The sequence below is a fragment of the Kitasatospora sp. NPDC093679 genome, from assembly GCF_040683455.1.
In the GTDB taxonomy this organism is placed as follows: domain Bacteria; phylum Actinomycetota; class Actinomycetes; order Streptomycetales; family Streptomycetaceae; genus Kitasatospora; species Kitasatospora arboriphila.
In genome coordinates, this window is the sequence record NZ_JBFBDW010000043.1 from 1 (window position 1) to 54955 (window position 54955).

At 75.4% G+C, this 54955-nt stretch carries 53 protein-coding genes (1 of these 53 cut by a window edge); 35 read left to right on the forward strand and 18 right to left on the reverse strand.

The window, feature by feature from the left end:
- Window positions 1-182 precede the first annotated feature (182 nt).
- The 3 genes from AB0O09_RS28165 to AB0O09_RS28175 all read right to left on the reverse strand — a co-directional run bounded on the left by AB0O09_RS28165 (window position 183) and on the right by AB0O09_RS28175 (window position 2304).
- Complete coding sequence (locus AB0O09_RS28165) at window positions 183-539, reverse strand: ADP-ribosylglycohydrolase family protein (protein ID WP_363546053.1); 357 nt, start codon at window positions 537-539, stop codon at window positions 183-185.
- Window positions 540-659: 120 nt separating this feature from the next.
- A complete protein-coding gene (locus AB0O09_RS28170) occupies window positions 660-1247 on the reverse strand; it encodes a TetR family transcriptional regulator (protein ID WP_363546055.1) in 588 nt (195 codons plus the stop codon).
- Window positions 1248-1287: 40 nt separating this feature from the next.
- Window positions 1288-2304, reverse strand: a complete 1017-nt coding sequence (locus tag AB0O09_RS28175; RefSeq protein ID WP_363546058.1) for an aldo/keto reductase — start codon at window positions 2302-2304, stop codon at window positions 1288-1290.
- 531 nt (window positions 2305-2835) lie between these two features.
- On the opposite strand from AB0O09_RS28175, the gene AB0O09_RS28180 reads away from it, so the two are divergent.
- From AB0O09_RS28180 to paaE, 6 genes are all read left to right on the forward strand, one after another.
- Window positions 2836-4176, forward strand: coding sequence for a M20 family metallopeptidase (locus AB0O09_RS28180; protein WP_363546061.1), 1341 nt, complete (start codon window positions 2836-2838; stop codon window positions 4174-4176).
- A 253-nt stretch (window positions 4177-4429) separates the two neighbouring features.
- Window positions 4430-5362: a 1,2-phenylacetyl-CoA epoxidase subunit PaaA gene (gene paaA / locus AB0O09_RS28185; RefSeq protein WP_363546211.1), complete on the forward strand. Its 933-nt coding sequence runs from the start codon at window positions 4430-4432 to the stop codon at window positions 5360-5362.
- Entirely contained in the window at window positions 5359-5652 is a 294-nt protein-coding gene (gene paaB / locus AB0O09_RS28190) for a 1,2-phenylacetyl-CoA epoxidase subunit PaaB (protein ID WP_030265759.1), read from the forward strand. Before paaA ends, paaB begins: the two co-directional genes overlap by 4 nt.
- Before the next feature lie 30 nt (window positions 5653-5682).
- Complete coding sequence (gene paaC / locus AB0O09_RS28195) at window positions 5683-6564, forward strand: 1,2-phenylacetyl-CoA epoxidase subunit PaaC (RefSeq protein ID WP_363546064.1); 882 nt, start codon at window positions 5683-5685, stop codon at window positions 6562-6564.
- On the forward strand, window positions 6558-7055 hold the full coding sequence (gene paaD / locus AB0O09_RS28200; protein ID WP_363546067.1) for a 1,2-phenylacetyl-CoA epoxidase subunit PaaD: 498 nt from the start codon (window positions 6558-6560) through the stop codon (window positions 7053-7055). The genes paaC and paaD overlap by 7 nt, the downstream gene beginning before the upstream one ends.
- Window positions 7056-8123 (forward strand): 1,2-phenylacetyl-CoA epoxidase subunit PaaE, encoded by a 1068-nt coding sequence (gene paaE, locus AB0O09_RS28205; RefSeq protein WP_363546070.1) that lies wholly within the window; start codon window positions 7056-7058, stop codon window positions 8121-8123.
- A 105-nt stretch (window positions 8124-8228) separates the two neighbouring features.
- On the opposite strand, the gene AB0O09_RS28210 is transcribed toward paaE, so the two are convergent.
- Window positions 8229-9392 (reverse strand): FAD-dependent oxidoreductase, encoded by a 1164-nt coding sequence (locus AB0O09_RS28210; RefSeq protein WP_363546073.1) that lies wholly within the window; start codon window positions 9390-9392, stop codon window positions 8229-8231.
- Between the two features lie 94 nt (window positions 9393-9486).
- Entirely contained in the window at window positions 9487-9858 is a 372-nt protein-coding gene (locus AB0O09_RS28215; RefSeq protein WP_363546075.1) for a YbjQ family protein, read from the reverse strand.
- A gap of 98 nt (window positions 9859-9956) precedes the next feature.
- Here AB0O09_RS28215 and AB0O09_RS28220 point away from each other — a divergent pair, with 98 nt between their 5' ends.
- The 4 genes from AB0O09_RS28220 to AB0O09_RS28235 all read left to right on the forward strand — a co-directional run bounded on the left by AB0O09_RS28220 (window position 9957) and on the right by AB0O09_RS28235 (window position 12949).
- Window positions 9957-10430 (forward strand): hypothetical protein, encoded by a 474-nt coding sequence (locus tag AB0O09_RS28220; RefSeq protein WP_363546078.1) that lies wholly within the window; start codon window positions 9957-9959, stop codon window positions 10428-10430.
- 113 nt (window positions 10431-10543) lie between these two features.
- Window positions 10544-11464, forward strand: coding sequence for a hypothetical protein (locus AB0O09_RS28225; RefSeq protein WP_363546080.1), 921 nt, complete (start codon window positions 10544-10546; stop codon window positions 11462-11464).
- Window positions 11465-11494: 30 nt separating this feature from the next.
- The gene (locus AB0O09_RS28230) at window positions 11495-12205 is read left to right on the forward strand and encodes an aminoacyl-tRNA hydrolase (protein WP_363546083.1); all 711 of its coding nucleotides are present in this window, start codon (window positions 11495-11497) and stop codon (window positions 12203-12205) included.
- Window positions 12206-12208: 3 nt separating this feature from the next.
- Complete coding sequence (locus tag AB0O09_RS28235; RefSeq protein WP_363546086.1) at window positions 12209-12949, forward strand: methyltransferase domain-containing protein; 741 nt, start codon at window positions 12209-12211, stop codon at window positions 12947-12949.
- An 85-nt stretch (window positions 12950-13034) separates the two neighbouring features.
- On the opposite strand, the gene AB0O09_RS28240 is transcribed toward AB0O09_RS28235, so the two are convergent.
- The 3 genes from AB0O09_RS28240 to AB0O09_RS28250 form a co-directional block, all read right to left on the reverse strand.
- A complete protein-coding gene (locus AB0O09_RS28240) occupies window positions 13035-13994 on the reverse strand; it encodes an EamA family transporter (RefSeq protein ID WP_363546089.1) in 960 nt (319 codons plus the stop codon).
- 196 nt (window positions 13995-14190) lie between these two features.
- The gene (locus AB0O09_RS28245; RefSeq protein ID WP_363546092.1) at window positions 14191-14928 is read right to left on the reverse strand and encodes a hypothetical protein; all 738 of its coding nucleotides are present in this window, start codon (window positions 14926-14928) and stop codon (window positions 14191-14193) included.
- On the reverse strand, window positions 14925-15833 hold the full coding sequence (locus tag AB0O09_RS28250; protein ID WP_363546095.1) for an ABC transporter ATP-binding protein: 909 nt from the start codon (window positions 15831-15833) through the stop codon (window positions 14925-14927). The genes AB0O09_RS28245 and AB0O09_RS28250 overlap by 4 nt, the downstream gene beginning before the upstream one ends.
- Window positions 15834-15963: 130 nt before the next feature.
- Here AB0O09_RS28250 and AB0O09_RS28255 point away from each other — a divergent pair, with 130 nt between their 5' ends.
- From AB0O09_RS28255 to AB0O09_RS28265, 3 genes are all read left to right on the forward strand, one after another.
- Window positions 15964-17130: a histidine kinase gene (locus AB0O09_RS28255; protein WP_363546097.1), complete on the forward strand. Its 1167-nt coding sequence runs from the start codon at window positions 15964-15966 to the stop codon at window positions 17128-17130.
- Window positions 17127-17774 (forward strand): response regulator transcription factor, encoded by a 648-nt coding sequence (locus AB0O09_RS28260; RefSeq protein ID WP_363546100.1) that lies wholly within the window; start codon window positions 17127-17129, stop codon window positions 17772-17774. Before AB0O09_RS28255 ends, AB0O09_RS28260 begins: the two co-directional genes overlap by 4 nt.
- A 130-nt stretch (window positions 17775-17904) precedes the next feature.
- On the forward strand, window positions 17905-18720 hold the full coding sequence (locus AB0O09_RS28265; RefSeq protein ID WP_363546103.1) for a hypothetical protein: 816 nt from the start codon (window positions 17905-17907) through the stop codon (window positions 18718-18720).
- Between the two features lie 2 nt (window positions 18721-18722).
- Here AB0O09_RS28265 and AB0O09_RS28270 read toward each other — a convergent pair whose 3' ends face one another.
- The 3 genes from AB0O09_RS28270 to modA are packed head-to-tail and all read right to left on the reverse strand — an operon-like array spanning window position 18723 to window position 21453.
- Window positions 18723-19784: an ABC transporter ATP-binding protein gene (locus tag AB0O09_RS28270; protein WP_363546214.1), complete on the reverse strand. Its 1062-nt coding sequence runs from the start codon at window positions 19782-19784 to the stop codon at window positions 18723-18725.
- Window positions 19785-19804: 20 nt separating this feature from the next.
- Window positions 19805-20575, reverse strand: coding sequence for an ABC transporter permease (locus tag AB0O09_RS28275; RefSeq protein ID WP_344623719.1), 771 nt, complete (start codon window positions 20573-20575; stop codon window positions 19805-19807).
- Between the two features lie 50 nt (window positions 20576-20625).
- Window positions 20626-21453: a molybdate ABC transporter substrate-binding protein gene (modA, locus tag AB0O09_RS28280; RefSeq protein ID WP_363546106.1), complete on the reverse strand. Its 828-nt coding sequence runs from the start codon at window positions 21451-21453 to the stop codon at window positions 20626-20628.
- 222 nt (window positions 21454-21675) lie between these two features.
- On the opposite strand from modA, the gene AB0O09_RS28285 reads away from it, so the two are divergent.
- From AB0O09_RS28285 to AB0O09_RS28315, 7 genes are all read left to right on the forward strand, one after another.
- On the forward strand, window positions 21676-22743 hold the full coding sequence (locus AB0O09_RS28285; protein ID WP_363546109.1) for an RNA ligase (ATP): 1068 nt from the start codon (window positions 21676-21678) through the stop codon (window positions 22741-22743).
- Between the two features lie 112 nt (window positions 22744-22855).
- The gene (locus AB0O09_RS28290; protein ID WP_363546112.1) at window positions 22856-24202 is read left to right on the forward strand and encodes a cytochrome P450; all 1347 of its coding nucleotides are present in this window, start codon (window positions 22856-22858) and stop codon (window positions 24200-24202) included.
- Between the two features lie 464 nt (window positions 24203-24666).
- Window positions 24667-25464: an MHYT domain-containing protein gene (locus tag AB0O09_RS28295; protein ID WP_363546115.1), complete on the forward strand. Its 798-nt coding sequence runs from the start codon at window positions 24667-24669 to the stop codon at window positions 25462-25464.
- Window positions 25465-25721: 257 nt separating this feature from the next.
- Window positions 25722-28445 (forward strand): ATP-binding protein, encoded by a 2724-nt coding sequence (locus tag AB0O09_RS28300; protein WP_363546118.1) that lies wholly within the window; start codon window positions 25722-25724, stop codon window positions 28443-28445.
- Complete coding sequence (locus AB0O09_RS28305) at window positions 28442-28852, forward strand: roadblock/LC7 domain-containing protein (protein WP_363546121.1); 411 nt, start codon at window positions 28442-28444, stop codon at window positions 28850-28852. Before AB0O09_RS28300 ends, AB0O09_RS28305 begins: the two co-directional genes overlap by 4 nt.
- 104 nt (window positions 28853-28956) lie before the next feature.
- Window positions 28957-29286 carry a DUF742 domain-containing protein gene (locus tag AB0O09_RS28310; RefSeq protein ID WP_363546217.1) on the forward strand — a complete coding sequence of 110 codons (330 nt, stop codon included), beginning with the start codon at window positions 28957-28959 and terminating at the stop codon, window positions 29284-29286.
- On the forward strand, window positions 29267-29860 hold the full coding sequence (locus AB0O09_RS28315; RefSeq protein WP_359982390.1) for an ATP/GTP-binding protein: 594 nt from the start codon (window positions 29267-29269) through the stop codon (window positions 29858-29860). Before AB0O09_RS28310 ends, AB0O09_RS28315 begins: the two co-directional genes overlap by 20 nt.
- Before the next feature lie 180 nt (window positions 29861-30040).
- On the opposite strand, the gene AB0O09_RS28320 is transcribed toward AB0O09_RS28315, so the two are convergent.
- The 3 genes from AB0O09_RS28320 to AB0O09_RS28330 all read right to left on the reverse strand — a co-directional run bounded on the left by AB0O09_RS28320 (window position 30041) and on the right by AB0O09_RS28330 (window position 32205).
- Window positions 30041-30949 carry a zinc-binding dehydrogenase gene (locus AB0O09_RS28320; RefSeq protein ID WP_363546124.1) on the reverse strand — a complete coding sequence of 303 codons (909 nt, stop codon included), beginning with the start codon at window positions 30947-30949 and terminating at the stop codon, window positions 30041-30043.
- A 66-nt stretch (window positions 30950-31015) separates the two neighbouring features.
- Complete coding sequence (locus tag AB0O09_RS28325) at window positions 31016-31888, reverse strand: NAD(P)-dependent oxidoreductase (protein ID WP_363546126.1); 873 nt, start codon at window positions 31886-31888, stop codon at window positions 31016-31018.
- Entirely contained in the window at window positions 31885-32205 is a 321-nt protein-coding gene (locus AB0O09_RS28330) for a putative quinol monooxygenase (protein ID WP_363546128.1), read from the reverse strand. The genes AB0O09_RS28325 and AB0O09_RS28330 overlap by 4 nt, the downstream gene beginning before the upstream one ends.
- Before the next feature lie 226 nt (window positions 32206-32431).
- Between AB0O09_RS28330 and AB0O09_RS28335 the strand changes: the two genes are divergently transcribed.
- From AB0O09_RS28335 to AB0O09_RS28360, 6 genes are all read left to right on the forward strand, one after another.
- A complete protein-coding gene (locus AB0O09_RS28335) occupies window positions 32432-33502 on the forward strand; it encodes an aldo/keto reductase (RefSeq protein WP_363546131.1) in 1071 nt (356 codons plus the stop codon).
- Window positions 33503-34015: 513 nt separating this feature from the next.
- On the forward strand, window positions 34016-34822 hold the full coding sequence (locus tag AB0O09_RS28340; RefSeq protein ID WP_363546134.1) for an antibiotic biosynthesis monooxygenase: 807 nt from the start codon (window positions 34016-34018) through the stop codon (window positions 34820-34822).
- 212 nt (window positions 34823-35034) lie between these two features.
- Window positions 35035-35805 carry a glucose 1-dehydrogenase gene (locus AB0O09_RS28345; RefSeq protein ID WP_363546137.1) on the forward strand — a complete coding sequence of 257 codons (771 nt, stop codon included), beginning with the start codon at window positions 35035-35037 and terminating at the stop codon, window positions 35803-35805.
- Between the two features lie 279 nt (window positions 35806-36084).
- On the forward strand, window positions 36085-36708 hold the full coding sequence (locus AB0O09_RS28350; RefSeq protein ID WP_344628178.1) for a ScbR family autoregulator-binding transcription factor: 624 nt from the start codon (window positions 36085-36087) through the stop codon (window positions 36706-36708).
- Window positions 36709-37127: 419 nt separating this feature from the next.
- Entirely contained in the window at window positions 37128-37796 is a 669-nt protein-coding gene (locus tag AB0O09_RS28355) for a TetR/AcrR family transcriptional regulator (protein WP_363546140.1), read from the forward strand.
- 95 nt (window positions 37797-37891) lie between these two features.
- The gene (locus AB0O09_RS28360) at window positions 37892-39082 is read left to right on the forward strand and encodes a hypothetical protein (protein WP_363546143.1); all 1191 of its coding nucleotides are present in this window, start codon (window positions 37892-37894) and stop codon (window positions 39080-39082) included.
- Window positions 39083-39165: 83 nt separating this feature from the next.
- On the opposite strand, the gene AB0O09_RS28365 is transcribed toward AB0O09_RS28360, so the two are convergent.
- Window positions 39166-40356: an NADP-dependent malic enzyme gene (locus AB0O09_RS28365; RefSeq protein ID WP_363546146.1), complete on the reverse strand. Its 1191-nt coding sequence runs from the start codon at window positions 40354-40356 to the stop codon at window positions 39166-39168.
- A gap of 154 nt (window positions 40357-40510) precedes the next feature.
- Window positions 40511-42088, reverse strand: a complete 1578-nt coding sequence (locus AB0O09_RS28370) for an FAD-dependent monooxygenase (RefSeq protein WP_363546149.1) — start codon at window positions 42086-42088, stop codon at window positions 40511-40513.
- A gap of 115 nt (window positions 42089-42203) precedes the next feature.
- Here AB0O09_RS28370 and AB0O09_RS28375 point away from each other — a divergent pair, with 115 nt between their 5' ends.
- The 6 genes from AB0O09_RS28375 (at window position 42204) to AB0O09_RS28400 (ending at window position 49349) form a co-directional block, all read left to right on the forward strand.
- Window positions 42204-43751 carry an MFS transporter gene (locus AB0O09_RS28375; protein ID WP_363546152.1) on the forward strand — a complete coding sequence of 516 codons (1548 nt, stop codon included), beginning with the start codon at window positions 42204-42206 and terminating at the stop codon, window positions 43749-43751.
- A 118-nt stretch (window positions 43752-43869) separates the two neighbouring features.
- Window positions 43870-44820: an aldo/keto reductase gene (locus AB0O09_RS28380; protein ID WP_363546155.1), complete on the forward strand. Its 951-nt coding sequence runs from the start codon at window positions 43870-43872 to the stop codon at window positions 44818-44820.
- Between the two features lie 220 nt (window positions 44821-45040).
- Window positions 45041-46150 (forward strand): ScbA/BarX family gamma-butyrolactone biosynthesis protein, encoded by a 1110-nt coding sequence (locus AB0O09_RS28385; RefSeq protein WP_363546158.1) that lies wholly within the window; start codon window positions 45041-45043, stop codon window positions 46148-46150.
- An 88-nt stretch (window positions 46151-46238) separates the two neighbouring features.
- A complete protein-coding gene (locus AB0O09_RS28390; protein WP_363546161.1) occupies window positions 46239-46916 on the forward strand; it encodes an HAD-IB family hydrolase in 678 nt (225 codons plus the stop codon).
- A 109-nt stretch (window positions 46917-47025) separates the two neighbouring features.
- Entirely contained in the window at window positions 47026-48123 is a 1098-nt protein-coding gene (locus tag AB0O09_RS28395) for a ketoacyl-ACP synthase III (protein ID WP_363546164.1), read from the forward strand.
- A 302-nt stretch (window positions 48124-48425) separates the two neighbouring features.
- The gene (locus AB0O09_RS28400) at window positions 48426-49349 is read left to right on the forward strand and encodes a ScbA/BarX family gamma-butyrolactone biosynthesis protein (protein ID WP_363546167.1); all 924 of its coding nucleotides are present in this window, start codon (window positions 48426-48428) and stop codon (window positions 49347-49349) included.
- A 58-nt stretch (window positions 49350-49407) separates the two neighbouring features.
- Here AB0O09_RS28400 and AB0O09_RS28405 read toward each other — a convergent pair whose 3' ends face one another.
- Window positions 49408-49851 (reverse strand): MarR family transcriptional regulator, encoded by a 444-nt coding sequence (locus AB0O09_RS28405; protein ID WP_363546170.1) that lies wholly within the window; start codon window positions 49849-49851, stop codon window positions 49408-49410.
- Window positions 49852-50078: 227 nt separating this feature from the next.
- Between AB0O09_RS28405 and AB0O09_RS28410 the strand changes: the two genes are divergently transcribed.
- On the forward strand, window positions 50079-51008 hold the full coding sequence (locus AB0O09_RS28410; RefSeq protein WP_363546173.1) for a hypothetical protein: 930 nt from the start codon (window positions 50079-50081) through the stop codon (window positions 51006-51008).
- Window positions 51009-51082: 74 nt separating this feature from the next.
- Here the strand turns inward: AB0O09_RS28410 and AB0O09_RS28415 are convergent, their stop codons facing one another.
- The gene (locus AB0O09_RS28415) at window positions 51083-52447 is read right to left on the reverse strand and encodes a cation:dicarboxylase symporter family transporter (RefSeq protein WP_363546176.1); all 1365 of its coding nucleotides are present in this window, start codon (window positions 52445-52447) and stop codon (window positions 51083-51085) included.
- 152 nt (window positions 52448-52599) lie between these two features.
- Between AB0O09_RS28415 and AB0O09_RS28420 the strand changes: the two genes are divergently transcribed.
- On the forward strand, window positions 52600-54261 hold the full coding sequence (locus tag AB0O09_RS28420) for a sensor histidine kinase (protein ID WP_363546179.1): 1662 nt from the start codon (window positions 52600-52602) through the stop codon (window positions 54259-54261).
- Window positions 54258-54955, forward strand: partial view of a response regulator gene (locus AB0O09_RS28425; protein ID WP_363546182.1) — the 5' portion only. It continues 1 nt past the right edge of the window; only the first 698 of its 699 coding nucleotides appear in the window; it begins with the start codon at window positions 54258-54260; its stop codon straddles the right edge of the window (only 2 of its three bases are visible, at window positions 54954-54955). Before AB0O09_RS28420 ends, AB0O09_RS28425 begins: the two co-directional genes overlap by 4 nt.

Here is a 54955-nt window from a genome sequence, read left to right on the forward strand (position 1 = left end):
CGCACCGGACGGAAGTCCGAGTACGTCCAGTACGAGGACTTCCGGCCGGCACGCCGACAGCACGCACCGGACGCCGCTCCTTGACGGGCGAAGGTCGCCTGACGCGGCACTAGGCCGCCTCCTGCGCGGGCCGCGGCCGGGGGCTGGTGCCGGCCCGGGTCCCGCCGTCGACGGTCCCGCCGTCAGGGCTGCGGGGACGCCCAGGCGGGGAGGGGCTCGCGGGCGTCCAGCCAGGCGGCGGGGACGTCGGTGAGGCCGGTGCGGGCGGCGGTGACGCCGCCGGCGACGGCGCAGGTGGTGTCCATGTCGCCCCAGCCGCCGAGGGTCTCCTGCCGCACCTCGCCGCAGCGGTCGAGGTGCTGGACGACGACCAGCGCCATCGCGGTGTCGTCGGTCCACTTCCACGGCCCGGGTCGCGCGATCCGGGCGGCCTGCTCGGCGGCGGCCTCGTCGACGCGCGGCGAGAACCAGCGGTCGCCGAAGGAGTCTCCGAGGGCGAGGCCCTGCAGGCTGTCCAGGGCCGCGGTCGGCGCGCGCATGTTGTCCTCCGGGTGAGAATGACCGATGGCGGCATTCTCTCCGCGGCGGGGCTGCCCGGACCAGCGGATTTCCGGGCCGACGGACTGCCGGTGCGGCGGGTGCGGGCGTGCGGCGCCGCGTCAGCGGCCGCGCAGGCCCTCCAGCAGGAGCGACCAGAGGGCCTCGAAGTCCTCCTGGGCGGCCGGGCGGGACCACTCGGCGGCGTGCGCCGGGTCGTGGAAGTGCGCGGTGGCGAGGAAGACCGAGCGGGCCACCGGTCCGGCCGGGGCGTCGCGGAACTCGCCGCGCCGGACGCCGTCCTCGACGATCTGCCGGATCTGCGCGACCAGCGTCTCGACGTGCTCCTCCACCGTCCCGCTGACCTCGCCGACCAGCACCATGTAGGTGGCGAACAGCTCCGGGTCCTCCAGCGCCTTCTGCCGCTTGGCGGCGAACAGCGTGGCCAGCCAGCGGTGCAGCCGCTCGGCGGCCGGGCCCGGCTCGGCGGCGATCGCCGCGAGTTCGTCGTGGGCCCGGTCCAGCCAGCGCTGGGTGACGGCCTCGCGCAGCGCCGCCTTGCTGGGGAAGTGCCGGTAGACGCTGCCGTGGCTGACGCCGAGGGCGCGGGCGATGTCGACCACGGTGGCCTTCGCCGGACCGAACCGCCGCAGGACGTCCTCCGCCGTGCTCAGGATCTGCTCGGCGGTGAGTGCGTTGTCCGTGGCCACGGGGAGGTCGTCCTTCGGTGTCGGTGCGGCGGGCGGCTGCTCAGCGCTCGCTGTCCAGCATCGCCATCTGTGCCGCAGCGTACCGGTCGCCCGCGGCCGACCCCTCCGGCACGGCGGCCTCGATCGCGGCGAGGTCGGCGGCGGTGAGGCGGACGTCCAGCGAGCCGAGCGCCTCGGCGAGCCGGTCGCGGCGGCGGGCGCCGACCAGCGGCACGACGTCCGCGCCGCGGGAGGCGACCCAGGCGATCGCGGCCTGGGCGACAGTGGCGCCCTTCGCCTCGGCCACCGAGCGCAGCGCCTCGACCAGGGCCAGGTTGCGGGTCAGGTTCTCGCCCTGGAAGCGCGGGCTGTGGCCGCGGAAGTCGCTCGCGCCGATCTCCCGGTCGGCGTTCCAGTGGCCGCTGAGCAGACCGCGGGAGAGCACCCCGTAGGCGGTGATGCCGATGCCGAGCTCGCGCGCCACGGGCAGCACGTCGGCCTCCAGGGATCGGGAGAGCAGCGAGTACTCGATCTGCAGGTCGCTGATCGGGTGCACGGCCGCGGCGCGGCGCAGCGTCTCGGCGCCGACCTCGGAGAGGCCGATGTGCCGGACGTAGCCGGCCTTCACCAGTTCGGCGATCGCGCCGACGGTCTCCTCGATCGGCACGTCCGGGTCGAGCCGGGCCGGGCGGTAGACGTCGACGTGGTCGGTGCGCAGCCGGCGCAGGGTGTAGGCCAGGGCGGACTTGGTGGCGGCCGGGCTCGCGTCGTAGCCGAGCCAGCCGTCGTCCGGGCCGCGCTGGGCGCCGAACTTGACGCTGATCTGCACCGTCTCGCGGTCGCGGCCGCGGAGCGCCTCGTGCAGCAGCAGCTCGTTGTGGCCCATGCCGTAGAAGTCGCCGGTGTCCATCAGGGTGACGCCGGCGTCGAGGGCGGCGTGGATCGTGGCGATCGACTCGGCCTCGTCGGCGGGGCCGTACAGGTCGGACATGCCCATCAGGCCGAGGCCGAGGGCGGAGGTCTCCGGGCCGGTGGTGCCGAGGGTGGTGCGGGCAGGCGCCGTGGGCGTGGTGGGCATCGGGGCTCCCGGGGTCGAGGGCGGAAAGCGGTGACGATTCGACTATGGCATGTCGGATGACAGATTTCAATATCTGTCATCCGATGGCCGGTGTGGGTGCGAGGCGGGGGTGACCGATATCAAAGACTGATCGGCCGTCACCCGTCGGACGTGGATCGGCCGCCCGCGGGCGGTTCGGACTGCCGAAGCGACACCGCAGGTCCATCGTGGGAACCGGGACGCGCGCACCCGTCGCGGGACGGGCCGCGCAGCACCGGGCCACCTCGCACGGAGGTGATCGGGTCTTCTAGGCTCACTTCCCGAGCCTCCCCGGTTACCGGTGCCCGGCCGCACCGCGCACCGGGGGCGCCGTCCACGGACCCCGGACGCCGGGGCCGCCGGAGCGAGCGAGGAGGACGACGTGTCACCCAGTCCGAGGTTGCACCATCGACCGCTGCCCGACCGGACACCGGTCCCGGCCGCCGCCCGACCCCCACGACCGCCACAACCCCGGTCGGCCGCCCCGACCGCCCCGGGTTGTGGAGGTGCGAGGTGAGCCCGCATACCGTCCTCCCGGCCGAGCCGGGAACGGCACCGGCCGGAGCGGCGGCCGGACAACCCGCGGCCGACCGCGCCGCCGACGGCGAACCCGCGAATACCGCGGCGGCGCCCGCCCCGACCCGGACCGCCGACCCGGCGGCCCCCGCAGCCGCACCCGGCCTGCCCGCCCTGCCGGGACTCCCGCAGGCGCTCACCACCCGGGCCCGCACCCTCGCCGGCGCCGTACGCCGCCGCTGCACCGCCCTCGCCGCCCTGGAGTCGCCCAGCGGCGACGCCCCCCGACTCGACGCCCTCGCCGAAGAGCTGTCGGCCGGCTTCCGTGCCACCGGCGCGCGTGCCCGCCGCGAGAAGGGACCGGCCGGCGACCACCTGGTCCTGGAGTGGCCCGGCCGCGAGGAGTCCCTGCCCCACCTGCTGGTGGTCGGCCACCACGACACCGTCTGGCCGGCCGGGACCCTCGCCGACTGGCCCGTCGAGGAGGAGGACGGCCGGCTCAGCGGCCCCGGCGTGCTCGACATGAAAGCCGGACTCGCCCTGCTGGAGGGCGCCTTCGCCCTGCTCGCCGACCTCGGACAGCGCCCGCACCGGACGGTCCGCCTGGTGGTGGTCTCCGACGAGGAGGTCGGCAGCCCGGACGGGCGGCGCCTGGTCGAACGCCAACTCCCGGGCGCCGCGGCCGTCCTGGGCCTGGAGCCGTCCCACCCCGACGGCCGGCTCAAGACCGCCAGACGCGGCTCCACCCGCGTCCTGCTCAGCGTCACCGGGCGGGAGGCGCACGCCGGCAACAACGCCGCCGAAGGCGTCTCCGCCGTCGACGAACTGGTCGACCAGCTGGTCGCCGTCCGCGGGCTCGGCCGGATGCCCGGCACCGAGCTCAACACCGGCCGGATCACCGGCGGCACCCGCGCCAACGTGATCGCCGGCCGGGCGGAGGCCGAACTCGGCCTGCGCTTCGCCACCGCCGAGGCGCAGCGCCGCGCCCTCGACACCCTCTCCCACCTCACCGCGCTGCGGCCCGGCGCCAAGGTCCGCACCGAGGTGCTGTCCAGCCGGCCGGCCTGGCCCGAGCGTCCCGTCAACCCGCTGCTGCGGCACGTCCGTTCACTGGCCGCGGCGCTCGGCGAGCAGCTGGACGGCGCCCCGGCCGGCGGCGCGGGCGACACCAACCTCGCCGGCGCCCGCGGCCTGCCCACCCTGGACGGTCTCGGCGCCGTCGGCCGCGGTCCGCACGCCCGGCACGAGCACGTGCTGGTCGACCAGTTCGCCCCGCGGATCGCCCTGCTGGCGGCGCTCCTCGCCGTACCGCTGCCCCGCCTGCGCGACCGCGCCTGATCCCCCCGGCCCCGGTCCGGGCGGTGACCCCGCCCGGACCGCCCGCCCGGGCCCGCCGGGTCCTCCGTGTGCGGACCCACCCGGCCCCCTGCGACCCGCGCCCGCCCGGCCGCTCGCGCCCGGCGCCGCGGCGCCCCGTTCCCCGCCCTCCGCGACCGCCGTGGAGCGTGCCTTGTCAGGCCGGGGTCCGGCCGTACAGAATGGGACCGACCGAACGGTCAGTCGGGAGGTGGGTGGAGTGACGGCGACGGAGCTGAGCGAGGCGACCCTGGAGGGGCGCTTCGACGCTGTGGTGGGTGCCGAGCAGCGGATCGAACCGCGCGACTGGATGCCGGACGCCTACCGGGCGACCCTGGTGCGCCAGATCGCGCAGCACGCGCACTCGGAGATCATCGGCATGCAGCCGGAGGGCAACTGGCTCACCCGGGCCCCCTCCCTGCGCCGCAAGGCGATCCTGCTCGCCAAGGCGCAGGACGAGGCCGGCCACGGCCTGTACCTGTACGCGGCCGCCGAGACCCTCGGCGTCGACCGGGCCGAGCTCACCGAGAAGCTCATCAGCGGACGCCAGAAGTACTCGTCGATCTTCAACTACCCGACGCTGACCTTCGCCGACGTCGGCGTGATCGGCTGGCTGGTGGACGGCGCCGCGATCTGCAACCAGGTGCCGCTGTGCCGCTGCAGCTACGGCCCGTACGCCCGGGCGATGGTCCGCATCTGCAAGGAGGAGTCCTTCCACCAGCGGCAGGGCTACGAGCTGCTGATGACGCTGATGCGCGGCACCGACGCCCAGCGCCGGATGGTGCAGGACGCGGTCGACCGCTGGTGGTGGCCGTCGCTGATGATGTTCGGCCCGCCGGACGACGACTCCCCGAACAGCGCCCGGTCGATGGCCTGGCGGATCAAGCGGCACTCCAACGACGACCTGCGCCAGCGCTTCGTCGACATGACCGTGCCGCAGGCCGAGCACCTCGGCGTCACCCTCCCCGACCCGGCCCTGAGCTGGAACGAGGAGCGCGGCAGCTGGGACTTCGGCGAGCCCGACTGGTCGGAGCTCAAGAAGGTGATCACCGGGCAGGGCCCCTGCAACGCGCAGCGCGTCGAGCGCCGCCGGGCCGCCCACGAGGACGGTGCCTGGGTCCGCGAGGCGGCCCTGGCGTACGCGGAGAAGAAGCGGAGCGCACAGTGAACGCGAACCGGGCCGGCTGGCCGCTCTACGAGGTGTTCGTCCGCCCGCGGCGCGGCCTGAACCACGTCCACGTGGGCTCGCTGCACGCCGCCGACGACCGGATGGCGCTGCTCGCCGCCCGCGACCTCTACACCCGCCGCAACGAGGGCGTCAGCCTCTGGGTGGTGCCCTCCGCCGCGATCACCGCCTCCACCCCGGACGAGCAGGACCCGTTCTTCGCCCCCAGCGGCGACAAGGTCTACCGCCACCCGACCTTCTACGACATCCCCGAGGATGTCCCGCACATCTGAGCCCGCTCCGTCCGACCAGGGGATGCCGACATGACCGACGACCACGTGTACCTGACGCTCAGCGAGGCCGGGCCCGAGCCCGAGGGCGAGGCCCGCTGGGCGTACGGCACCGGCTTCGCCGACCCGCTGCTCGGCGTCGACACCGCGCTGCCGGACGGCGTCGAGGGCGCCGACCTCGCCGCGTACTGCCAGATGCTGGGCGACGACGCCCTGGTGCTCTCCCAGCGGCTCATCGAATGGTGCACCCGGGCGCCCGAGCTGGAGGAGGAGGTCGCCCTCGCCAACCTCGGCCTCGACCTGCTCGGCCAGGCCCGCCGGCTGCTCACCCGGGCAGGCCAGGCCGACGGCTCCGGCCGCACCGAGGACGACCTCGCCTACTGGCGCGAGGACCACGAGTTCCGCAACGTCCGGCTGGTCGAGGTGCCCAACGGCGACTTCGCGCACACCGTCGCCCGGATCCTCGCCTTCGCCACCGCCCGGCAGGCCCTCTACCAGCGGCTCGTCCACCACGCCGACCCGGTGCTCGCCGCCGTCGCCGCCGCCGGCACCAAGGAACTCGCCTACCACCGCGAGTGGGCCCAGGAGTGGCTGCTGCGCCTCGGCGACGGCACCCCGTACTCGCACGAGCGGATGCAGGCCGGCCTCGACGCCGTCTGGCCGCTGCTCGACGAACTCTTCACCCCGCACCCCGTCGAACTGCGGCTCGGCACCGACCCGGCCGCCCTGCGCGAGCCCGTGCTGGCGCTGCTCGCCGACGACATCGCCGAGGCCACCCTCACCGTGCCGGACGCCGCCCCGCTGGCGTACGTCGGCGGCCGGGCCGGCCGCGACGGCGTCCACACCGAGGCCCTCGGCCCGCTGCTCGCCGAACTGCAGGTCGTCGCCCGTGCCCACCCGGGGGCGACATGGTGACCACCACCACCCGCGCCTGGGAGGCGGCCGCCGCCGTCACCGACCCCGAGCTGCCCATGCTCACCCTCGCCGACCTCGGCGTGCTCGCCGGCGTCGAGGAGAGCGGCGACGCCGTCACCGCCTGGCTCACCCCCACCTACTCGGGCTGCCCCGCCGTCGCCGAGATGGCCGCCGACGTGGACGCCCGGCTGCGGGAGGCCGGCTACACCGACGTCACCGTCCGGCTGCGGCTCGACCCGCCGTGGTCCACCGACCTGATCAGCGACGAGGGCCGGCGCAAGCTCGCCGAAGCCGGCATCGCACCCCCGTCCGCCGGCGGGCCGCCCTCCGGCGGAGTGCTGCGGCTCGGCCCGACCCGCCGCGCGGTGACCTGCCCGCAGTGCGGTTCCACCGACACCGAGGAGCTCTCCCGCTTCGGCTCCACCGCCTGCAAGGCGCTGTGGCGCTGCCGCAGCTGCCGCGAGCCGTTCGACCGGATCAAGGAGATCTAGATGGCCGTCCGCCGCCCGACCTTCCACGAGCTGCGCATCGCAGCCCTGGAACCGCTCTGCGAGGACGCCGTCGCGGTCACCTTCGAGGTACCGGACACCCTTGCCGAGGACTTCGCCTTCCGGCCCGGCCAGACGCTCACCCTGCGCCGCATCGTCGACGGCGCCGACGAGCGCCGCTCGTACTCGCTCTGCTCGCCCGTCGGCGGGTCGCTGCGGATCGCCGTGCGGGAAGTGCCCGGCGGGCTGTTCTCCCGCTGGCTGGTCCGCGACGCCCGGGTCGGCGAACCCGTCGAGGTGATGCCCCCGACCGGCCTGTTCACCCCCGAACTCGACGAGCCCGCCGAACACGTGCTCATCGCCGCCGGCTCCGGCATCACCCCGATGCTCTCCATCGCCGGCTCCGTGCTCGACGCCCACCCCGGCTCCCGCGTCACCCTGCTCTACGGCAACCGCCGCAGCGACACCGTCATGTTCTCCGACGAGCTCGCCGACCTGAAGGACCGCCACCTCGGCCGCTTCCAGCTCGTCCACGTCCTCTCCCGGGAGAGCCGCGACGCCGAACTGCTCAGCGGCCGCCTCGACCCGGACCGGATGAAGGCCCTGATCGGCGCCCTCCTCGACACCCCCGAGGTCGACCACTGGTGGCTCTGCGGCCCCTACGGCATGGTCGTCGGCGCCAAGCACCTGCTCACCGAACTCGGCGTGCCCGCCGACCGGGTCCACCAGGAGCTCTTCCACGCCGAGGACGAGCCCGAGTACGAGCGCGGCGAGGAACAGCCCGTCTCCGGTGACCTCAGCGAGGTCACCGTCGTCCTCGACGGCCGGTCCAGCGTGCTCGCACTGCCCCGCGACCGCTCGGTGCTGGACGGCGCCCAGCGCTCCCGCCCCGACCTGCCGTTCGCCTGCAAGGGCGGGGTGTGCGGCACCTGCCGCGCGCTGGTCTGCGACGGCGAGGTCGAGATGCGGCGCAACTTCGCCCTGGAGGAGAAGGAGGTCGCCGCCGGCTACGTCCTCACCTGCCAGGCCCGCCCCGTCACCGACAAGGTCACCGTCGACTTCGACCGGTAGGAGCCCCCACGCCCTCCCAGGTGGTTGCCCCGAAACGCGTGCGTGCGGGGATTGCCACCGGGGGCGCGGGGAACTGCGCGATTCGGATGCGGGTCACCGTACGGATCAGGGGTTGGCCCGAACTGTCGTGACGCCCGCCCCCGGGCTGCGCAGTTCCACGCGCCCCTGAGGGGTTGTTCCCAGCGTTCCTGGATGGCTGCCCCCGAGCAGCCTGACGATGGCGTTGGCTGCCGTGCGGCCGGCGCGGTTGGCTCCGACGGTGCTGGCGGAGGGGCCGTAGCCGACCAGGTGGATCCTCGGGTCGGCGGCGGCGCGGGTGCCCTCCATCCGGATGCCGCCGCCGGGCCCCCGCAGGCCGAGCGGCGCCAGGTGCGTCACCTCGGGCCGGAAGCCGGTCGCCCAGACGACGGCGTCCACGTGCTCCTCGACGCCGTCCCAGACGGCGCCGTGCGCGGTCAGCCGGTCGAACATCGGCCGGCGTTCGAGCACGCCCAGCTCCTCGGCCCGCCGGTACGCCACCGACGGGCCGAGTCCGGTCACGCTCACCACGCTCCGCACCGGCAGGCCCTCCCGGACCCGCTGCTCGACCAGGGCCACCGCGGCCCGCCCGGCCTCGGGGGTGAACGGGCCGTCCCGGTAGACGGGCGGCCGCCGGGTCACCCACACAGTCTCCGCGACGGCGCCGACCTCGGACAGCACCTGGATCGCGGAGGCGCCGCCGCCGACCACCACCACGCGCTGCCCGGTGAACTCCTCGGGCCCGCGGTAGTCCGCGTAGTGCAGCTGCCGGCCCTCGAACCGGCCGGGGTAGTGCGGCAGGAACGGCCTGGTCCAGGTGCCGGTGGCGTTGACCAGGGCCCGTGCCGTCCAGTCGCCGCGGTCCGTCTCGACCCGGAGCCGGCCGTCCGGCAGCGACCGGACCGCCCGCACCCGCACCGGCCGCAGCACGGGCAGTGCGTGCTTCGCCTCGTAGGCCGCGAAGTATCCCGGGACGACCGTGTTGGCCGGTGCCTGCGGGTCGACGGCGGGCAGTTCGAAGTCCGGCAGGTCGTGGAACCCGTGCACGGTGGCCATCCGCAGCGAGGGGGAGCGGTGTGCCCAGGCGCCGCCCGGGGCGCTGTCCGCGTCGAGCACCACGAAGCCGCGGTACGGCTCGAAGCCGCGCCGCCGCAGGTGGTACGCGGCGGACAGGCCGGCCTGCCCGGCGCCGATCACCACGACGTCCACCTCGCGCGGCGCGTCCCAGGTCGTTTCGCCTTCAACGGTCATGCCTATGGAACATTGCACAAGCCGCACATGTTCCGGCGGGCACGCCGACGGCCCGGACCCACCCGTCCGGCGGGACCGGGCCGTCGACGGCGGGTCAGCCGAGGGGGACGATCCGGGCGGCGGTGCCGTAGGCGCAGATCTCCGTTCCCACGTCGGCGGCCTCCGACACGTCGAAGCGCATCATCAGCACCGCGTTGCCCGCGCGCGCCTTCGTCTGCTCGATCAGCCGGCTCATCGCCTGGTTGCGGCTCTCCACCAGGGTCTTGGTCAGGCCCTTCAGCTCGCCGCCGACCAGCGACTTCAGCCCCGCGCCGATCTGCGAACCGATGTGCCGGCTGCGCACCGTCAGGCCGAAGACCTCGCCGATCACGTGCTCGACCCGGTGCCCGGGCACGTCGTTGGTGGTCACCACCAGCACCTCGGCGTCCGGGCGCTGCCCGCCGCCGTACTCGTCGATGTTTCCCATGCCCCCACCATCGGCGACGGGCCGCGGGAAGCCGCCCCGGCTCGCCGGTGGGCGCCCGATCCTCGTCCGATAGGGTCCTCCGCCATGGGAATCCCGCCGTGCTGAAGGCCGTGCTGCAGGGCATCGGCCTCGGGCTGCTCGTGATCGTCGTGGCGGTCGGCGGCACCGTCGCGTGGCTGTCGCGGCCCGGCGCCGGCGAGTACCCCTCGCGCACCGCGGACGCCCGGCTCGACCGGCTCGCCGACGACCCCCTGCTCGACGCCCTCGCCACGGCCCTCGGCAGCACCGCCGCGGCGCGGAGGTGGCCCTGCCGGGACACCCCGCACGGCCGGATGCCGCCCATGGTCACGGCCGACTACACCGGCCCGCGCACCGCACCCACCGAGCAGCGGCTCCGCGACCTCGCCGCGCGGACCGGCTGGCGGCACGAGACCACCACCGGCGGCGGCCCGTGGTCCTCCGTCGGCCTCACCAAGTCCTTCGACGGCTGGCGCAGCAGCGCCACCGTCACCGTCGAGCCGTCCGCCGTGCACGTCGAACTGGACGCCTCCGAGGACGACGGCTGCCCCTGAGGGCCACCACCGGCCCACCGCCGGGGCGGCGCCCCGGCGCGCGCCGCCCACCACGCGGAAGAAGGTGGCGGACACCGGTGATTCCTGGGCCGCCCTGGCCGTACTGTAGGCGCATGGGCGAGCGAAGCGATCATCCGCAGGGGCCGGGCGCGGCGGAGGACTCCGGCGCGCAGGAGATCGAGGCGACGGTGGTGCTCGGGATCCGCATCACCGACTGGCCGGCACTGCGCGCCGCCGCGCTGGCGGCCGTCGACGAGCTGGACTTCGACGGGGCCGACCCCGTCGGGCAGCGCAGCGAACTGCTCCGCGAGGTCGCCGACGACCCGAACGCGGCGCTCGGCGTGCTGCTCCACCCGGACCGGCTGGTCGCCGCCGTCCCCGGCATCGAGGCGCTCGGCGGCACCCTGGAGATCAGCGTCACCGACGACTTCGCCCCCGACTTCGCCGAGCTCTTCCCGCTCGACGGCGAGGACGGCGAGGGCGCCGACTGGACGCTCACCCCGCGCACCGCCTGTCTGCTGCACACCCAGCTGGTCGGCCTCGCCGACGCCGCCTACGACGACCTGGAGGAGCACGAGGACGAGCCCGTCACCGAGGGCGACGAGCCCGACTGGACGGTCTACGCCCGGCTGCCCCGCCGCACCTGGTCGATGCACCGCACCTGGCGCCGGGCCCTCGCCCGCACCTTCGACGACCTCGCCGAGGACCTCTCGCTCGGCGAATGGCCGCTGCCCCGCTGCCTCGCCGAGGAGGTGGCGCTGCGGATGGCCCTCGCTGACGCCCGCAGCCTGCTCGGCGCCCAGCCCGAGTCCGTCGCCGACATGATGGGCGACCTGCCCGCCGACCTCTACGACTACGACTGGGACGGCTGCGCCGACGAACTCTTCGGCGTCTACGGGCCCGACGAGGGCGACCCCGACCTGGAGACCGCCGACCGGATCGACCAGCTGCTGGCCGCCACTCACCCCGAGGGCTGGTTCCTCGGCTACGAGGACGCCGAGGAGCGCGACCCCCAGCGCGGATACCGCCGCTGACGCCGCGGCGGCTGCTGGCATGCTGGTGGGGTGAGTTCTCCCTTCGCCGCCCCGAGCACCCCCGACGAGCCCGTCGACCGCGACAGCAAGGAGCAGTACGTGCTGCCCCTGGTCGTCCGGATCGAGCGGGCCGACCCGCCCGCCCGCACCGACGCGCTGGAGACCTCGGCCCGCGCCGTGCTGACCCTGCTCGCCGACCCCCGGGTCACCGACGGGGACGGCGAGTGGGCCGAGCGGGTCGCCGCGTGGGAGGACGCCCGGATCCGCAAGGTCGTCCGGCGGGCCCGCGGCGGCGAGTGGCGCAAGGCCGGCGAGCTGCCCGGGATCACCGTCACCGGCGCCACCGCGGAGGTCCGGGTCTTCCCGCCCGTCCCGCTCGACGGCTGGCCGAGGGAACTCGCCAAGCTCCAGGTCTCCGGCACCGACCTGGACGACCCCGAGGCGCCCGCCGCCCCGGCCGGGGGGCTGCCGGTGCTCTGGCTCAACCCCGACCTGGAGATGAGCGCCGGAAAGACCATGGCGCAGACCGGCCACGCCGCCCAGCTCGCCTGGTGGCGGCTGGACGACACCCGCCGCAAGGAATGGGCCGAGAGCGGCTTCGCGCTCGCCGTCCGCACCGCCGCCCCCGAGGACTGGGCCGCCCTCACCGAGAGCGGCCTGCCCCTCGTCCGCGACGCCGGATTCACCGAGATCGCGCCCGGCAGCTGCACCGTCGTCGCCGACCACCCCGCTCTCCGGTAGCCCGTGCTCGACTACGACGACGAGGCCGCGACCTACGACGCCACCCGCGGCGGGGAGGAACGCGCCGGGGCCGCCGCGGCCGCGGTCGAACGGCTGCTGCCGCCCGCCGCAGCCCTCGTGGTGGACGTCGCCTGCGGCACCGGCATCGTCACCGCGCGGCTCCGCCGTCCCGGCCGGACCGTCCTCGGCGTCGACCGCTCCGGCGGCATGGCCGCGGTCGCCGCCGGGCGGCTGCCCGGCCGCGTGGTGCTCGGCGACGCCGGCCGGCTGCCGCTCGCCGGGGGCCGGGCGGACGCCGTCGTCCTGGTCTGGCTGCTCCACCTGCTGCCGGACGCCGGACCGGTGCTCGCCGAGGCCGCCCGGGTGCTCCGCCCCGGCGGGGTGGTGATCACCACGGTGGACAAGAACGCCGCCGCCTTCGGCACCGACAGCGACGTCGCCCGGCTCACCGCACCCCTGCGGGAGGCCCACGGCCGGACGCCCGCCGACGGCCACCGCACGGTGCTGGAGGCCGGTGCCCGCCACGGGCTGCGGCCCACCGCAGAGACCGGCTTCGACGGCGCCGGCCAGGGCCGCAGCCCCGCGGACTGGCGCCGCGCCGTCGAAGCCGGCCGCATCCCCTGGGCCACCGCCGCCGGCCCCGACGGCAGCGCCCGACTCTGCCGTGACCTCGCCGCCCTCCCCGACCAGGACCGCCCCCGCCCGCAGCCCCGCTACCGCCTGCTGGCCCTCCACCGCGGCTGACACGCGGCCAGGAGGCGGAGCGAACCGCGAGATCCGGGTGCGGCCGTCAGGGAGGTGCCCCCACGCGCCCCTACGGGCGGACCCCTCAGGCCGGGCGGGGACGGGCCGCCGGGCGGGCCTCGGCGACGGCCAGTCCGGTGACCGAGGCGAGCAGCACGGCCGTGCCGGCGGCCGTCGCCGTGGTCAGGTGCTCGCCCAGCAGCAGGACGGCGATCCCCGTCGCGCTGACCGGTTCGATCAGCGCGATCACCGAGGCCGTGGTGGCCCGGACGACCGCGGCGCCCGCGAAGTACAGCGCGTAGGCGAGCGCGGTGGGCACCGAGGCCAGGTAGACCAGCAGCAGCACCGTCCGGCCGAGGCCCGCGGACTGCGGCAGCACCCCCTCGGCGAGGGCGAACGGCAGCAGGCAGACCGCGCAGACCGCGAACGACCACAGGGTGGTCGCCGACGGGCTCTGAGACTCCCCGGCCCGGCCGAGCCGGCGGGTGTACAGGGTGATGCAGCCGTACCCGGAGGCCGACACCAGCGCCCACATCACCCCGGCGGGCCGGACCTCGCCGCTGCCGCCGTCCCCGAGGACGAGGACGGCCAGTCCGGCCAGCGCCCCCGAGACGGCCACGACGCCGGCGCCGCCGAGGCGCTCGCCCATGGTCAGCCGGGCGCCGACCGCGACCAGGACCGGCGCCGACCCGAGGGTCACCACGGTGGCCACCGCCAGGCCGGTCTGCTGGACGGCGACGAAGTACGCGGCCTGGAAGACCGTCAGCCCGAGGCCGTTGACGGCGATCCGGACGACCCGGCGGCGCAGCGGCAGCACCGCGCCCGCCGGCCGCCGCCGGCCACCGCGCCGGCGCCCGGTGCATGCCCGGACGGCCAGCAGCAGGACGACGCCGCCGACGGACCGCCAGAAGGTGAGGGCGAGCGGGCCGAGCCCGCTGCCCTGGTACAGCAGCGCGGCGGCCGCGCCCGCGGTGCCCCAGGCCGTCGCGGAGAAGGTGATGTAGAGCAGGCCCCGGCCGACGGGCAGGGCGGAGGGGGTGGACATGGGTGTTCTCCCACAGAAGAGGTCGGTCGCGTGGTCCCGTCCGCGGGCAGCGCCGACCGCCCCGGGGCCTCACCCCGGAGTCACGGTCTTCCGTGGCCTCGCCGCCCGCTCAGGCGGCGGGAGGTGGCAGAACAGCCGGATGCATGGCGGTCACCCTACCCGCCGGCCCGCCCGTCCCCGCCGCGGGCCGGCCGGGTCAGGCGTCGTGCCGCCGCAGCGAGACCAGCCCGCCCCACGCGGCGGCCGCCGCCCAGAGCGCCATCACCAGCAGGCCCGTCCAGTGGCCGTAGGGGACGGCCGGGTCGGCGCGGTAGTTCATCGCGTACAGGCCGGCCCGGTCCGGCAGGAAGTACGCCGCCTCGCGGACCCCGGGCACCGCGGTGAGGAAGGTCGTGCCGAGGAAGACCGCGGGCGTCAGCAGTCCCGTCGCGGCGGTGAGGTTGCGCAGCATCGCGGTGGCGCCGAGGCAGATCACCAGCAGCAGCGGGTGGTACAGCACACCGGCGACGATGCTGCGCACCGCCCCGGGCCGCCCGAGGTCCAGGCCCACCGTCGCGGAGGTCGCCAGGTGCGCGCCGGCCACCGAGAGCAGGCCGACGACCAAACCGACCCCGGTGCCGAGCAGCAGCTTCCCCGCGTAGAACCGGCCGCGCCGCGGCACCGCCGCGAGCGAGGCCCGCACCGTGCCGGAGGCGTACTCCTGGCCGATCAGCAGGATGCCGCTGCAGACCACCGCGACGTGGCCGAACAGCAGGCCGTAGTAGATGCCGCCGGCCGGGTCGTCCTCCAGCGAGGTGTCGACGCGGCCGTACGCGGCCTGCACGGCGGCGGTGATGCCGGTGGTGAGCAGCACCGCGAGCAGCGGGGTGATCCACTGGGAGCGCAGCGTGGTGAACTTGACCCACTCCGCGCGCAGGGCGAACGCCGCACTCATGCCGCCACCGCCCGGTACTCCACCGCGTCCGCGGTCATCCGCATGAAAGCCTCCTCCAACGAGTCCTGCAGCAACGACAGTTCGTACAGGGCGACACCGTGCCGGGCGGCCAGCGCGCCGATCTCCTCGGGGGCGGCGCCGGAGACCTCCCAGGCGCCGCCCTCCACCGGTTCGGCCGCCGTGCCCGAGGTGCGCAGCAGGTCGGCCAGCTTCAGCGGGTCGACGGCGCGCACCCGGACCCGCGTCCGCCCGTGCCGCGCCAGGAAGGCCTCGGTGGACAGGTCGGCCAGCAGCCGGCCCCGGCCGACCACCACCAGGTGGTCCGCGGTGAGCGCCATCTCGGCCATCAGGTGGGAGGAGACCAGCACCGCCCGGCCCTCACCGGCGAGGCCGCGCAGCAGGGTGCGGATCCACCGGATGCCCTCCGGGTCGAGGCCGTTAACCGGCTCGTCCAGCAGCAGCACCGGCGGGTCGCCGAGCAGGGCGGCGGCGACCCCGAGCCGCTGCCGCATGCCGAGCGAGAAGCCCCTGATCCGCCGGTCGGCGGCCTCGGCCAGCCCGACCTGCTGCAGCACCTCGTCGATCCGGCGCCGCGGCAGGCCGTTGCTCGCCGCGAGCCAGCGCAGATGGCCGCGGGCCGTCCGGCCGCCGTGCACCGCGTGGGCGTCCAGCAGGGCGCCCACCCGGCGCAGCGGCGCCTCCAGCTCGGCGTACGGGCGGCCGTGCACCAGCGCCTCGCCCGCGGTCGGCCGGTCCAGCCCGAGCACCATCCGCAGCGTGGTGGACTTCCCTGCGCCGTTCGGGCCGAGGAAACCGGTCACCCGGCCCGGCTCCACCCGGAAGTCCAGTCCGTCCACGGCCGTCGTCGCGCCGTACCGCTTGGTCAGGTTCCTGACCTCGATCACCGTCGTACCTCCCCTGGTCGATGCCTCCAGCCAACCGGGCCGGCGGCGCCGGGGGATCCCGCCCGGGAGTGGACCGTCTCCCTCCCGGGAGGGAGGCGGCGCACCGCGCCGAGCTGGGAGGATCGGTGCCGTGCCCCGCCTCCTCGCCCCGCTGCTCCAGGCCGCCACCTACGCGCGCTGGCTGCACCTGCTGACCGGGACGGTGTTCGTCGCCGTCGTCCTGCTGGTGTACCCGGGCGCCGAGACCGGACGGCCGCTGTGGTGGGTGGTGGCGGTGAGCGCGGCGCTCGACTCGGCGTTGCTCGGCCTCGCCGCGCTGCTGCCGGCCACCCGCCGGGCCGAGGGGGTGCTCGCCGGGCTGCTGCTGGCGCCCGGCCGGGAGGAGACCATCGGGGTCGCACCGTCCGCGGGCTGGCGCGACCGCGGCCGGACGGCGGGGTGGCTGCTCGCCCGGGTCGGTCTCGGCTTCGCGGCCGGGCTGGTCACCGTCCGCGGGCTGACGACCGCCGTCGACCTGCTGACCGCCCCGCCCTGGGGGCCGCTGCTGGTGCCGCCGTTCTGCCTCGCCCTGCTCTGGCTGATCGTGCTCGCCGGACGGCTCCAACTCGCCCTGGCCGTGCGGCTGCTGGGCCCCTCGGCGGCGGACCGGCTGGCCGCCGCGGAGCTGCGCGCCGAGCGCCTGCTGGAACGCAACCGGCTCGCCCGGGAGCTGCACGACTCGATCGGCCACGCCCTCACCGTCACCGTGCTGCAGGCCGGCGCCGCCCGGGAGGTCGCCGACCCGGCCTTCCGGGAGAAGGCCCTGGAGGCGATCGAGACCACCGGCCGGCAGGCCATGGAGGACCTGGAACGGATGCTCGTCCTGCTCCGCGAGACCCCCGACGGCGCCGCCGCCGAGCGCCCCGGGCTCGACCGGGTGCCCGCGCTGTTCGACGCCGCCCGGGCCGCGGGGAGCCCCGTCGAGGCGGCGGTCGACCCGGCGCTCGCCGCCCGGCTGCCGGGAGTCGTCTCCCGCGAGGCCTACCGGATCGTCCAGGAGGGCGTCACCAACGCCCTCAAGCACGCGCCGGGCACGCCGATCAGGGTCCGGGCCGCGGTCGACGCCGGTCGGCTCGACCTGCACTGCGCCACCGCCCTGCCCGCCGGCGGACACCGGCAGGGCCGCACCGGCCGCGGCGGCCGGGGACTGCGCGGAGTCCGGGAGCGGGCCGTGCTGCTCGGCGGGGCGGCCGAGGCCGGCCGCAGGGACGGCGACTGGGTGCTGTCCGTCAGCCTGCCGATACGGTTGGCCGAATGATCGACATCCTGCTGGTGGACGACGAGGAACTCGTCCGGACGGGGCTGCGGGCCGTCCTGGAGGCCCAGGGCGACCTGCGCGTGGTGGGGGAGGCGGCGGACGGCGCCGAAGCGCTCGGCCTGGTCCGCTCGCTGCGGCCGCACGTGGTGCTGATGGACGTCCGGATGCCCGAGGTCGACGGCCTCACCGCGACCCGCGCGATCCTCCGCGACACCGACGCCCCGCCGCGGATCCTCGTCCTCACCACCTTCGAGAACGACGACTACGTGTACGAGGCGCTGCGGGCCGGCGCCGCCGGGTTCCTGCTCAAGCGGGCCCGCCCGGCCGAGATCGTGCACGCCGTCCGGCTGGCCGAGGCCGGCGATTCGCTGCTCTTCCCCGCGGCCGTCCGCCGGCTCGCGGCCGGCCGCAGCGACGCCGGGGCCGCCGCGACCCTGGCCCGCGCGGCGCTGACCGCCCGCGAGGCCGAGGTGCTGAGGCTGATGGCCCGCGGCCTGTCCAACGCGGAGATCGCCGCCGAACTGGTGCTCGGCGTCCAGACCGTCAAGACCCACGTCAGCGCCGTCCTCGGCAAACTCGGCGCCCGCGACCGCACCCAGGCCGTCGTCACCGCCTACGAGTCCGGCTTCGTCACCCCGGCGTGACGGCACGTTCGCGTGCGGCGCGCCGCGGATGCGGAAAAGGCCCGGTCGAGCGGGCGGACCCCGGCGGAGGGGGTGTCACCCCCCGGTCCCATACTGATCCCCGCTCGTGTTCCGTCGAAGAGGGATCCCCATGCTTTCCAAGCGTTCCGTCGCCGCGTCCGTCCTGTGCGCCCTGCTGGCCACCGGTGCCACGGCGTGCAACGGTGACAAGAACGGCCCGGCCGCCGCTCCCGCGCCGGCCAAGCCGTCGGCCAGCCCCGTGCCCACGCTGGCCGTGGACACCCTGACCGCGGACCAGATCTCCGACCGGGCGCACGCCGCGATGGCGGCCCTCGCCTCGGTGAAGGTCGACGGGGAACTCACCATGGACGGCGGCAAGCTGGCCGTCCACCTGACCTCCGACAAGCAGGGGAACTGCAGCGGCACCGTCGCCTCCCCCGAGGTCGGCCAGTTCGAGCTCCGGCACTCGGGCACCAAGACCTGGCTGAAGGCGGACGAGACGACCTGGAAGAAGGCCGTGGCGAAGGAGCCGGGTGCCACCGCGCAGGACGCCGCGGTCGCCGCCGAACTCTTCAAGGGGCGCTTCATCACCGGCGGCGACAGCCGGGCGGAGCTGGCGGAGGCCGCCATGATGTGCAACCTGATCAAGGGCCTGTTCGCCGACGACAGCGACAAGGGCAAGGAGAAGATCGCCAAGGGCAGCGCCGGCACCACCAACGGTGTGAAGACCTTCGGCCTGACCGTCACCACCGCGGACGGCGAGACCGTCACCCTCCACATCGCCACCGAGGGCAAGCCCTACCTGGTCCGCATGGAGCAGCTCCAGGGCAAGGAGCCGGCCGCCTTCGACTTCAGCGAGTTCGACAAGCCCTTCACCGTGCAGGAGCCGCCGGCCGACCAGGTCGTGGACTTCTCCGTGTTCGAGAAGAAGGTGAAGAAGGCCTGACCTCAGGCCGGGTAGGCGTGGGTCTGGGCGGCCTTGACGGTGGCCCAGACCTCGCGGCCGGGGGCCAGGTCGAGTTCGGCGGCGGCGCCGGGGGTGAGGTCGGCGGCGAGCGGGAGCGGGCCGGTGAGGTCGACCCGGATCCGGTCGCCGTGCAGGTCGAGGCCGGCGACGGTGAGCGGCCAGGCGTTGCGGGCGCTGGAGTCGGGGCGGCCGCGGTGCAGGGTCACCGCGTCCGGCGGGAAGGCCACGAACGCCTGGCCGGTGAGCCGCTCGGTGGTGGCGAGGGCGGTGCCGTCCGGCAGGGTGACGGTGTGTCCGTCGGCGGTGCCCCGGTACAGGTTGAGGCCGACCAGCCGGGCGATGTAGTCGGTGCGCGGGTGCCGGGCGATGTCCGCGGGCGTGCCGGACTGCACCTCGCGGCCGTCCTCGATCACCACCAGCCGGTCGGCGAGCACCATGGCGTCCAGCGGGTCGTGCGTGACGAGCACCGCGACGGCCTCGAACTCGGCGAGGTGCCGCCGCAGTTGCGCCCGGACGTCGAGCCGCGTCCGGGCGTCCAGGGCGGCGAGCGGCTCGTCGAGCAGCAGCAGCCGCGGCCGGACGGCGAGCGCCCGGGCCAGCGCCACCCGCTGCGCCTGGCCGCCGGAGAGGCTGCGCGGGCGGCTGGCGGCGTGCTCGGCGAGCCCCATCCGCTCCAGCCAGGGCCGGGCGGCCTCCCGGGCGGCGGCCTTGCGCAGGCCCCGGCAGCGCAGGCCGAAGGCGATGTTGTCGAGCGCGCCGAGGTGCGGGAAGAGCAGGTAGTCCTGGAAGACCACGCCGACCGGGCGCTCCTCGGCGGGGGTGTGCAGGCCGGCCGCCGGGTCCTCCAGCACCGTGCCGTCCAGGGCGAGCCGGCCGTCGGTGAGCGGCAGCAGCCCGGCGAGGGCGCGCAGCGCGGTGGACTTGCCTGCGCCGTTCGGCCCGAGCAGGGCCAGCACCTCGCCGGGGGCGGCCGTGAGCGAGAGGTCGAGCGAGAACGCGGCACGGTCGACCCGCAGCCGGGCGTCCAGGGCGGGCGGGGTCATCGGGTGCTCCGGGGGTGGGGTCACGGCGTCGACATCCAGCGTTCCCGCAGGCCCGCGAGGACGGCGATCGACACCGCGAGCAGGACGAGGCTGAGCGCGATCGCCGCCTCCGGCTCGGACTCCATCGCCAGGTAGACGGCGAGCGGCATGGTCTGGGTGCGGCCCGGGAAGTTGCCGGCGAAGGTGATCGTCGCGCCGAACTCGCCGAGCGCCCTCGCCCAGGCGAGCACCGCGCCGGCCCCGATGCCGGGGGCGATCAGCGGCAGGGTGACCCGGCGGAAGGCGGTGAGCCGGGAGGCGCCGAGGGTGGCCGCGGCCTCCTCGTAGCGCGGGTCGGCGGCGCGCAGCGCGCCCTCCACACTGATCACCAGGAACGGCATGGCGACGAAGGCCTCGGCGAGCACCACGCCGGGCGTGGTGAACGGCAGGGTGATGCCGAAGGCCGAGTCCAGCCAGCGGCCGACGATGCCGTTGCGGCCGAGGACGAGCAGCAGGGCGACGCCGCCGACCACCGGAGGCAGCACCAGCGGCAGGGTGACCAGGGCCCGCACCAGCCGCCGGCCGGGCAGCTCGGTGCGGGCGAGCAGCCAGGCCAGCGGCACTCCGAGCACCAGCGACACCCCCGTGGCCGCCGTTGCGCAGATCAGCGAGAGCCTGAGCGCCTGCCACACCTCGGGGCTGGAGAGCTGCTCGGGCAGCGCGCTCCACGGCGCGCGCACCAGCAGCCCGACCAGCGGCAGGACGAGGAAGGCCAGGCCCAGCAGGGCCGGCAGGAGCAGGGCGTACGGCACCCGCCCGCCGCCGCGCCGGGCGCGGCGGCGGGTCGCGGCCGGGGCGGGCGTCACGGCGCCTGGAAGCCCGCGGCGGTGAGGGCCCGGGCGGCCTCGGCGGACCGGATGTACGCGACGAAGGCGGCGGCGGCCGGGGCGTTGGGCGCCTTGGCCAGCGCGGCGATCGGGTAGTCGTTCACGGCCTTGGCCGCCTCGGGGAACTCCACACCGTCGATCTTCGCAGCATCGGCCTGCACATCGGTCCGGTACACGAGCGAGGCGTCGACCTCGCCGAGCTCGACCTTGGTCAGGGCGCCCTTGACGTCCTGCTCCAGGGTGACGGGGGTGATGTTCACCCCGCCGGCCTGGAGGGCCTTCAGGGCGGCTGCGCCGCAGGGCACCTCCTTGGCGCACAGCGCGACCTTGACCCCGGAGAGGTCCTTGAGGCCGGTGACGTGCTTCGGGTTGCCCTTGGGGACGGCGATCTCGAGCGTGTTCTTCACGAACACCCGGGGCGTGCCCTCGGCGGCCTTGGCGTCGCTGACGGTCTTCATGGTGGCCGGGCTTGCGGCGGCGAAGACGTCCGCGGGAGCGCCGGAGACGATGCTCTGCGCGAGCGCCGAGCTGCCGCCGAAGTTGAAGGTCACCTTCACGCCGGGGTTGGCGGCCTCGAACTTCTTGCCGAGCGCGGTGAAGGTCTCCTTCAGCGAGGCGGCAGCGAAGACGGTCAGGTCGCCGGAGACCTTGGCGGCCGAGGACGGGGCACCCGCGGAGGCGGCGGAGGACGCCGGTGCGGCGTTGCTGTTCGAGGTGCCGCTGCTGCCGCAGGCGGTGAGGCCGGCGGCGAGGGCGACCGCGACGAGGGCGGCGACGGCGGAACGGCGTCTTGCGGTGCTCATGGGGTTCCCCTTCTGCCGCGCCGCCGGGAGGCGCGGAGGTGCGGTGACAACGGCGATCATACTGTCGTAGATGCGGGCCACGCGTCCCCTGTTTCATCGCACAGGCCAGCACGTGGACACCCTGTCTCTCGCATGTGCGATGCCCCTGACCGAAAATCCCTGGCCCTGCCGCCGGGCCGCCGCCAGAGTGTTCCCCGTCGTATCGAACGGGGAGGGACACCGATGTCCACACTGCGCGTCACCGCGGAACACCTGACCATCCTGGAGCACCCCAACGCCGACGCCCTGGAGCTGGCGCAGATCGGCCTGTACCGGGCGGTGGTCGCCAAGGGCGCGTACCGCACCGGCGAGACCGCGGTGTACATCCCCGAGCAGGCCGTGCTGCCGGCCGCGCTGATCGAGGAGCTCGGACTGACCGGGCGCCTGGCCGGCTCCAACGCCGACCGGGTCAAGGCCGTCCGGCTGCGCGGCGAGCTCTCGCAGGGCATCGTCTGCCGCCCGGGCGAACTGGCGGACGTCGACCTGGCCGCCGCCGCCGAGAGCGGCGAGGACTTCGCGGAGCGCCTCGGCATCACCAAGTGGCGCCCGCCGGTCCCCACCCACATGAACGGCGACGTCGAGGCCGCCCCCGACCTGCTGCCCTGGGTGGACATCGAGAACCTCAAGCGCTTCCCGACCGTCTTCGAGCCCGGCGAGCCCGTCGTCGTCACCGAGAAGGTGCACGGCAGCTGCTGCCTGGTCACCTACCACGCCGAGTCCGGCGAGGTGCAGGTCTCCTCCAAGGGCATCGGCGCCCAGGGCCTCGCCCTCAAGGAGGACGACACCAACCTGTACTGGCGGGCCGTGCGGGCGCACGGCGTCCCCGAGGTGGCCGCGGCCCTCGCCGAGCGGATCGGCGCCAGCCGGGTCGGCGTCTTCGGCGAGGTCTTCGGCGCCGGCGTGCAGGACCTCTCCTACGGCGCCTCCGGCCGCACCGAACTCCCCGGCTACGCCGTGTTCGACGTGTCGGCCGTCGTCGACGGGCAGCTGCGCTGGCTCGACGCCGCCGAGGTGCTCGGCGGCGAACTGCCCGTGGTGCCCGAGCTGTGGCGCGGCCCCTACGACCAGGCCGTGGTGCTGGAGCTCGCCGACGGCCGGGAGACCGTCTCCGGCAAGGAGCTGCACATCCGCGAGGGCGTCGTCGTCCGCACGCAGGCCGAGCGGTACAGCCCCGTCACCGGCGGCCGGGCGATCGCCAAGGCGGTCGGCGGGGCCTATCTCACCCGCAAGGGCGGCACCGAGTACGAGTGACCCGGGCCGGGTGTGTGCGGATCGTCACGTCCGGTCCGCACGCACGCCCTACTCTCCTGACGACCACTCAGTCACTATGGAACCAGGAGAGATCCGACCCGAGGGGGACACTGTGCAGGCCACCACCCGGACACCCGGCCCGACGGGGCTGCCGCTGATCGGCTCGATGCTCGACCTGACCAGGGACCCGCTCGCGGCCTACCTCGCCGCGCACCGCGAGCACGGCGACGTGGTGCGCTTCACCGCCGGGCCGCCCGGCCTGCGCGTCGAGTTCTACATGGTGTTCTCGCCGGAGGGCGCCCAGCAGGTGCTCGCCACCCGCGCGGCCGACTTCCGCAAGGACAACACCCTGTACGAGGAGGTCCGGCTCAGCCTCGGCAACGGCCTGCTCACCGCCCAGGACGCCGACTACCAGCGCCAACGCCGGCTCGTCCAACCACTGTTCACCAAACGCCGGGTGGACGGCTACGCCGACGCGATCGCCCAGGAGTCCGCCGCCCTCGTCGAGCGCTGGACCGCCGTGCCCGGCGGCGTCGTCGACGCCGCCGAGGAGATGTCCGGCTTCGCGCTGCGGGCCGTCGCCCGGATCCTCTTCGGCACCGACGTGGAAGAGGCCATCGGCGCCGTCCGCCGCTCCTTCCCGGTGCTCGGCGCGTACGTCCGCGACCGCGGCTTCGCCCCCGTCCGGATCCCCCGGCAGTGGCCCACCCCCGGCAACCGCGAGGCCCGGGCCGCCGAACGCGAGCTGTACGCCATCTGCGACGCCATCATCGCCCGCCGCGCCGGACAGGACTCCGACGACCTGCTCGGACTCCTCGCCGCCGCCCGCGGCGAGGACGGCGAACGGCTCGACCCGTCCGAACTCCGCGACCAGGTCCTGATCTTCCTGCTGGCCGGCCACGAGACCACCGCCACCTCGCTCGCCTTCGCCCTGCACCTGCTCGGCAAGCACCCCGCCGAACAGAAGCGCGCCCGCGAGGAAGCCCTCGCCGTGCTCGGCGACCGGCCGCCGCAGGCCGACGACCTCGCCGCCCTGCCCCACACCACGGCCGTGCTGAAGGAAGCCATGCGGCTGTTCCCGGCCGCCGCGGTGATCGGCCGCCGCGCGGTCGCCGACAGCGAGATCGGCGGCGTCCGGATCCCCGCCGGTGCGGACGTCCTCGTCTCCCCGTACGTGACGCACCGCCACCCCGGGCACTGGGAGGAGCCGGAGCGCTTCGACCCGGAACGGTTCACCCCGGAACGGGAGGCCGGACGGCACCGCTACGCCTGGTTCCCGTTCGGCGGAGGGCCGCGGGCCTGCATCGGCCAGCACTTCTCGATGCTGGAGTCGGTGCTGGCACTGGCCGCCGTCCTGCGGGAGTTCGAGGTCGAGACCGTCGACACCGAGGTCCCGCTCGGCCAGGCCATCACCCTGGAGGCCCGCGGCCCCGTCCGCATCCGCCTCACCCGGAGGTAGGGATCCACCCAGGTGCCCCCACGCGCCCCTGGCGGTGCGCTTCCCTGAGGTGTCAGAGGCTATTTGACGGTGCAGGAGGCGCCGTTGAGGGTTGAAGGCGGCGGGCTTGGTGTTGGTGCCCGTCCAGGTGCCGTTGAAGCCGAACGAGGTGGTGCCGCCGTTGGCCGGGAGGCTGCCGTTGTGGCCGAGGTCGCGGGCCGTCGTGGCGTGACCCTAACCGCGCCGGTGCGCGGGCGGAAGGGTGGCGTACGGGCCCTGCCCACAAACGGACATGACAGCTCATCAGTCATTTCGGCACACGGCGTCCCCCCATTCGAGCACACCCGCCGGGTTCGACGGGCAGCTTTTCACATCTTCCGGTGACCATTTGTGAACGCTGGGTAGCGTCCACCGCATCCGAGAAGCCCTTCGCACGTGCGAACGGCATATGACCGACCGTCCGGTCACGTCCTTCGGAGGCCCTGATGGGAACCATGAACCACGTCAGCTTCGGCTGGCCGACCCCGGCACTGTCGTACCTGATGGCCTGCGTCGGTGCCGCGCTCGGGCTGCGGTGCACCCTCCGGGCGCTGTCCGCGAGCGGGCCGTCCCGCCGCAACTGGCTGCTCACCGCCGCCGCCGCGATCGGCTCCGGGATCTGGACCATGCACTTCGTCGCGATGTTCGGCTTCACCGTCGAGGGCACCGAGCTGCGCTACGACGTCCCGCTCACCGTGCTCAGCCTGCTCGTCGCCGTCGTCGTCGTCGGCCTCGGCGTCTTCACCGTCGGCTACGGCCGGCACCGCGGCCGCAGCATCCTGCTCGGCGGCCTCACCACCGGCATCGGCGTCGCGGCCATGCACTACCTCGGCATGGCCGCACTGCGGCTGCACGGCACCGTCGAGTACGCCCCCGCCACCGTGGTGCTGTCCGTCGCGATCGCCGTGGGCGCCGCCACCGCGGCGCTCTGGGCCGCCGTCGCCATCCGCACCCTGGTGGCCGCCGGCGGCGCCGCCCTGATCATGGGCGTCGCGGTCAGCTGCATGCACTACACCGGCATGGCCGCCGTCCACGTCCACCTGGACCCGGCCCGCACCGACCTCGGCGGCGCGACCCCGATGCAGTTCGTCTTCCCGCTGGCCGTCGGCCTCGGCTCCTTCCTCTTCCTCACCTCCGCGTTCGTCGCACTGTCCCCCACCGCCCAGGAGCGCGCCGCCTACCGCGAGGCCGGCGAACTCGCCATCGAGGACCTCGGCGCCGCCGACCTCGACCGCGCCGCCTAGGCCGTCTCTTTCGGATCTTGCCGGGCGCGCGACGCCGGGCATCTCCCCCAGCCCCGAGGGGGCCGGGAGGTACCCCCCAAGCTGAACGCACCGGCGAATCGCCCGAGTACGTCCAGTACGAGGACGATCCGCCGGCACGCCAGCCGGGCGCCCACCGCCGCACGCCGATCCGACGAGATCCGAAAGAGACGGCCCAGGACCGCCCACCACGGTCACGGGCGCCCCTGACGCCACCGCTCGAAAGGACCCCGCGCTCCATGCGAGCAAGCCGCGGCACCCCGCGCACCGCACCGGCCACCGGACCGAGTTCCGCCGGACGCAGCCCCGGCCCGACCGGGCCCGCCGGCCGGCACCGCGGCCCACAGGCCCATGAGGAGGCCGCCGACGCCCACGGCCACCCCGCACCGCCGGCGGCCCCGGCCCGCTCCGGCGGGCTGCGGCTGCGCCCCCGCACCGTCCGCGCCAGGATCGTCGCCCTGCTGATGGTGCCGGTCGTCTCGGTGCTGGCGCTCTGGTCCTTCGCCACCGTCACCACCGCCCGCGGCGTCTGGGACACCCTGCACCTCAAGGCCGTCACCCGGACGGTGCTCGACCCCGTCGCCGCCACCGTCACCGGCCTGCAGGCCGAACGCACCGCCGCCGGGCAGCTGCTGGCCGGCGGGCCGCCCGGCCGGGAGAACGCGCTGCGCGAGGCCGCCGCCGCGACCGACCGGGCCGCCGCCCCGCTGCACCTCGCCGACGGCTACAACCGGGCCGACGCCGAGGGCCTCGGTGACGAGACCGCCGTCCGGGTCGACGAACTCACCGCCGCCGTCGCCGCCCTGCCCGCGCTGCGCGCCAAGGTCCTCCAGCACCAGGCCGGCTGGCCCGAGACGTACGCCGCCTACACCGCCGCGATCGACCGCGCCCTGGAGGTCACCGGTTCGGTCACCGCCCTGCAGGACCACCGGGTCGCCTCCGACGCCCGGGTGCTGCTGGAGTTCTCCCGGGCCCGCGAACTGCTCGCCCGGGAGGACAGCCTGCTGCGGGCCGGCCAGGCCGCAAGCCGCCTCGACGAGCCCCAGCGGCGCGACTTCGGCGCCGCCGTCTACGCCCGGCGGCTCTTCGAGCAGACCGCCTCCCGCGACCTGCGCCCGGCCGACCGCTCCGCCCTGCAGGCCGTCACCGGCGGCGCGGACTACCGCGAACTCGCGCGCCTGGAGGACGCCGTCCGGGACGCACCCGACGGCCGCGGCGCCCTGCAGGCCGCGCCCGCCGACCGCTGGGCCGACCTCGCCGACGCCACCGCCCGCGGCCTGGCCGACGTGGAGCGGGCCGCCGGCAGCGCGGCCGCCGAACGCTCCGACCCGTACGCGCTCGGGCTGTTCACCCCGGCCGGGCTCGCCGTGCTGCTCGGCCTCGCCGCCGTGCTCGCCTCGCTGCTGATCTCCGTCCAGATCGGCCGCGGCCTGGTCACCGAACTCGTCCGGCTGCGCAACTCCGCCCTCGAACTCGCCGGCCGCACCCTGCCCGCGACCATGCGGCGGCTGCGCGCCGGCGAGGAGATCGACATCGCCGCCGAGGCGCCGCTGCGGCCGCACGGCGGCGACGAGATCGGCCAGGTGCACGGCGCCCTCGGCCGGGTGCAGCGGGCGGCCGTCACCGCCGCGGTGGAGCGCGCCGAGGTGCTGTCCGGGGTGTCCGGCGTGTTCGTCAACCTCGCCCGGCGCAGCCAGGTCCTGGTGCACCGCCAGCTCACCCTGCTGGACGCGATGGAGCGCCGTACCGAGGACCCGGCCGAGCTGGCCGACCTCTTCCGTCTGGACCACCTCACCACCCGGATGCGCCGCCACGCCGAGGGCCTGATCATCCTCTCCGGGGCGGCCCCCGGGCGGGCCTGGCGCAAGCCCGTCCCGCTGATGGACGTGGTGCGGGCCGCCGTCGCCGAGGTCGAGGAGTACGCCCGGGTCGAGGTGCACCGGCTGCCGCCCGCGGCGGTCTCCGGGCAGGCCGTCGCCGACCTCACCCACCTGGTCGCCGAACTCGTCGAGAACGCCACCGGCTTCTCGCCGCCGCACACCAGGGTGCACGTCCGCGGCGAGCAGGTCGGCAACGGCTACGCCGTGGAGATCGAGGACCGCGGCCTCGGCATGGGCCCCGAGGCGATGGCCGACGCCAACCGCCGGATCGAGGCCTCCGAGCAGGTCGACCTCTTCGACAGCGACCGGCTCGGCCTCTTCGTGGTCAGCCGCCTCGCCCGCCGGCACGGTGTCCGGGTGTCGCTGCGGCCCTCCGCGTACGGCGGCACCACCGCGGTGGTGCTGCTGCCGACCGCCCTGCTGGAGACCGGGTCACCGGCCGGTCCGGCCGCCGGGACGGAGCCGGCCGCCGACGCACGACCGGAGGCGGCCCCGACCCCCGCTGCGGCCCCTGCCCCCGCTGCCGTCCCGGCCCCGGAGCCCGAGCGGCAGGATCCGCCGGCCGTCCGCCCGCTGCCGACCGCCGCGCCCTTCGGCGCCCTCGGGGACGACCCGGGCGTGCTGCGGCCGACGCCGTTCCGCGCCGACGGCAGCCGGCCCGCACCGGGCGTCCCCGCGGTGCCGCCCGCCCGCTCCGCACCGCCCGCCCGCCCCGCAACGCCTGCACCCCTGCCGCTGCCCGCACCGACGCCCCCACCCGCGTCGCCCGCACCGGCCCGCCGTCCGGCGGCCGCTCCAGCCCCGGCCGCGTCGGCCGCCGCACCCGTCCGGCCCGGCGCCGCCGCGGACGGCGGGAGCGGGAGCGACGGAGAACTGCCGCGCCGGGTGCGGCAGGCCAGCCTCGTCCCGCAGCTTCGCGAGGCCCCGGTCCGGCCGCCGACCGCACCGCGCGGGGACGGTCCGCCGGCCGGCCGGAACCCCGAGGAGGCCCGCGCCGCGATGTCCGCCTTCCAGCGCGGCTGGGCCCGCGGCGCCACCGAGCAACCGATCCGACCGAACCCCACCGGAGGAGAGCACCGATGATCGGGACCACGCACCACGCGGGCGAACTCAACTGGCTGCTCGACGAACTCGTCGCCCGGGTCGCCGAGGTGAGGTTCGCCGTGATGCTCTCCGCGGACGGCCTGGCGATGGGCACCTCCGCGGGGCTCGGCCGGGAGGACGGCGAGCACCTGGCCGCGGTCGCCTCCGGCTTCCACAGCCTGGCCAAGGGCGCCGGCCGGCACTTCGAGGCCGGCGAGGTCCGGCAGACCATGGTCGAGCTGGAGCACGGCTACCTCTTCGTGGCGGCGGCCGGCCAGGGCACCTGCCTCGCCGTCTTCTCCACCGCCGCCGCCGACCTCGGGCTGATCGCCTACGAGATGGCCCGGCTGGTGCGCCGGGTCGGCGAGCACCTGTACGCGGCGCCGCGCAGTACGGCGGGGGGCTGAGACCGATGCCGTACCCGCCGCGCCGCTACCTGCCGGGCAGTCCGTTCGGCTACCCGCCGCCGCCCGACGAGCCCGTCCAGTGGTACGACGACGCGGCCGGCCCGATGGTCCGGCCGTACGCGATGACCAAGGGCCGCACCCGGCCGGCCGGGGCGGAGTTCGACCTGATCGCCCTGGTGGTCAGCGACGTCCCCGAGGGCATCGAGGTGCCCGTCGGCCCCGAACAGGCCGTCATCCTCGACCTCTGCCGCGGCAACGCGCTCTCCGTCGCGGAGATCGCCGCCGACGTCGACCTGCCGCTCGGCGTGGTGCGGGTGCTGCTCGGCGACCTGCTGGACGCCGAGTACATCCGGGTCAGCCGGCCCGTCCCGCCCGCCCTGCTCCCCGACGAGCACATCCTCCAGGAGGTCATCAATGGACTCCGCGCACTCTGACGGCTCCGTGCTCGCCCTGAAGATCCTGGTCGCCGGGGGCTTCGGGGTCGGCAAGACGACGCTGGTCGGCTCGGTCAGCGAGATCCGGCCGCTGCGCACCGAGGAACAGCTGACCGCGGCCGGCCGCGGCGTGGACGACCTGGGCGGGGTGGAGCAGAAGACCACCACCACGGTGGCGATGGACTTCGGCCGGATCACCATCCGCGAGGGCCTGTCGGTGTACCTGTTCGGCACCCCCGGCCAGGACCGGTTCTGGTTCCTCTGGGACGAGCTGGCGCAGGGAGCGCTCGGTGCGGTGGTGCTCGCCGACACCCGGCGGCTGACCGACTGCTTCCCGGCGGTGGACTTCTTCGAGCACCGGGGGATCCCGTTCGTCGTCGCGGTGAACCGCTTCGCCGGCACCCGGGACTTCGGCCCGAAGGAGGTGGCCCGCGCGCTCGACCTCGACGCGGACACCCCGGTGGTCGCCTGCGACGCCCGGCGGCGGGCGTCCGGCAAGCAGGTGCTGGTCGATCTGGTGGAGCACGCGGGCCGGGTGCACGCCGCCCGGCTGCTCGCCGACACCCGCCGCTGAGGCGGCGCGGGCCGGGACGGGGGCGGCACCGGAGCGGGACGGGAGGCACCGCAGCCTTCCCGCCCCGCGGTCCGTGCCGCCGGCCGACGTGAGGAGTCGGCCGGCGGCCGGGAACCGGAACGGTCAGGGCCCACCGGTCAGGGGCCGGCCGGTGGTGAGGGGCCGGCCGGTGGCCGGGAGTCAGCCGACGGTGAGCACGGCCTTGCCGGCCACCCGGCGCTCGCGGACGGCGGCGAGCGCCTCGTTGATCCGCTCCCAGTCCTCGCGGTAGGCGATCTCCACCGAGAGCGACCCCGCGCCGACCAGTCGGGCCAGCGCGGCGAGGTCCTCGTCCACCGGCGCGCCGGTGACGAAGACGAAGTGCCGCAGGACGGCCTGCTCGTGCCCGCCGAAGAAGCGGAAGAAGGAGACCGGGGTGTCCTCGCCGGAGGAGTTGCCGTAGCTGAACACGGTGCCGCCGGGGCCGACCAGCTCCAGCGCCGCGGTGAGCGAGGCACCGCCGGCGGCCTCGTACACCACCGCGAAGGGGCCCTCGGCCTCGGCCGGGTCGGTGACCACGGCGGTGGCGCCCAGCTCGGTGAGGCCCTTGGCGCGTTCGGCGTTGCGGGCGACGGCGGTGACCTCCGCGCCGGCCGCGGCGGCCAGCTGGACGAGGATCCGTCCGACGCCGCCCGCCGCACCGGTGACCAGTACCCGCCGGCCGAGCAGGGTGCCGGACTCGCGGACCAGACGCAGCGCGGTGAGCGCGGCGACCGGCAGGGTGGCGGCCTCCGCGAAGCCGACGGTGTCCGGCAGGGCGGCGACGAAGCCGGCCGGCACGGCGATCCGCTCGGCCCAGGAGCCGTCGGCGAGCGAGAGCGCCACCACGCGCTGGCCGGCGGTGAAGCCGTTCGCGGTCTCCGCGACCACGCCGGCGACGTCCCAGCCGGGCCGCCAGCCCTCGTCGTTGGTGGGCAGGTTGAGGATCTCGCCGCGGTTGACGGAGAACGCCTTGACGTCGACGAGGACGTCGCCGGCGGCCGCGGTGGGTTCGGCGACCTCGCGGAAGGCCACGTCACCGGTGGCAGGGGTGTTGACGATCGCGCGCATGCGGTGTCCCTCGGACTCGTGGGTTGGTCGGTGCGGTTCGGCGCGGTGCGGTGGTGCGGGTACCGGTCAGCCGTCGGTGCTGACCAGGTAGGTGGCGGCGAGGTCCTTGTCGCCGTGGCCCTGCTCGACGGCGCGGGCGAAGCGGGTGGCGACGGCCGCCGCCATGTCCAGCCGCAGCCCGGCGGCCTCGGCCTCGGCGAGGATCAGCCGGGCGTCCTTCGCCGCGGTGGCCAGGCCGAAGGCGGGGGAGAAGTCCCCGGCGGCGACGGCCGCGGCCTTGCCCTGCAGGTAGGGGCTGTCGAGACCGCCGCCGGCGACGGTCCCGGCGAACACCCGGGCGTCCAGGCCGAGGCCCTCGGCCAGGGCGATCGCCTCGGCGGCGCCGGTGGCGGTGGCCAGCACCCAGCTGTTGACGACCAGCTTCAGCCGGGAGGCGGCCGCGCCCGCCGGGTCGTCGGCCAGCCAGACGGTGCGGTCGGCGACCGCCGCCAGCACGTGGACGGCGGCGGCGCGGGCACGCTGCGAGCCGGCCGCGAAGACCACCAGCCGGCCGGCCTCGGCGGGCTGCCGGGTGCCCAGGACGGGGGCGTCGACCAGGTCGAGGCCGTGCTCGGCGGCGAACGCGGCGAGCGGGGCGAAGCCGCTCGGGCCCACCGTGGAGGTCTGCAACCAGACCTGCCCGGCCGTCAGCCCGTCGGCGGCCGACCGGACCACCTCCAGCACGGTCGGGCCGTCGGTGAGCATGGTGATCACGACGTCGGCGCCGCGCACCGCCTCCGCGGGGGTGCCGGCGACCACCGCGCCCGCGGCGGCCAGCGGTTCGGCGGCGGAGCGGGTGCGGTTCCACACCCGGACGTCGAGGCCGGCCCGGCACAGGCTGCGGGCCATGCCGGCGCCCATGATGCCGGTGCCGAGCACGGCCACGGCCGTGCGGCTCACAGCACGCCCTTGGGGGAGTCGCCCTCGTGCAGCTGGCCGAGCACCCGCAGCTCCAGCGGCTCGGCGAGCAGGTCGTCGAGGAGTGCGGCGAGTTCGGTCAGGTGCGGGGTGCCGAGGTGGCGCTCCAGCGCCTCGCGGCCGGGCCAGCGCTCGATGGCGAGGAACACGTCGGGGTCGTCCAGGTCCTGGTGCATGGAGTAGTGGATGCTCTCCTCCTCCGCGTGCGTCGGAGCGATCACCGCACGCAGGCGGCGCTCCAGTTCGTCCCGCTTGCCGGGCTTGGCGACGGCCCGACCGACCACGGTCACCGTGCTCATGGTTCTCTCCTCCGGTTGTTCACCGCCGAGTTGGCGGGGCGCATGACGATCCGTCATGCGCACTCGGACCGAAACCGTAGCATCATTCGATATCTGATGGCAGTGGAGGTTCTTTCACTGCCTTCTGCTTGACGATAGATATTCGACATCTTATGGTCTTCCCGAGTCTTACAGTGGCTGCCCCGGGACAGGGGCGCCGTTCCACGAACCGACAGGGAGACCCCCGATGCGCTACCGCTACCTGGGCGACACCGGCCTGGCCGTGTCCGAGCTCTGCTTCGGCGCGATGACCTTCGGCGGAGGTGCCTCCTTCCTCGGGGCGCCCGACCGCAACTGGTCCGAGTTCGGCACCGTCCAGGACCAGGACGTGCACCGCCTGATGGACCTCGCGCTGGACTCCGGCATCAACTTCTTCGACACCGCGGACGTCTACAAGAACGGCATGGGCGAGGAGTTCTTCGGCCGGACGCTGTCGAAGGTCCGCGACCGCGTGGTCATCGGCACCAAGGGCCGCTGGCGGGTGGACGGCGACGGCCCGAACGACTTCGGCTCCACCCGCCACCACCTCAACGCGGCCGTCGACGCGAGCCTGCGCCGGCTGGGCACCGACTACATCGACCTCTACCACCTGCACGGCTTCGACCCGCGGACCTCGCTCGACGAGACCCTGCGGGTGCTCGACGACCTCGTCCGCTCCGGCAAGGTCCGCTACATCGGCGTCTCCAACTTCGCCGCCTGGCAGCTGATGAAGGCGCTCTCCGTCTCCGAGCGCCGCAACCTGGAGCGCTTCGTCTGCTACCAGGGCTACTACAACCTCGGCGCCCGCGACCTGGAGTGGGAGATCATCCCGCTGGCCCAGGACCAGAAGGTCGGCATCACCGCCTGGAGCCCGTTGGCCGGCGGCTTCCTCACCGGCAAGTACCGGCGCGGCGAGGGCCGCCCGGCGGGCAGCCGGCTGGCCGAGGCCACCCCCGCCGAGTCCGCGCCGCTCACCGACGAGGAGCAGGCGTACGACATCGTCGACGAGATGGCCCGGATCGCCGAGGCGCGCGGCGCCACCGTCGCGCAGGTCGCCATCAACTGGGTGCTGTCCCGGCCGCAGATCACCTCGGCGGTCATCGGTGCCACCAAGGTCCACCAGCTGGAGGACAACCTCAAGGCGATGGAGTGGGAGCTCTCCGCCGACGAGGTGGCCACCCTGGACGAGGTGAGCGAGGCCCGCGTCCCGTACCCCTACTGGCACATCGCCACCGTCGGCGCCGACCGCAAGCTGCCCGGCGACGTCTACCCGGCCTGATCCGACTCCGGCCCGATCCGTCCGCTGCCGCGCTCCCCGTCGCGGCGGCGGCGACCGCGGCGGGGACCGCCCGGAGCGGCCCCCGCCGCGCAGACCCTGCATCCGCACGCCGTACCCCGGCCTCCCCCGTCCGGTGGAGGGCGGTTCGACGTGCCACCCGGAAGACCCGCTCTCGCAGGCCCGGACGGACGCGGCCCGCACGGCCAGCCGGGATTCCCGCGCCGGTCGCGGCCCCGCCCGCCGTGTGAACACTCCGCGGCTCGTGGCGGCACCGACCGCCCAGGTCCGAACGCCCGACGTGCCTGCTGCCCCCGCCGCACCCGCTGCGGCCCGCTGCCGCCCTCCGTCCGGCACCACCGATTCCGGCACCACCGATTCCGGCGCGCCGACTCCGGCACCACCGATTCCGGCGCGCCGACTCCGGCACCACCGGCTCCCACACCACCGACTCCGGCCGCCCGCCCAGGGCGGCCGGTCCCACCCGACCGCACCCATCCGGAAGGACGTCCGCCCATGAGACCCGTCAGAGCCCTGCTCCCCGTCGCCCTCGCCGCCGCCCTGCTGGCCGGCACCGCCCCCGGGGCGCTGGCCGCCCGCTCCGGTGACACCATGCCCAACCTCGGCGACAACAGCGTCGCCTACACGGTGATCTCCGCGTACGAGCACATCCCGGCCGCCGCGCGCGACACCGTCATCGCCGCCGCCCAGCAGGAGGGCTACGCCTCCCGCCGCCACGAGCCCGGCACCGAGAGCGTCCACGTCATGCCGGACCCGGACCACCCGGACCGGATCGTCGTCGCGGAGACCTTCTCCTCAGCCGCCGCGCACCGCGCCCACCGCCGCGGCCCCTACGCCCGGAACTTCGCGGCCCTGCTCGCGGCCTTCGGCGTCACCGGCCCCGCCACCACCGTGGCCAACTACTCGCTCGCGACCGACGACGGCACCGGCCGGGTCGCGCCCAGCGGCGGCGACGACGGCCACGTGTTCACCGTGGTCGCCGAGTTCACCAACGTGCAGCCGGCGTACCGGGAGGAGTTCCTCAAGGTCGCGAAGGCGGACGGCTACCTCTCGCTGACCGGCGAACCCGGCACCCTCGGCTTCCACTTCGTGCCGGACCCGGCCGACCCGACCCGGTTCGTCTTCCTGGAGACCTTCACCGACGAGGCGGCCTTCACGGCCCACCTGAACGGCACCCCGGCCGCCGCCTACCTGGACGTGGTCGCGAAGGGCCACATCGTCGGTCCCCACTTCTTCGTCACGCTGGCGACCACCGGATTCGACAAGCCCGGCGGCTGGTCCGTCCCCAACCGCAAGGCGTAGGAAGACCCTTCGGCGGTGCGAGCCGGCCGCCCCCGCGCCCAACCCGGAGCCACTCCGCCTGATCATCCGTCAGCGGTGGTTCGTAGGCTGTGCGGTGTCCGGGGTGCGGCGGTCCGGGGTCCCGTGAGGGCGGGGCACCGGACCGCCGCACCCGCACGCGGGCCGGTGTCCCGCCGTCCCGTGTCCGACCGCGAACCCCAGGGGGAGAGCCCATGTCCGTCCAGAACGCCCTGCTCAGCGGCAAGGTCGCGCTGATCACCGGCGCGAGCAGCGGGATCGGTGCCGCCGCCGCGCGGGTCTTCGCCGCCGAGGGTGCGGCCGTCGTCCTCGCCGCCCGCCGCGAGCAGCAGCTCGCCGACCTCGTCGACGAGCTCACCGGCAAGGGGCTGGAGGCCTGCTACGCCGTCACCGACGTAACCTCGGACGCCGAGGTCGCCCGGGCGGTGCAGACGGCCGTGTCGCGCTACGGCCGCCTCGACGCCGCGTTCAACAACGCCGGGTACGGCGCCGAGCAGACCCCGCTGCACCTGATGGAGCAGGAGGTGTTCGACCGGATCATCGACGTGAACCTGCGCGGCGTCTGGTCCTGCATGCGGCACGAGATACCCGCCATGCTGGCCGCCGGCGGCGGGGCGATCGTCAACACCAGCAGTGTCGCCGGGCTGGTCGCCACCCCGGTCGCCGCGCCGTACGTGGTCTCCAAGCACGCGGTCGTCGGCCTGACCAAGGCGGCGGCCAACGAGTACGGCGCCCAGGGGATCCGGGTCAACGCGGTGGCCCCGGGCACCACCAGGTCGGAGATGATCGAGCAGTGGCTGGCGATCCGGCCCGACATCGAGGCCCGGCTGCACGAGGCGACCCCGCAGCCGCGGACGGCCGCACCGGAGGAGATCGCCGAGGCGGCCGCCTGGCTCTGCAGCGACCGCGCCTCCTTCGTCACCGGCGCCGTCCTGCCGGTGGACGGCGGCTACACCGTGCGCTGACCCCGACGGTGGCAGGGCCCCGCAGCACGTCCGCACGTCAGAGCACGTCCGCAGCACGCCTGATCGCCGCACGGCCCGTCCGGACCTCCGGGCGGGCCGTTCTGCATACCGACCGGTCCGTATGCCTGTCGGGGCATCAGGTGCGACCGGCCCGGTTACGCCTGTGCACAGGCAACCGATCATCGGAACAAACCTACGGGATCGACTGTTTTACCGTCGGCTGTACCGGCCGGTGCACTACGATGCGCTGCGAACTGCTGCGAGGTCGGGAGGATGGCCATGGTGAGACAGGAGAGGGCGGAGCGGACGCGCCAACGGATCGTCGAGGCCGCGGCCGAAGTCTTCGACCACAGCGGCTTCGCGGGTGCGAGCGTGTCGGAGATCCTGGCCCGGGCCGGCGTCACCAAGGGCGCCCTGTACTTCCACTTCCCGTCCAAGGAGGCCATCGCGGAGGAGATCCAGGGCGCCGAGGTCGGCACCCTGGAGAGCGCAGCCACCGCCACCGGCCCCTTCCTGCAGGCCATCGTCGACGTGTCGTACGCGATGGCGGCGGCCCTGCGGGAGAGCCCGACCGTGCGGGCGAGCATCCGGCTCGCCATCGAGAGCTCCTTCTCCGAGCCCTCGCCGGGCCCGTACGTCGCCTCGATCGACCTGGTCCGCACCCTGCTGCTGCGCGCCCAGGGGGAGGGCTCCGTCCGGCTCGACCTGGACGTCGACGCCGCCGCCCGGTTCGTCATCAGCTCCTTCACCGGCACCCAGATCGTGTCCCAGGTGTTCACCCGCCGCGAGGACCTCGAGGAGCGGCTCGCCGAGCTCTGGGCGTTCATCCTGCCGGGCCTGGCCGTACCGGAGTGGATCGGCCGCCTCCGGCTGACCGCGCCCGAGCCGGTGCCGGCCGGCTGACGCCCCGCACCTCGGCTCCGGCTCCGGACCCGGCCCCGGCTCCGGACCCGGCGGCCCTGCGGCGCACGCGCCGCCGGGCGCCGCCCCGCCGCTTCCCGTTCCGCCCGGTGTCCCGGGGATTCCGGCGCTTCCCCGGCGTTCCCCGCGTTCCCCGCGTTCCCCGGATATCCCCCCGCCCCCGGCCGTCACCGGCCCGTCGAGCCGTCCGATGCGGCGAGTCTGTGCCGTCTTCGTGATTTCCCGAATGGGCTAGGCGCCGGGGGAAATACTTGTCGTGATCTGGTCATTTGATACTTATATAACAGCGACTCCGGTCGGTTTCACTCCGCGGCGGGGGCCGCGACCGGGCCTGCGGGCCCGGTCGGACCGCCCGCGGAGGCCGGAGCGCGGTTGTGGGAAGCAGAGGAGAGGTGGGTGCCGTGCCCAGTCAGGAGCGCGCCGAACGGACCAGGCGGAGCTTGATCGTCGCCGCCGCCACGGCGCTGGACGAGTCGGCGGTGGAAGTGCTGGGCGGTGACGCGCTGCCGGGCCTGGATGCGATCAGCCGGGCCGCCGGGGTGTCCAAGGGGGCGCTGTACTACCACTTTCGCTCCAAGGGCGAGCTGATCGAGGCGGTGCGCGCCGAGGCCCGCTGCGAGCTGCGCCGGCTGACCGCCGAGTGCGTGGCCGCGCACGGCCCCGGCGCAGGTCTGGACGCCGTGGTGGACGTCGCGGTGGCCGTCGCCGGACTGCTGGACCGCGACCCGGTCTGCCGCTCCGGCGTCCGGCTCGACAGTGTCGAGGGCTTCGCGCTGGCGGCCGGCGACGGGCCGCCCGAGTGGATGGCGCCGATCGGCGCGCTGCTCGCCTCCGCGGCGGACCGCGGCGAACTCCGCGAGGGCGTGGTGCCGGAGGAGGCGGCGATGGCGCTGACCGCGATGGCCGCCGGCGTGCTGCTCATCTGCGAGCGCAACGCGGGCGTCAGCCGCACCGAGATGGTCGCCCGGCTCTGGGGGGCGGTGCTGCCCGGGCTCGCCGCGCCGCCCGCCGACGGCTGTCCGTTCCTGGCCGCGGACTGCGGAGCCGTGCCCGCTGACCTCGGCAATTGACAAACCGGTCGGTCGGTTCTTGAATCGTTCCTGCCGATGCATGGAACGTGCGTGCATGCCTCGGAAAACCGTCGATTCGTGAAAGGACGCGGCGCATGTCACTGCAGACGGGGGGATTTGCGGCCGGGGCGGCCGAACCGACCGCACCGCAGGTCCAGGCGCTCCTGGACCGGGCCGTCGGCTTTCCCGGCCTCGCGGAGAAATACCGCGGCGCGGCGGGCGGCCGCCCCGCCGACCTCCGCGTCCTCGCCCCGCTCTCCGCCGACGAACTCCGTGCGGCGGTCTGGTCCGGCGTCCGCGGCGGCCTCGCCAAGGACCGCGGCGCCGTGCTCTACCTCGGCGGCGGCACCACCGCCGAACCCTCCGCGACCCTGGTGCCGAGCTGCCTGTTCGCCGGAGACATCCAGCGCGCCTGGTCCCCGCTCGCCCCCGGCGACGTCCTGCTCAACCTCTCCCGCGGCACCCGGCTCTGGCCGGTCCACGACCTGTGCAACGCGCTCGCCGCACTCTCCGGCTGCTCCGCCATCCCCTACGGCACCCCCGACACCGACGACCTCGGCCGCCTCGTCGACTTCTTCGAGCAGTGCGGCGCCACCGCGCTCGCCGCGGACACCCCCACCCTGCGCGCCCTGCTCGAACACTGCCGGCTCACCGGCCGCCGCCCGGCCTGGCTGCGCACCCTGCTCTGGGTGGGCATCGGCCTGGACGGCGCCACCGCCGGGCTGCTCGCCGAGGTCCTCCCCGACGCCGCCGTCTGGGGCCTGTACGGCTCGGTCGAGACCTGGGCGATCGGCTGCAACGGGCCGCGCTGCGCCCGCGACGTCTTCCACCCGCTGCCGCACCAGTACGTCGAGCTGGTGGACGGCGAGATCCTGGTCAGCACCCTGCACGAGCTGGCCGTCACCCCGCTGGTGCGCTACCGCACCGGCGACACCGGCGAGTTCGCCGACTGCCCGTGCGGCGCCGTGCAGCCGGGGGTGCGGGTCCGCGGTCGCTCGGCGGACGTCCTGTCCTTCCGGGGCGCCCGCTTCGGCCGGGCCGAACTCGTCGCACTGGCCGCCTCGGTGGAGGAGGTCGCGGCGGCCGAGGCCGAGGTGCTCGACGCCGGGCTGCCCACCGAGCGCCTGCAGCTCTCCGTCCGCACGGTCGCGGGCGCGGCCTCGGACCGGTACCTGTGCGACTGGGTGCGGGAGTGCGTCCTCGCCCGGCACCTGACCCTGCGCCAGGCCGTGGCCGGCGCACCCGACGCGTTCGAGGTCGTCGCCGCGGCGGTGCCCGCGGCCTGAGCTGCGCGCAGGACCCGGGGCCGGACCGCCGACGGGCGGTCCGGCCCCGGGCCGTTCGGTGTCCGGCCACGCCGGAGGGGCGGTCAGCGGCGGGCCACCCCCGCCGAGCGGGCCTCGGCGGCCACGGCCGCGGCCACGGCGGGGGCCACCCGGGGGTCGAAGGGGCTGGGGACGATCCGGTCCGCGGACAGCTCGTCGGCCACCACCTCGGCGATGGCCGCGGCCGCCGCGAGCTTCATGCCCTCGGTGACGGTGCGCGCCCGGACGTCCAGGGCGCCGCGGAAGATCCCGGGGAAGGCGAGCACGTTGTTGATCTGGTTGGGGTGGTCGCTGCGGCCGGTGGCCACCACGGCGGCGTACCGGCGGGCGACGGACGGCTCGATCTCCGGCGTCGGGTTGGAGAGCGCGAAGACGATCGCGTCCGGGGCCATCGCGGCCACCGCCGACTCGGCGACCGTCGCCCCGGAGAGCCCGATGAACACGTCGGCGCCGCGCAGCGCCCCCTCGATCGAACCCCGGCGGCCGGCCCGGTTGCCGTCCGCGGCGAGCGCGGCCTTCACCGGGTTGAGGTCGGTCCGGCCGGGGTGCAGCAGGCCCTTGCTGTCGCCGACCGCGATGTCCCCGATCCCGGCGGCGAGCAGGATCCGGCTGACGGCGACGCCGGAGGCGCCCGCACCCGCGACCACGGCGCGCATCTTCGACAGCGGCCGTCCGGTCACCCGGGCGGCGTTGCGCAGGGCGGCGAGGGCGACCACGGCGGTGCCGTGCTGGTCGTCGTGGAAGACCGGGATGTCGAGCTCGGCGCGCAGGCGCTCCTCGATCTCGAAGCAGCGCGGGGCGCTGATGTCCTCCAGGTTGATGCCGCCGAAGCTCGGCGCGAGGTGCCGTACGGCGGCGATCAGCGCCTCGGTGTCGGTGGTGCCGAGGCAGATCGGCACCGCGTCCACGCCGGCGAACTCCTTGAACAGCAGAGCCTTGCCCTCCATCACCGGCAGGGCCGCGGCCGGGCCGATGTCGCCGAGGCCGAGCACGGCGGTGCCGTCGCTGACCACCGCGACGGTGTTCGCGGCCCAGGTGAACTCGTGGGCCAGCTCCGGGTGTTCGGCGATGGCGGTGCAGACCCGGGCGACCCCGGGGGTGTAGGCGAGCGACAGGTCGTCGGCGCCGCGCAGCGGCACGGTCGAGCGGGTCTCCAGCTTGCCGCCGCGGTGCAGGTCGAAGACCGGCTCCAGGAACGGCACGATCGGGTCCACGGTCGGGGCGAGGTCGGTCATCAGGGTCCTCCGGGAGGGTGCGGACGGGGCGGTTCCCCGTCGCGGGTGGAGCGCTGACTGGGGCTGGTGAGGTGCGAAGGGGTCGTGGGCGGGGCCCGGCCGGGACGGCGGCCGGGCGCGGGTGCGGCGGTCGGCGGGCGTGCCCGCCGGCGTCTCAGCCGCGGGCGGCCGGGCCGAGCTGGGCGGTGAGTTCGGCGCTGAGGCGGTCGAGGTCGCGGGCGTGGCCGTGGGCGGCGATGTGCCCGTCGGGGCGGACGAGGTAGTAGCCGGGCCGGTGGCAGCCGGTGTGCCGGGCGGCGGCGGGCAGCGGGACGCGGGCGGTCCGCACCCCGGGGCGGTCGGCGGTGCGGCGGTCCAGTTCGGCGGCCCAGCCGGCGGGGCCGACGGCGGCGAGGGTCCAGCCGGCGGGCTCCTCGCCGGAGCCGGCCGGTGCGGTCGCGGCGGCCAGCGGGCGGGGCAGCACGGCGCCGGTCCGCAGCCCGCCGGGCAGCCGGCCGCGGAGGCGGCAGCCGGTGAGCCCGGACGGTTCCTGGGTCTCCCGGACGGGCGGGTAGGCGAGCCGGCGCCCGGCCATCACCGGTCCGTAGAGCCGGGAGAGCAGGCCGGTGCGGTCGCCCAGCCGGAAGGCGGCGTCCCGGAGCAGGACCTCGGCCGGGCCGTCCACCAGCCAGGCGCGGGTCTGGACGTCGGTGTCGCGGACGACCCGCCGGGCGACCGCGGAGCGCTCCGGCCCGTAGCCGTCGAGCAGGGTGGCGGGCGCCTCGCCGTGGATCACCGCCGCGAGCTTCCAGGCGAGGTTGTGGGCGTCCTGCAGACCCGTGTTGAGGCCCTGGCCGCCGGCCGGGCTGTGCACGTGGGCGGCGTCGCCGGCGAGGAAGACCCGGCCGAGCCGGAAGTCCCCGGCGTGCCGGGCGTGCACCCGGAAGACGCTCTGCCAGACCGGCTCGCCGATCCGGACGCCCTGCGGGCCGCGCTCGTCGACGATCTCCTGCATCATCGCGACGCCGACGTCCCGGCCGGGCGGCAGGCTGGAGAAGAAGCGGAAGATGCCGTCGGGCAGCGCGACGACGACCAGCGCGCCCTTCGGGGACTGGTAGTAGTGCGCCTGGTCGGCCGGGAGTTCGCCCTCGATCGGGGCGTCCACCAGGGCGAAGGCGGTCTCGTAGGTGCTGCCGAGGAAGCCGGTGCCGATCTGGGCCCGGACGGCGCTGCCGGCCCCGTCGGCGCCGATGACGAAGGGCACCCGGGTGCGTTCGATCCGGCCGTCCCGGTGCTCCAGCACGGCGGTGACCCCGTCGGTGGCCTCGACCCGGCCGGAGAAGTCGAGGTTGTCGAAGCAGAGCAGGCGGACGCCGCGCTCCACCGTGCCGCCGAGTTCGTGCAGCCGGGCCTCGACGACGTCCTCGGTGGCGCTCTGCGGCAGGCAGAGCGGGGCGAGGTCCTCGGTGAAGTCGAAGGTGCCGAGCGGCCGCCGGTCGGAGTAGTACCGGAAGGCGTTGATCCGGACGGAGGCGGCGCGGATCGCGTCCAGCATGCCGAGGTCGTCGAGCACGTCCAGGGTGCGCGGCCAGAGCAGCAGGGCCTTGGGGAGGCGGGCGGCGGCCGGGGCCCGGTCGACGATCCTGACCCGGACGCCGCGGCGCAGCAGCTCGCAGGCGGCGAGCATGCCGGTCGGTCCTCCGCCGACGACCAGGACGTCGGCGTCCGACGCGGTGATCGCTTTGTCTGTCATGGAACTGACTCCTCGTCCGCCCGGAGGCTGAGTAGCAGATTGACGCTGTCCATAAGATATCTTATGGTCGTCTCGGTTTGTGAAGTACGTAGATGACTGATGGATGGGGGAAGTGATGAGCGTCCTGGCGGAGCAGGACCTGGCCGCGCCGCGCGCGGGCCGGGCGGCCGGCGGGCCGGCGATCATGGTGGCGATCGCGCTGGCCAGCGTGATGCTGCCGCTCACCGTCACCGGGCCGGCCGTGGCGCTCCCGGCGCTGGCGACCGACCTGGGGGCCGGCGTCGGCGCCGCGCAGTGGGTGCAGAACGCCTACGGCGTCACCTTCGCGGCCTGCCTGCTGGCCGCCGGCGGCCTCGCGGACCGCTTCGGCCGGCGGCGGGTGCTGCTGATCGGCGTCCAGGTGTTCCTGGCGATGTCGCTGGTCTGCGCGCTGGTGCCGAACATCGTGCTGGTCGACCTCGCCCGGGCGCTGCAGGGCGTCGGCGCCGCCGGTGTCCTCACCAGCGGCGCGGCGATCCTCGCCGCCTCCTTCGACGGGCCGGCCCGGGCCAGGGCGTTCGGCGTGCTCGGCGCCTCCTTCGGCTTCGGCCTGGCGCTCGGCCCGCTGGTCGCCGGTGTGCTGGTGGCCTCGGTCGGCTGGCGGGCGGTGTTCCTGCTGAACGTCGTGCTCGGCGCGGTCGTGCTCGCCCTGGTGCCGCGGCTGCCCGAATCCCGCGACCCGGCCGCCCGCCGGATCGACCGGGGCGGACTGGTGACCTTCAGCGGCAGCCTGGCCCTGCTGGCGCTGTACTTCGTCGAAGGCCCGGAGCAGGGTTGGACGGGCGTCGCCGCGATCGGCTCACTGGTCGGCGCGGCCCTGTTCATGCTGCTCTTCGTGCTGGTCGAACTGCGCGTCGAGCGGCCGATGTTCGACCTGTCGCTGTTCCGCCGGCCGACCTTCGTGGTGGTGGTCTGCCAGCCGTTCACCATCACCTTCGGGTTCGTGGTGCTGCTGGTCTACCTGCCGCAGTACCTGCAGGGCGTCGGCGGCCGCAGCGCCACCGAGGCCGGCGCACTGCTGCTGCCGCTCACCCTGCCGGTGCTGGCCCTGCCGCTGGTCGCCGGGAGGATCGCCGCCCGGCTGCCGCTGCGGGTGATGCTCGCCGCCAGCTCCGCGCTGATCGCCGCCGGATCGCTCTGGCTGGTGGTGCTCGGCCCGGATGCCGGCTGGGCGCAACTGACCGGACCGCTCGCGGTGTTCGGCGTCGGCGTGGGCAGTGCCTTCGGCGTGATGGACAACGCCGCGGTCAGCGTCGTCCCGGTCGAGCGCTCCGGAATGGCCTCCGGCATCTTCAACACCATGCGCATCACCGGTGAGTCGGTCGCCATCGCCGGGGCCGGCGCGCTGCTGGCCGGCCTCTCCGCCGCGGGCCTGCAGGGCCGGGTGCCGGGGCTGGACACGGCCGGCGAACGCGCCCTGGCCGGCGGTGCCGTGCAGGGCCGGCTGGGCGAGCAGCTCGGCACCCTGCCCGCCGGGGTCCGCACCGCCGCCTCGGACGCGGCCGCCGACGCCCTCACCTCGGCGATGCACACCGGATTCGTCGTCCTCGCCGTGCTCGCGCTGATCGGCGCGGTCACCACCTTCGCGGTGGTCCGCGACCGGGAGCTCACGGGCACCTCCTGACCGCGTCCGGCGCGGGCCGCCCCCGTGCCCGCGCCGGACGCACCCCGCCCCACCACCGCCCCCACCCCTGAACACCCCCGAACCCACACCGCCATTCGACAGAGGAGAACACCGCACCATGCGCACACGACAGTTGGGCAGCACCGGGATCACCGTCGGCGCGATCGGCCTCGGCTGCATGGGCATGAGCTTCGCGTACAGCCCGACCCGCCGCGACGACGCCGAGTCGGTCCGGGTGATCCACCGGGCGATCGACCTCGGCGTCACCCTGATCGACACCGCGGACGTCTACGGCCCGCACACCAACGAGGAGCTGGTCGGCCGCGCGATCCGCGACCGGCGGGACGAGATCGTGCTCGCCAGCAAGGCCGGCCTGGTCGTCCGGGACGGCGAGATCCTGCCCGACGGCCGTCCCGAGCACCTGCGCGCCGCCGCCGAGGGCTCGCTGCGCCGCCTCGGCGTCGACCGGATCGACCTCTACCAGCTGCACCGGGTCGACCCGGCGGTGCCGGTCGAGGAGTCCTGGGGCGTGCTCGCGGAGCTCGTCCGCGAGGGCAAGGTCGGCGCGATCGGCCTCTCCGAGGCGACCGTCGAGCAGCTCGACGCCGCGCACGCCGTCCACCCGGTGGCCACCGTGCAGAGCGAGCTGTCGCTGTGGAGCCAGGACCAGCTCGACGAGGTGGTGCCGTGGGCGGCCCGCCACGGCGCCGGCTTCATCGCCTACTCGCCGCTCGGCCGCGCCTTCCTGACCGGCGCCATCACCTCGGCCGCCGCACTGGAGGGCGAGGACTGGCGGCAGGGCAACCCGCGTTTCCAGCCGGAGGCGATCGAGGCCAACCAGAAGCTGGCCGAGGGCGTGGCCGAGGTCGCCGCCCGCTACGGGGCGACGCCCTCGCAGGTCGCGCTGGCCTGGGTGCTGGCCCGGGGCGAGCACGTGGTGCCGATCCCCGGCACCAAGCGGCTCGCCTACCTGGAGGAGAACGCCCGCGGCGGCGACCTCGCGCTGGAGGCCGAGGACCTGGCACTGCTGACCCGGCTCGGCGCCACCGCCGTCGGCACCCGGTACTGACGGCGGGCCGCGCCACCGGCCGGCCCCCGCAGCCACCACCGAACCACCACCGCAACCACCGCGGCGCCCCGCCGCCCGGACCGCGGCCGCCGCCCCCCACCGGGCGGCGGCCGCGGCCCGGCGGGCCCGCCCGCCGCGGGCACCCGGACCGAGGGCGCCCGCCGCACCGGTGCCAGGCCGATCCCTGGACCGCATCCGAGGAGCAACGAGGAGGAACCGCATGACCACCGCACCGCTCGCCCCCGTCGAGGCACCGAGCCACCCGGCCGAGGCCGTCCCGCTGTCCTGGGCCACCACCCTGGACCGCGGACTGGTCCACCGGGACGCCGTCGGCGAGGTCTTCGTCACCGACCTGCGCGGGGACGAGGACGGCCACTACACGGCCGCCGCCCAGCTGCCCCGCTCGCACGCCTACTACGGCGACCACCTGCTCCGGCCCGGCACCCACGACCCGGTGCTGCTGCTGGAGGCCGCGCGGCAGGCCACCCTGGCCGGGGCGCACCTGTTCCACGGCATCCCGACCGACCACAAGTTCATCCTGACCTTCCTGCGGATCCACCTGATCCGGCCGCAGCTGCTGACCATCGGCGACAGCCCGCTCGACCTGGTGCTCAAGGTGACGGTGACGGACCGCCGGGTCCGCGAGGGCCGGGTGACCGGGCTCGACCACCGCGTCGACCTCACCGTGGACGGCACCGTGATCGGCTGGGCCGGCGTCGGCCTGCGCTTCCGCGACCCGGCCGGCTACCGCGAGATGCGCCTGCGCAACCGCGACGGCGCCGAGCTGCCCAGCACCGCGGTGCTGCCGCCGCAGACCGGCGGCACGGGCGGCCCCGGCCTGCCGGCCGCCCCGGACCTGGTCGGCCGCGCCGACCCGCGCAACGTGGTGCTCCTCGACCCGCGGCTCGCCGACGGCGGTGCCACCGCGGTGCTGCGGATACCGGCCGGCAACCCGAGCATGTTCGACCACCCGCAGGACCACCTGCCGGGCATGGTGCTCGCCGAGGCCGCCCGCCAGCTCGCCCTGTTCACCGCGCTGGACACCCGCGGACTGTCCGCCGCCAAGACCTTCCCGGTCGACCTGGCCGTCACCTTCGCCCGGTTCGGCGAACTGGAGCCGCGGACGGTGCTGACGGCGACCCTCGGCGACGAGAAGCCGCTCGGCGCGGAGGCCGGCGAGCACGCCTACTACACCCAGGGCGGCCCGCTCGACCTGGACGAGGCCGAGCCCGGCGCCGCCGTCACCCAGCTGCCGGTCGTGGTGGACGCCCGCCAGAACGGCGAGTCGATCGCCCGGTTCGTCCTCTCGCTGGCACGCATCCGCGGCTAGCAGGCTGTACGCGTACCCGGCGGGCCCGGGCGCACCGCCCGGTGCGGCCCGGCCCGTGACCGACCGACAGCACAGCAGGGGGAGACCGATGTCCAGCACCGCCGCGTTCTTCGACGTGGACGAGACCCTCGTCCGGGTCAAGAGCATGTTCCACTTCCTGGAGTTCTACCTGCGCCGCCGCGGCGAGCCGGAGGGCACCTTCGCCCGGCTCACCGCCGACCTCCGGGCCGCCGCCGCGGCCGGTACGCCCCGGCAGGTCGTCAACCGCGCCTACTACCGGCTGTACGCCGGGGAGAGCGCGGAGCGGCTCGCCGCGGCCGGCGAGGCCTGGTTCGAACGGGCCGTCGAGGACGACCTGTTCGTGCCGGAGACGGTCGCCGCGGCCGAGCGGCACCGGGCCGCGGGCGACGCCCTCGTCCTGGTCTCCGGCTCCTTCTTCGCCTGCCTCGACCCGATCGCCGCCCAGCTGCGGGCGGACTGGACGGTCGGCACCCGGCCGGTGGTCCGCGGCGGCCGGCTCACCGGCGAGGTGGTCGTCCCGGTGATCGGCGCGGTCAAGGGCCGGGTCGCCTCGGCGGTCGCCGGCGTCCGCGGCCTGGACCTCGCCCGCTGCGCCGCGTACGGGGACCACTCCAGCGACATCCCGCTGCTGGCCGCGGTGGGCCGGCCGGTCGCGGTCGGCGACGACCCGGTGCTCACCGCGCACGCCGAACTCGCCGGCTGGCAGCGGCTGGTGCCCGCCGAGCCGGTGCGGGCCGCGGTCTGAGCACGTGCCGCGCACCCCCGCCCGGCGGGCCCGGGGGAGCGGCGCGGACGGCACCCGGCCGGGGCCGTACCGCGCGGCGACAGGCCCGCACCGACGACAGGAGGGGACCATGACACCGATCGGCATCGTGGGCACCGGCTCGTACGTGCCCGCGGAGGTCGTCAGCAACGAGGAGGTCGCGGCCGGGGCGGGCGTGACCGCGGAGTGGATCGAGGAGCGGACGGGCATCGGCCGGCGGCACCGCGCCGCCCCGCACGAGGCCACCTCCGACCTGGCCGCCGAGGCGGCCCGCAGAGCGCTCCGACAGGCCGGGGTGACGGCCGACCGGCTCGCCTTCGTGGTGGTCGCGACGTCCACCCCGGACCATCCGCAGCCCGCCACCGCCAGCATCGTGCAGCACCTGATCGGCGCCCGCCGGGCGGCCGCCTTCGACGTCAACGCCGTGTGCAGCGGCTTCGTGTACGGGCTGGCCGTCGGCACCCAGATGCTCCGCGGCGGCACCGACCCCGCCGCGCCGTACGGACTGGTGATCGGCGCGGACATCTACTCCCGGATCCTCGACCGGGAGGACCGGAGGACGGCCGTGCTGTTCGGCGACGGCGCGGGCGCCGCCGTGCTCGGGCCCGTCCCGGCCGGGCTCGGCGTGGTGCAGACGCTGTTGCAGGGCCGCGGCGACCAGCACCGGCTGATCGGCGTCGCGGCCGGCGGCAGCCGCAGGCCGGCCTCGGCGGAGACGGTCGCCGAGGGCGGGCACTGGTTCCGGATGGACGGGCGGGCGGTGCGCGGCTTCGTCCACGAGGCGCTGCCCGGCGCGGTCTCCACGCTGCTCCGGCGGGCCGAGGTGCCCGCCCGCGAGGTGCGGCACTTCGTCCCGCACCAGGCCAACGGGGTGATGCTGAACCAGGTGTGGCCTGAGCTCGGACTGCCCGGCGCCACCATGCACCTGACGGTCGACCGGCACGCCAACACCGGCGCCGCCTCGGTGGCCGTCACCCTGGACGCGGTGCACCGCCGAGGCGGGCTGGAGCGCGGGGACCTGGTGCTGCTGGCCGGCTTCGGCGGCGGGATGAACATCGGCGCCGCCCTGCTGCGCTGGGCCCTGGACCAGCCGGCCGGCCCGCTCGGCGAACCGGTGTACCGGGCCGAGGACGAGGCGGCCGAACGGCTCGCCTCCTGGGGGCTGCTCTCCGGGGCCGCCCTGCGCTGAGCGGGCCCCGGCGGCGAGCCGCGGTGCGCGTGCCCGGACGGCCGGGCCGTGCCCCGCGGCTCGGCCGCGTCCGGGCGGCGCCCGGGCGCGGCGGCGGACGCCCGGGAGGGGCCGCACCACGTCCGGGTACCGCCCGGGCGGCGTACCGACGAGCGCCCGGTGACGGCTTTCTGACGCTCCGTCGGTGTTCAGTAAAGGGATGTCAAAACCGGGCGGCCCGACTCGGAAACCCCTTCGAAAACAAACCGGTTGGTCTGTAGGATTGGGGACACCCGGTGAACACCCGAAGGGGGATTTGTACGGTGTCCCAGATACTGGACCTGCGTCCGGAGGGCGTGCTGTTCGCCCGCACGGTCGACCGCGCGCTCGTGCACCGGGCCGCGGTGTCGGAGGTGCTCCTGACGGACTGCCGACCGGTCGGCGACCTGGACTTCGTCCTCGGCGCGCAATGGCCCCGCGGCCACGGCTTCCACCTGCCGGTCGCCGACCGCTGGTACGACCCCGTCCTGATGGCGGAGACCGTCCGCCAGGCCGGCCTGGTCGTCGCGCACACCGCCTTCGGCGTCCCGCTCGACCGGCACTTCCTCATGTGGGACGTGGCCTTCGAGGCCGACCCGGCCGCGCTCGCCTTCACCGGCGCGCCCGCCAACCTCTCGCTCATGGCCACCTGCGAGGACGTCCGCCGGCGCGGCACCGGCCTCGCCGGCATGCGGATCCGGATGCACGTGCTGCGCGACGGCCGGGCCCTCGGCACCGCCACCGGCGCGCTCGGCTGCACCACCCCGGGCGCCTACCGCAGGCTGCGCGGCGACCGGCTCGCCGCCGCCTTCGAACGGCCGCTGCCGCCGCTGCCCGTGCCGCCGCCGCTGGTGGGCCGCGACCGGGCCGCCGACGTGGTGCTCGCGCCCACCGCCCAGCCGCAGGTCTGGCAGGTCCGCTCGGAGCGCAGCCACCCGGTGCTGTTCGACCACGAGGTCGACCACGTGCCCGGCATGGTGCTGGTCGAGGCGATGCGGCAGGCCGCCTGCCTCGCCACCGGCCGACCCGCGCCGCTGGTCACCGCGCTCTCGGCGTCCTTCCGCCGGTACGTCGAGTTCGACGGGCCCTGCCTCGTCCGGGCCGAGGCGGGTGCCGCCTCGGTGCACGGGACGGCGGTCGAGGTCGTCATGGAGCAGGGCGGCGAGACCGTGGCGCACGGCAGCCTCCGGGTCCTGCCGACCGGCTGAGCCGCCGTCCGGTCCGGGCCCCGCGCCACGGGACGGCGCGGGCGGTTCCGGGGCGGGCTCAGGCGCCGGTCGGCGCGTTCGCCAGCGCCGCCGTGGCGCGGCCCAGCAGGGCCAGCAGCCGCTCGCGCTCCTCGGCGTCGAACTCCGCGTCGAGGGCCTGCTCCACCGCCATCGCCGCCCGGTCGGCCTTGGCCAGCAGGGTGCGGCCGCTCCTGGTCAGCCGGGCCTCCAGGATGTGCTGGTGGATCGGGTGCGGCTTGCGTTCGACGAGCCCGCGCCCCTCCAGGGTGCCCAGCACGGAGGACATCGTCTGCGGGGTGACCAGGCAGCGCCGGGCCAGTGCCGCCCCGGACAGTCCGGGCTCCTCCGACAGCACCAGCAGCACGGTGTACTGCGGGGTGCTGAGCTTGAACGGGCGCAGTGCCGCATGCTTGGCCGCGATCAGCTCCTGCTCGGCGCGCTTGATGTGGTGGCCGAGGCGCTGGTCGATAGGCATCGTCATGCCCACCTGTATATCAGGCATCTTAGGTCTGTATGAAGCCTGCGTGTCGTGGAGGCGGTACCGTACCGCGCGGTCGGTCCGTTCCGGGGTCGTCGCGCGGCGCTCCGCCGTGCCCGCGTCCGGGCCGGTCGCGGCGGCCCCCGCCCGCCCCGTCCGCCCGGGCGGGCCCGGTCCGACACACCGTCACCCGGCGGTCCGCGGGCGCGGTGCCGACGTACATTGACGGAATGATCACGTACGTGGAGCGGCAGGCGGGGGAGCTGGCGGCGGCGGGCCGCTGGCCGGAACTGCTCGGACTGTTCCGGCGGCTGCGCGGTACCTCCCCCCGCACGGCCGGCCCGATCGGGCACCTCCTCGCGTACAAGGCCCCGCCGGAGCACGCCGCCCGGCTCTTCGACCGGGACGGCGGCCCGCACGCCGCCGCCGGCGAGCACGACCACGACGCGGGACCGCTCTGGGAGGTCCTCGCCACCCGGCACTCCTGGCGCCGGCTCGCCCCGCTGCTGGAGCCCGCGCCGGTGCGGCGGCTGGTCGCCCACACCCGCGCCCTGCTCGGCGAGGAGGTCGCCGGCCGCGCCGAGGCCGACCCGGAGGGCGTGCCGTTCGCGCTGGAGCCCTGGGAACAGGCCGGCTGGGAGGAGGGCGTCCGGGTGCGCGACTACCTGCCGGCCGGCGGAGCCCGGCGGGCGCTGTTCGCGCTGCCCGACACCCGCGAGGACCTCGTCCGCCTCGACCTCCCGGCCGCCGGCCGGCCGGTCGCCGGCTTCGCCGGGGCCCGGCTGTCGCACACGCTCGCGCCCTGGCTCACCGCGGTCTGCGTGCAGGGCACGGCCCCCGACGCCGCCGCCCGGCTCGCCCCCGGACGCCGGGTGCTGGCCGGGCACCTGCCCTTCGCCGCCGCGTACCCGGCCCTCGTCCAGGCGGCCTCCGGCACGCCCCGGCTCGGCACCGCCCACGGCCGTCTCGCCGTCTGGCACCTGCTCGCCGCGATGGCCGGCACCGCCCGGCCGGTCGCGGCCGAGGTCAACGCCCTGGTCGCCCGGCTGCGCTGCCTCGCCTGGTCGGAGCCGCGCGACGAGCTCTGGTACCTGCACCTCGCGCTGGAGGACCCGGCCACCGGCCTGGCCTGGGCCGTCAGCGGCACCGCCGAGGCCTGACCCGGCCCGGGCGGTGCCCGGCACGCACGACGGCGCCCCCCGGGGGTCCGGGGGGCGCCGACCGGGCCGCGGTCTCAGGCCTTGGTGGTCTCCACCTCCGGTGCCTGCGGCTGCGCGGGGACGGCGCCGGTGTGCGGGTCGGCGAGCGCGGACTCGTCGAACGGCAGGCCGCCGGCCAGGACGCGGTCGAGCCGCTCGCGGTCGAGCTCGCCCGTCCAGTGGCCGATCAGCACGGTGGCCACCGCGTTGCCGGCGAAGTTGGTGAGCGCCCGCGCCTCCGACATGAAGCGGTCGATGCCGACGATCAGGCCGACGCCGTCGACCAGCTCCGGCCGGTGCGACTGCAGGCCGCCGGCCAGCGTGGCCAGGCCGGCGCCGGTGACCCCGGCCGCGCCCTTGCTGGCGATCACCATGAAGAGCAGCAGCGAGAGCTGCTGGCCCAGCGACATCGGCTTGTCCATCGCCTCCGAGATGAAGATGGAGGCCATGGTGAGGTAGATCGCGGTGCCGTCCAGGTTGAAGCTGTAGCCGGTCGGCACGGTGATGCCGACGACCGGACGGCTCACCCCGAGGTGCTCCATCTTGGCGATCAGCCGGGGCAGCGCGCTCTCCGAGGACGAGGTGGAGAGGATCAGCAGGAACTCCCGGCCGAGGTAGCGCAGCAGCGAGAACACGTTGACCCCGGCCACCAGCCGCAGCAGCAGGCCGAGCACCACGGCGACGAACAGCGCGCAGGTCAGGTAGAAACCGAACATGATCATGGCGAGGCTCTTCAGCGCGGCGGTGCCGGTGGCGCCGACCACCGCGGCGATCGCGCCGAAGGCGCCGATCGGGGCCACCCACATGATCATCGACATGATGCGGAACACCAGCCGCTGCAGGTGCTCGACGCCGCGCAGCACCGGCGCGCCGACCGGGCCCATCGCCTGCAGGGCGAAGCCGGCCAGCAGGGCCACCAGCAGGGTCTGCAGCACCTTGCCCTCGGTGAGGGCGGAGAAGAGCGTCGTCGGGATGATGCCGAGCAGGAAGTCGGCCGTCCCGGTGGCCTCGCCCGCGGCCGCCTGGGCGTGCCCGGACTTGGCCAGGGCACTCGTGAGGTGCAGCCCGGAGCCGGGCTCGATCAGGTTGCCCACCAGCAGGCCGATGCCCAGCGCCACGGTGGACATCACCAGGAAGTAGCCGAGCGCCAGCCCGCCGACCCGGCCGACCTTGGCCGCCTTGGTGACCGAGCCGATGCCGAGCACGATGGTGCAGAAGATCACCGGGCTGATCATCATCTTGATCAGATTGACGAAGCCCGTGCCGATGGGCTTCAGCTCCACCGCCGCGTCCGGCGCGGCGAGGCCGACGACGATGCCCGCGGCCACCGCCGCGATCACCGCCAGGTAGAGGTAGTGCGTACGGTCGGCTCTGCGGCGGACTGCTCCTGCGCTCGACATTCCACGGCTCCTTCGCCCAGCTGTCCCTGACGGCCCCGGGGGGAGGGCCGGTGAAGACTATGGGCGCCGGAGTGACGGGGGTCACGTTTGCGTTCATAGAGTTCACACCGGGCGGTGCCGCCGCCGGGGGAGGACCGTGCACACTGGCCGGTATGCGCATCCGCCCAGGCCGTCCGGCCCGCACGGCCCCGCCGGTCCGACCGGCCGCGGGGGACCGTCCCGCGCGCCGACCGCTGCGCAGCCTCGCCGGGCAGCTCTTCGCCGTCCAGGTGGTGATCGTCGCCGCGGTGGTCGCCGGCGGCGCCGTCCTCGCCTACCTCTTCACCGAGCACCGCACCCACGACGCCGCGGTCCGCCAGGTCACCGCCGCCGCCCGGGCCGTCGCCGACGCACCGGCCGTCGCCGAGGCCGCCACCGGCCCGGACCCGACCGCCGTGCTCCAGCCCTACGCCGAACGGGTCCGCCGGGACACCGGCGTGGACTTCGTCACCGTCATGGACACCCACGGCATCCGCTGGGCGCACCGCGACCCGGCCCAGATCGGCCGCCCCTTCCTCGGCCACACCGACGGCGCGCTCGCCGGCCGCACCACCAGCGAGACCTACACCGGCACCCTCGGCCCCTCCGTCCGGGTCGTCACCCCGATCCTCGACGGGCACGGCCGGGTGGTCGGCCTGGTCAGCTCCGGCATCACCCTGGAGTCGATCAGCGCCCGGCTGCGCGGCCCGCTGCTCGCCCAGGCCGGTGTCGCCGCGGGCGCCCTCGCGCTCGGCGGCGCCGGCACCTACCTCGCCAACGCCCGGCTGCGCCGGCACACCCACGGCATGGGCGCCGCCGAACTCAGCCACCTGTACGACTACCACCAGGCCACCCTGCACTCCGTCCGCGAGGGCCTGGTGCTGCTCGACCGCTCCCACCGGGTGGTGCTCTGCAACGACGCCGCCCGCGAACTCCTCGGCCTGCAGGGCGAGGTGGAGGGCCTGCCGTTCGACGCGCTCGGCCTGCCCGAGTCGCTGGTGCGGGCCGTGCTCGGACCGGAACCGGCCCACGACGAGGTGCACCTGACCGCGGAGCGGGTCGTGGTGCTCAACACCTCGCCGATCGGCACCGGCCTCGGCAGCGTGCTCACCCTCCGCGACCACACCGAACTCCAGTCGCTCACCGGCGAACTGGACAGCGTCCGGGGCTTCGCCGACGCCCTCGGCGCCCAGGCCCACGAGGCCGCCAACCGGCTGCACGCCGTCGTCTCGCTGGTCGAACTCGGCCGCCACCAGGACGCGGTGGACTTCGCCACCGCCGAACTCGAGCTCGCCCAGCGGCTCACCGACAAGGTCGTCGGCGCGGTCGGCGAACCCGTCCTCGCCGCCCTGCTGCTGGGCAAGGCCTCGCAGGCCGCGGAACGCGGCGTCGACCTCGTCCTCACCGAGGACAGCCGGATCGACGACGGCGTGCTGCCGCCCGACCTCGCCCCGCGCGACCTGGTCACCGTGCTCGGCAACCTGATCGACAACGCCGTCGACGCGGCCATCGAGAACGCCGCCGAGCACCCCGGCCCGCCCGAGGTCACCGTCATGGCCCGGGTCGAGGGAGGCCACCTGCTGCTCCGGGTCGCCGACACCGGCGCGGGCATCGACGCGACCGCCGCCGGCGAGGTGTTCCGCCGCGGCTGGACGACCAAGCAGCACGGCCGCGGCCTCGGCCTCGCGCTCGTCGCCCAGACCGCCCGCCGCAACGGCGGCACCGTCGAGGTCGGCCGCGACCGCGGCGCCGTGCTCACCGTCCGGCTGCCGCTCCAGCGGGAGGCCGCCCGATGACCGCCGAGATCTCCGTGCTGGTGGTCGAGGACGACCCGGTGGCCGCCGACGCGCACGCCCTCTACGTCGCCCGCACCCCCGGCTTCCGGGTGGCCGCCACCGTGCACAGCTGCGCCGGGGCGCTGCGCGCCCTGGAACGGGCCCGGGCCGCCGGCACCCCCGTCGACCTGGCCCTGCTCGACCTCTACCTGCCGGACGGCCACGGGTTGCAGCTCTGCCGCACCCTGCGGGCGGCCGGCCACACCACGGACGTCATCGCCGTCACCTCCGCCCGGGACCTGGCGATGGTCCGCCAGGCCGTGTCGGCGGGCGTCGTCCAGTACCTGCTGAAGCCGTTCAGCAGCGCGGCGCTGCGCGAACGGCTGGACCGCTACGCCCGCTACCGGGCCAGCCTCGGCCGGCCCGGCGAGGCGGTCGGCCAGGACGAGGTCGACCAGGCGTTCGCCCTGCTCCGCACCCCCGAACGGTCCGCGCTGCCCAAGGGGTTGAGCGCCCCGACGCTGGAGACCGTGGCCGGGGTGCTGCGGGCCGCCGACGCCGGGCTCTCCGCGGCCGCGGCGGGCACCGCCGCCGGGGTCTCGCGGATCACCGCCCGCCGCTACCTGGAGCACCTGGTCGACACCGGGCTCGCCGTCCGGGAGCCGCAGTACGGCCAGGTCGGCCGGCCCGAGCTCTGCTACCGCTGGCGCGGCTG

What these genes read in the sequence shown, in the direction of transcription:
- AB0O09_RS28165 (WP_363546053.1), bottom strand. Translation starts at nt 539, where the DNA reads ATGCGCGCGCCGACCGCGGCCCTGGACAGCCTGCAGGGCCTCGCCCTC.
- AB0O09_RS28175 (WP_363546058.1), bottom strand. Translation starts at nt 2,304, where the DNA reads ATGCCCACCACGCCCACGGCGCCTGCCCGCACCACCCTCGGCACCACC.
- paaC (WP_363546064.1), top strand. Translation starts at nt 5,683, where the DNA reads ATGACCGACGACCACGTGTACCTGACGCTCAGCGAGGCCGGGCCCGAG.
- paaD (WP_363546067.1), top strand. Translation starts at nt 6,558, where the DNA reads ATGGTGACCACCACCACCCGCGCCTGGGAGGCGGCCGCCGCCGTCACC.
- paaE (WP_363546070.1), top strand. Translation starts at nt 7,056, where the DNA reads ATGGCCGTCCGCCGCCCGACCTTCCACGAGCTGCGCATCGCAGCCCTG.
- AB0O09_RS28210 (WP_363546073.1), bottom strand. Translation starts at nt 9,392, where the DNA reads ATGACCGTTGAAGGCGAAACGACCTGGGACGCGCCGCGCGAGGTGGAC.
- AB0O09_RS28215 (WP_363546075.1), bottom strand. Translation starts at nt 9,858, where the DNA reads ATGGGAAACATCGACGAGTACGGCGGCGGGCAGCGCCCGGACGCCGAG.
- AB0O09_RS28225 (WP_363546080.1), top strand. Translation starts at nt 10,544, where the DNA reads ATGGGCGAGCGAAGCGATCATCCGCAGGGGCCGGGCGCGGCGGAGGAC.
- AB0O09_RS28240 (WP_363546089.1), bottom strand. Translation starts at nt 13,994, where the DNA reads ATGTCCACCCCCTCCGCCCTGCCCGTCGGCCGGGGCCTGCTCTACATC.
- AB0O09_RS28245 (WP_363546092.1), bottom strand. Translation starts at nt 14,928, where the DNA reads ATGAGTGCGGCGTTCGCCCTGCGCGCGGAGTGGGTCAAGTTCACCACG.
- AB0O09_RS28260 (WP_363546100.1), top strand. Translation starts at nt 17,127, where the DNA reads ATGATCGACATCCTGCTGGTGGACGACGAGGAACTCGTCCGGACGGGG.
- AB0O09_RS28265 (WP_363546103.1), top strand. Translation starts at nt 17,905, where the DNA reads ATGCTTTCCAAGCGTTCCGTCGCCGCGTCCGTCCTGTGCGCCCTGCTG.
- AB0O09_RS28270 (WP_363546214.1), bottom strand. Translation starts at nt 19,784, where the DNA reads ATGACCCCGCCCGCCCTGGACGCCCGGCTGCGGGTCGACCGTGCCGCG.
- modA (WP_363546106.1), bottom strand. Translation starts at nt 21,453, where the DNA reads ATGAGCACCGCAAGACGCCGTTCCGCCGTCGCCGCCCTCGTCGCGGTC.
- AB0O09_RS28285 (WP_363546109.1), top strand. Translation starts at nt 21,676, where the DNA reads ATGTCCACACTGCGCGTCACCGCGGAACACCTGACCATCCTGGAGCAC.
- AB0O09_RS28295 (WP_363546115.1), top strand. Translation starts at nt 24,667, where the DNA reads ATGGGAACCATGAACCACGTCAGCTTCGGCTGGCCGACCCCGGCACTG.
- AB0O09_RS28300 (WP_363546118.1), top strand. Translation starts at nt 25,722, where the DNA reads ATGCGAGCAAGCCGCGGCACCCCGCGCACCGCACCGGCCACCGGACCG.
- AB0O09_RS28305 (WP_363546121.1), top strand. Translation starts at nt 28,442, where the DNA reads ATGATCGGGACCACGCACCACGCGGGCGAACTCAACTGGCTGCTCGAC.
- AB0O09_RS28310 (WP_363546217.1), top strand. Translation starts at nt 28,957, where the DNA reads ATGGTCCGGCCGTACGCGATGACCAAGGGCCGCACCCGGCCGGCCGGG.
- AB0O09_RS28315 (WP_359982390.1), top strand. Translation starts at nt 29,267, where the DNA reads ATGGACTCCGCGCACTCTGACGGCTCCGTGCTCGCCCTGAAGATCCTG.
- AB0O09_RS28320 (WP_363546124.1), bottom strand. Translation starts at nt 30,949, where the DNA reads ATGCGCGCGATCGTCAACACCCCTGCCACCGGTGACGTGGCCTTCCGC.
- AB0O09_RS28330 (WP_363546128.1), bottom strand. Translation starts at nt 32,205, where the DNA reads ATGAGCACGGTGACCGTGGTCGGTCGGGCCGTCGCCAAGCCCGGCAAG.
- AB0O09_RS28335 (WP_363546131.1), top strand. Translation starts at nt 32,432, where the DNA reads ATGCGCTACCGCTACCTGGGCGACACCGGCCTGGCCGTGTCCGAGCTC.
- AB0O09_RS28340 (WP_363546134.1), top strand. Translation starts at nt 34,016, where the DNA reads ATGAGACCCGTCAGAGCCCTGCTCCCCGTCGCCCTCGCCGCCGCCCTG.
- AB0O09_RS28345 (WP_363546137.1), top strand. Translation starts at nt 35,035, where the DNA reads ATGTCCGTCCAGAACGCCCTGCTCAGCGGCAAGGTCGCGCTGATCACC.
- AB0O09_RS28350 (WP_344628178.1), top strand. Translation starts at nt 36,085, where the DNA reads ATGGTGAGACAGGAGAGGGCGGAGCGGACGCGCCAACGGATCGTCGAG.
- AB0O09_RS28360 (WP_363546143.1), top strand. Translation starts at nt 37,892, where the DNA reads ATGTCACTGCAGACGGGGGGATTTGCGGCCGGGGCGGCCGAACCGACC.
- AB0O09_RS28365 (WP_363546146.1), bottom strand. Translation starts at nt 40,356, where the DNA reads ATGACCGACCTCGCCCCGACCGTGGACCCGATCGTGCCGTTCCTGGAG.
- AB0O09_RS28370 (WP_363546149.1), bottom strand. Translation starts at nt 42,088, where the DNA reads ATGACAGACAAAGCGATCACCGCGTCGGACGCCGACGTCCTGGTCGTC.
- AB0O09_RS28375 (WP_363546152.1), top strand. Translation starts at nt 42,204, where the DNA reads ATGAGCGTCCTGGCGGAGCAGGACCTGGCCGCGCCGCGCGCGGGCCGG.
- AB0O09_RS28380 (WP_363546155.1), top strand. Translation starts at nt 43,870, where the DNA reads ATGCGCACACGACAGTTGGGCAGCACCGGGATCACCGTCGGCGCGATC.
- AB0O09_RS28385 (WP_363546158.1), top strand. Translation starts at nt 45,041, where the DNA reads ATGACCACCGCACCGCTCGCCCCCGTCGAGGCACCGAGCCACCCGGCC.
- AB0O09_RS28390 (WP_363546161.1), top strand. Translation starts at nt 46,239, where the DNA reads ATGTCCAGCACCGCCGCGTTCTTCGACGTGGACGAGACCCTCGTCCGG.
- AB0O09_RS28395 (WP_363546164.1), top strand. Translation starts at nt 47,026, where the DNA reads ATGACACCGATCGGCATCGTGGGCACCGGCTCGTACGTGCCCGCGGAG.
- AB0O09_RS28405 (WP_363546170.1), bottom strand. Translation starts at nt 49,851, where the DNA reads ATGACGATGCCTATCGACCAGCGCCTCGGCCACCACATCAAGCGCGCC.
- AB0O09_RS28410 (WP_363546173.1), top strand. Translation starts at nt 50,079, where the DNA reads ATGATCACGTACGTGGAGCGGCAGGCGGGGGAGCTGGCGGCGGCGGGC.
- AB0O09_RS28415 (WP_363546176.1), bottom strand. Translation starts at nt 52,447, where the DNA reads ATGTCGAGCGCAGGAGCAGTCCGCCGCAGAGCCGACCGTACGCACTAC.
- AB0O09_RS28420 (WP_363546179.1), top strand. Translation starts at nt 52,600, where the DNA reads ATGCGCATCCGCCCAGGCCGTCCGGCCCGCACGGCCCCGCCGGTCCGA.